This window comes from Erwinia sp. S43 (assembly GCF_016624745.1).
In the GTDB taxonomy this organism is placed as follows: domain Bacteria; phylum Pseudomonadota; class Gammaproteobacteria; order Enterobacterales; family Enterobacteriaceae; genus Erwinia; species Erwinia coffeiphila.
This window is the reverse complement of the sequence record NZ_JACVTX010000018.1, coordinates 54,966-99,896: the sequence shown is the minus strand read 5'-3', so window position 1 is coordinate 99,896 and position 44,931 is coordinate 54,966. Positions and strand designations below refer to the sequence as shown.

Genomic DNA, 44,931 nt, shown 5'->3' with positions numbered 1-44,931 from the left:
GCGCTGAAAGCATCTAAGCGCGAAACTTGCCTCGAGATGAGTTCTCCCTGATTCCTTGAGGATCCTGAAGGGACGTTGAAGACTACGACGTTGATAGGCCGGGTGTGTAAGCGCAGCGATGCGTTGAGCTAACCGGTACTAATGACCCGTGAGGCTTAACCTTACAACACCAGAAGCGTTCTGGTGGGTGTCTGAGAGACATAAACCAGGATTTCAGCTTGTTCATACGGATTGATTTACGTGGCCTGCGAGGGCGGCGTGAATAACAGAATTTGCCTGGCGGCTTTAGCGCGGTGGTCCCACCTGACCCCATGCCGAACTCAGAAGTGAAACGCCGTAGCGCCGATGGTAGTGTGGGGCCTCCCCATGCGAGAGTAGGGAACTGCCAGGCATCAAATAAAGCAGAAGGCCATCCTCACGGATGGCCTTTTTGCGTTTGCACACCGGTTTATGCCCCTGATGTGGCCCTCTGCCAGCCGGTTTTCCGATTTCCGGCACCCGTTTTCGCTCAAAAATATGCTTCAGTGCGGCTCCGGTGTTACCGGGAGTCTGTTTTACCACCTTATTCAGCATCACGAAAATGGCGTACCCTGATTTATCTGCGTCGACATCCAGACTGCAATAAAATCAGCAACCTCAGCAACGTTGTTTAAATCCAGACAGGCCACATCGGGCTCAATACTAACGTCGCTGGCAACAGCAATCGTCCATTGATCCAGTGGTAAGGGGAGTGGTTTATCTGAACCGGACCGGTGCAGGACAATTTTTGTGACTTCTTCCTGCTTAAATCCTTCCACCAGAATAAGATCTAGCATCGAAGTATCCATTCTGCTGGCAAGATAATGCAGATCGAGCGCGTCCTGTTGTGGCGTTTCTGTCATTAAAGCCCAACGTAACTGACTGGCAACCAGTACCTGATCGGCCCCCGCTTTACGCAGCTCATAACTGTCCTTCCCCGGCGTATCAATTTCCAGCTGATGATGAGTGTGTTTGATCAACCCGCAGCGGATACCCCGTGATTTGAGTTCGGGAATTAACAGTTTAAGCAGCGTTGTTTTTCCTGTGCCGCTCCATGCGGAGATAGCCAGAAGTGGGATCATTATGTGAATTCCTTTCAGTTTTTAAGATCTTCGGGATGATTAATATTATTGAAGGCGGTACCGGCGTTGCTGAACAGCACACCGTGCCCGCCAGCCTGCTGTAAAAAAAGCAGTAGCCTGCGGTCACCACGCTCAAGATACTGACGAAGCTGTTTTGCCAGACTGCGATGCATCAATGCCAGCGCCGGGTGATCCCGCTGTTCAGAACGAGCCCAGACCGCCGGCGCGCCGTTTTTATTACGCCATAGATGCGAAACCAGATTGTCGGGCAGTTGCGGGGTATCACAGGAAGAAAAGGCGATCCATTCTGTATCGGCCTGCTCGAGCGCTGCCAGCATACCCGCCAGCGGGCCGGGAAAATCCGGCATTGTATCGGTGATAACCGGAAAGCCACTCTGTTGATATTCCGCAAGGTTACGATTGGCATTAATCCATACAGTATCAACCTGGGGTTTTAAACGCTGCAACACGTGGTGATAGAGCGGTTGCTGATGCCAAACGATCAGCCCTTTATCCTGGCCTCCCATTCTGCTGCCGCGGCCGCCAGCGAGGATCACTCCGGTGATAGCCGGACGTTCAGAGTTTGAGTTAATAGCCATTCTTTATGTCCTTTACTCAAGTTTGGCGTGTAGATTGATATCGTAACTGAAGTGTATTTATACGGGGAACAACAATATGAAATGCCATCGCCTCAATGAACTTATCAGCCTGTTACAGCCTGCATGGCAGCAGGAACCCGATCTCAATCTTGTACAGTTTTTGCAAAAAATGGCCAATGAGGCAGGATTTAAACAGCCAATTGAAGAACTTACGGATGATGTTCTGATCTATCACCTTAAGATGCGGGGCAGTGATAAAAGTGCGGAAATTCCCGGATTAAAGAAAGACTATGAGGATGATTTCAAGACAGCACTGCTTCGCGCTCGTGGGGTGATTAAAGATTAAATCTGCTCCTGGAGCCGAAGCCACCGGTATTTGATGATATTCTTAGCGGCTATACTTACGCATTTATCAATGAGCCTGCCGGATGACAGAAGCTGCTTTTAACTTCCAAACGCTTACCCCCGATACCATCCTCAATGCATTATGGGATACCGGCCTGCGGGTTGAATCCGGGCTGACGGCGCTGAATAGCTACGAAAACCGCGTGTATCAATTCACTGATGAAGATAAACGCCGCTATGTTGCAAAGTTTTACCGTCCTCAGCGCTGGTCGCAGCAGCAGATTGAAGAAGAACATCAATTCTCCGCCGAACTACTGGCGGATGAAGTTCCCATCGCCGCGGCGTTAAATTTGCAGGGGAAGATGCTGCATCAGCATCAGGGTTTCTGGTTCGCTGTTTTCCCCAGCCTTGGTGGCCGTCAGTATGAAACGGATAACTACGATCAGCTGGAATGGGTTGGCCGTTTCCTTGGACGCATTCATCAGACAGGGCGCAGGGAAACGTTTGTACATCGGCCGACAATCGGTCTTACGGAATATGTCGATCAACCCCTGCAAATACTGGCCAGCAGCACACTGGTTCCTAAGGGGCTGAAGGATAGTTTATTAGCCTCAATCGAGCGGCTACGCACAACTTTACAAAACTGCTGGCATACTCAGTGGCGGCCGCTGCGTCTGCACGGTGATTGCCATCCGGGAAATATTCTGTGGCGGGATGGTCCGCTTTTTGTCGATCTGGACGATGCTCGTAATGGTCCTGCGGTGCAGGATTTATGGATGCTGGTTAACGGCGATCGGCAAGAACAGCTGATCCAGTGGGATATTTTACTTGAAGCCTACAGTGAGTTTTGTGACTTTGATGCTCACGAATTGTCACTGATTGAGCCTTTACGTGCTATGCGGATGGTTTATTATCTGGCGTGGGTCGTTCGCAGATGGGACGATCCGGCTTTCCCAGGTAGTTTCCCGTGGATGACGGATGAGGATTTCTGGCGTCGCCAGATTTCCATATTTAATGAGCAGGACAAGCTGCTGCAGGAACCTCCGCTGCAGCTGATGCCTGATTTCCAGGTGTGATCACCCTTTGGTACGCCTACTGAGTAGTAACTAGGAGAGAGTTTCACGATGAAAAAAATTTGGTTTGCACTTGTCGGTATGGTACTGGCATTCAGCGCATCTGCTGCACAGTTTACCGATGGTCAGCAGTACGTCACGCTGGACAAACCCGCTTCCGGAGAGCCGCAGGTCCTGGAGTTCTTTTCATTCTTCTGCCCGCACTGTTATGAGTTTGAGCGCGTCTGGCACGTTAGCGACGCCGTAAAGAAAGACCTGCCGGCTAATGCAAAAGTGACCAAATACCATGTTGAATTCTTAGGTGGCGACATGGGTAAAACCGTCACTCAGGCGTGGGCCGTAGCCATGGCGCTGGGCGTGGAAGATAAAGTGACTGCGCCTATTTTCGATGGCATTCAGAAAACCCAGACGATTACCGATCCTGCCAGCCTGAAGGATACCTTTGTGAAGGCCGCCGGTATCAAGCCTGAAGATTATGACGCCGCATGGAATAGCTTTGTAGTGAAATCACTGGTCGCGCAGCAAGAAAAAGCGGCTGTTGATGTTGATCTTCGCGGCGTTCCGGCCATGTTCGTTAACGGTAAATATATGGTCAACAACGGTGGCCTGGATACCAGCTCAATGGATAACTATGTTCAGCAGTACGCGAACGTGGTGAAATTCCTGATCGGCCAGAAGTAATTAATCTGCTTAAATCGCCGGCTATCAGGCCGGCTTTTTTTTGTCCGTTTACTAGCAAATCAGACGGAATGAATTAAAATCTATCTCGGTTCTACACCATTCGTTTTCAGCGTTCGTCGCTACGCCTTTAACTAATATCCACATAATAATAATTCCGCTAAGGCCATTTTAAGTTAGCGGTTTTCTGTGTATCGCATTGAATATTATGGTTATAAAATTCATCCCTGTTATTCTCTTTTCGCGAATAAAGAAGAGTTATTGAATTTACACACAAACTTATCCACAGGATAAATTGTCGAGATGCTACGCAAAACGGCAATTGTTCTGTCAATTATGGCCATTGCGGTTTTATCTTTGATATCGAGCTGTGGCATCCTTAACACCAATCCAAAACTAATCAAGAACGTGACGACCTATGGCTCAAATTGCAGAAAACCCGCTGATCCTGGTAGATGGCTCTTCCTACCTGTACCGCGCTTACCATGCGTTCCCCCCACTGACCAATAGTGCTGGTGAACCAACCGGAGCAATGTATGGCGTACTGAACATGCTGCGCAGTCTGCTACTGCAATATAAGCCGAGCCACGTAGCGGTGGTATTTGATGCTAAAGGCAAAACGTTCCGTGACGAACTGTTCGAAGAGTACAAATCCCATCGCCCGCCGATGCCCGATGACCTCCGTGCACAGATAGAGCCGCTGCACACTATGGTGAAGGCTATGGGGCTACCGCTGCTGGCTGTATCCGGAGTGGAAGCCGATGACGTGATTGGTACGCTGGCACTGGCGGCTGAAAAAATGGGGAAACCCGTCCTGATCAGCACCGGCGATAAAGATATGGCTCAGCTGGTCACGCCTAATATCACGCTGATCAATACCATGAACAATGCCATCCTTGGCCCGGAAGAGGTGGTGGAAAAATATGGTATTCCCCCATCGCTGATTATCGACTTTCTGGCGCTGATGGGTGACTCGTCGGACAACATTCCTGGTGTACCCGGCGTGGGAGAGAAGACCGCGCAGGCGCTGCTTCAGGGGCTGGGCGGCATTAAGGATATTTACGCCAATCTCGACAGTGTTGCTGGTTTAACCTTCCGCGGTGCGAAAACCATGGCGGCGAAGCTGGAACAAAACAAAGAGATGGCGCTGCTATCCTATCAGCTGGCGACCATTAAGACTGACGTTGAGCTGGATCGGACCTGTGACCAGTTGACCGTCAATGAGCCAGCGACGGAAGAACTGCTGGCCCTGTTTAAGCAATATGAGTTCCGCCGCTGGATTGCCGATCTTGAAGATGGAAAATGGCTACAGGGTAAAGTGGGCGGAACCTCCTCACAGAAAGCGAAAGCCGCACCTGCTGCTGAAGCTGCCGCCGATGAGGAACAGCCTGCCAGCGTACTGTCATCTGACGGTTACGTCACCATTCTTGACGAAGAGACCTTTGAAAGCTGGCTGCAAAAACTCCAGAGTAGCGAGCTCTTTGCTTTCGACCTGGAAACCGACTCTCTGGATACGCTGAGTGCTAATATCGTGGGTCTGTCTTTTGCTATCGCACCGGGTGAAGCTGCTTATCTTCCGGTAGCGCATGATTATCTGGATGCTCCCGATCAGCTGGATCGCAGCAGCGTGTTGTCACGCCTTAAACCACTGTTAGAAGATAATAACGCGCTGAAAGTTGGGCAGAACCTGAAATACGACCGTGGCGTGCTGAAAAACTATGATATTGAATTAAAAGGTATTCGTTTCGATACCATGCTGGAGTCCTATGCGCTGAATAGCGTGGCGGGCCGCCATGATATGGATACCCTGGCATTACGCTGGCTGAACCATAAAACGGTGACTTTTGAAGAGATTGCCGGTAAAGGTAAGAATCAGCTGACCTTTAACCAGATAGCACTCGAGCAGGCGGCACACTACGCGGCAGAAGACGCCGACGTAACGCTACAGCTGCATCTGAAAATGTGGCCTGAACTGGAGAAAGAGCAGGGGCCTAAAGCCGTTTTCGATCAGGTCGAAATGCCGCTGGTGCCGGTTATCTCACGCATTGAGCGTAACGGCGTGTTGATCGACCAGAGCATACTGGCCGCACATTCAAAAGAGCTGGGGACGCGGCTGGCGGAGCTGGAACTGCGGGCTCATGAGCTTGCCGGTGAGCCGTTCAACCTGTCTTCACCGAAGCAGCTGCAAACGATTCTGTTTGAAAAGCAGGGCATCAAACCGACCAAGAAAACGCCGGGCGGCGCGCCGTCGACCAGTGAAGAAGTGCTTGCCGAGCTGGCCCTGGACTATCCCCTGCCTAAGGTAATCCTTGAGCACCGTGGTTTATCTAAGCTGAAGTCGACCTATACCGACAAGCTGCCGCAGATGATCAATCCGCTTTCTGGCCGCGTGCATACTTCCTACCACCAGACGGTTACAGCGACCGGAAGGCTCTCTTCCAGCGATCCTAACTTGCAAAATATTCCGGTGCGCAATGACGAAGGGCGTCGCATCCGTCAGGCGTTTATTGCTCCGAAAGGGCACGTCATCGTCGCCGCCGACTATTCCCAGATTGAACTGCGCATCATGGCGCACCTGTCTCAGGATAAAGGGCTGCTGGCTGCGTTCGCTAATGAGCAGGATATTCACCGTGCGACCGCTGCGGAAGTCTTTGGCGTCTCACTGGACAGCGTGAGCGGTGAACAACGACGCAGCGCGAAAGCGATCAACTTTGGTCTGATTTACGGCATGAGCGCGTTTGGTTTGTCGCGGCAGCTTAACATTGGCGCTGGTGAAGCGAAGAAATATATGGACCTCTACTTCGAGCGTTATCCGGGGGTATTGCAGTATATGGAGAGTACCCGTGAGCAGGCCGCTGAAAAGGGCTATGTTGCAACCCTGGACGGGCGTCGGCTGTATCTGCCGGATATCAAAGCCAGCAATGTGATGCGTCGTAAGGCGGCGGAACGCGCAGCGATTAACGCCCCGATGCAGGGGACTGCGGCGGATATTATTAAACGGGCAATGATTGCCGTGGACGAGTGGCTGCTCCAGCAAGCTGACCCCGCTGTGAAGATGATTATGCAGGTACACGATGAACTGGTATTTGAAGTCAGAGCGGATGCCGTTGATGCTGCTTCAGATAAGATTCGCCAACTGATGGAAAGCAGTATGAAACTGGATGTGCCGCTGCGTGTCGATGTCGGCGTTGGCGACAACTGGGATCAGGCGCACTAATCTCTTATGCAATAGGCCGGGTAGTCACTTCTCCCGGCCTGAAACATCGATAAGAAAATAATCTATTTAATCGTTTCAGCTTCTGACCCTGCATATACTGTGGTTACCAGTAACGCTAACCATTTCAGCTAAAAGCATTTTTTAAGTAATTAAGCTACAGAAAGGGCGTCGTTATGTGACGAATGTTGGATCTTGACTGTCGTTTTCTGAAAATTAACTACAAAAAACCCTTTTTAGCGCTCAAAAAATCATGTAGAGTTTATCGCGTAGGGTACAGAGGTAAGATGTTCTATCTTTCAGACCTTTTACTTCACGTAATCGGATTTGGCTGAATATTTTAGCCGCCCCAGTCGTTATGACTGGGGCGTTTTTTATTGTCTGTCGCCTGCATCCTTGACGCCGCAGCTGCGTTAGCTGCGAGCCTTCGCCCCGGCCACTTACTGATGTAAGCTCCCGGGTTCTTATGCTCTTGCCGCCTTGCTGCAACGCCAACTATTCGGCGGCAGATCGTCTATTTCAGACAGTTTCTTCGTCTTCTTCAGTCGCAGGCGGCAGCTCGCGATACCAGCTATCCAGCTTCTGGCTCAGCTTATCCACGCCAATTTTCTTCAGCGATGAGAATACTTCAACATCCACTGTGCCGAGGAAAGATTTCGCTTCTTCACGAACGGCGTTCAGCTGTGCTTTACGCGCCCCGGAAGCCAGCTTGTCGGCTTTAGTCAGCAGTATCAGTACTTCAATTCCGCTCTGTACGGCCCACATAACCATCTGACGGTCGAGATCTTTCAGAGGATGGCGAATATCCATCAGAACTACCAGCCCCTTCAGGCATTGGCGCTTTTGCAGGTATTCTGCCAGCGATCGCTGCCACTTCAGCTTCATCTCTTCCGGCACTTCGGCATAACCATAGCCGGGAAGATCCACCAGTCTGTAACCTTCGGCAACCTGGAACAGGTTGATTAACTGGGTACGGCCAGGTGTTTTACTGGTTCGGGCAAGGCTTTTCTGATTTGTCAGCGTATTGAGCGCGCTGGATTTACCCGCGTTTGAACGCCCGGCAAAAGCAACCTCAATGCCGGTATCGGCAGGCAGATGGCGGATATCCGGGGCGCTGGTGACAAAATGGGTGACGTGATAATTCCAGCCAGACAAAATAAAGTACTCCAGGAAAAAAAGTGAATTGCGTTGATTATACCCTGTATGATCGAAAAGCGCCCGATAAGACATAATAACCCTGGTATTCTCTGTGAGATATTTGCCATAAAACGTGGCGGCACTCTCTGCTTTTTTTTCTTCCAACTATTAAAATATTCTTTAATTTCATGTAATTATTTTTTTCATATCCAAAAAATAACTAAAAATAAAAGCACAGCCTTGATAGTCGGATTAGTTAGTCTACATTTGTAATCAGAAACAGGCAGTTTCACTTCAGGATGAAGCGCTCATTGAGCATCAGGACGATGAAGAGCAGGGAAAGGAGAGTGCGAAGGGATCGCACAGCAGGATGGGAGCTCACCGGGACGTGGGCGCTTTGCAAAGGAAAACCGGGACGTTGGCTGCTAAAATGGATGCTGACACCGTCAGCCCTTCTGTGGAAGGTGCGAAAAAAGGCGACAGGGTGACCTGCCGCCTTTTTTCTTTCTCTGCTTTCTGCTAGATTCCGCCGCAATTCTATACTGAAGATAAACGTCTGAGAGCAGAAACCATGAAGCAACCTGCACGCACGCCACAGGGACAAAAACCTGCTGCAAAAAATAAGCGTAAATCCCGTGATGAACTGAATCAGGAAGCGCGCGACCGTAAACGTGATAAAAAACGTAGCGGCAACGCAACCGGCAGCCGATCTAATCCTGTTGTAGAGAGCCAGAAACCCAGCAGCAGTAGCAAAACTAAAGATCCGCGCATCGGTAGTAAAAAGCCCATCGCACTGGGTGGAGATGCCGTTGCCGCAAAACCGGCTAAGCCCGCCAAAGCACCTAAAGTTCAGCCGGAGAAAAAACCGCGCCTGACGCCGCAGGAAGAACTGGCGATGCTGGAAAATGACGAACGCCTGGACGCATTGCTGGATCGTCTGGAAAACGGTGAGTCGCTGTCCGCGGAAGATCAGGCATGGCTCGATCAGGCCTTGGATCGCATCGACGTACTGATGGAACAGTTGGGCATTGCACTGGATGATGATGTCGAAGACGACGCTGCGGAAGAAGATATGTATCGCCTGCTGAAGGGTGGGAACTGATTTTTTATCTCTGCTCCTGCGGGGGGATTCGCTCTCCATTGTAGGGAAAGGAAGGGTGTGCGTGCCCGGCATTCTGCATCTGATATTGACGTAAATTGAGGCAGGGCAATTCTGCTCTGCCTGTAATAACCGGTTTCTCTGCTGATGATTTGGCCTGGATCAATTATTGCGCTGATTCTGCTGTGCTGGCTGGGGTGGTTGTTCGTTAAACTACAGCGGTTATCGCGCCTGAAAGCACGGCTGCGTAGCAGGATCGTCAGCCGGCCTCTCCCTGTCCCGCGACGGTCTGCCCGAAAGCGTAAAAGGTAGGCGAGCATGCAGATACAGAAAGCAGAATGGGATCTCCCGTTAATTCAGAAGTACAACATCTCCGGTCCACGTTACACCTCTTATCCAACGGCTCTGGAATTCAGCCAGGATTACGATGAAAGCGCTTTTGTACGCGCGGCGTCGCGTTATCCCGATCGGCCACTGTCTCTCTATCTGCATATCCCGTTTTGCCATCAGCTCTGCTATTTCTGCGGCTGTAACAAACAGGTGACGCGTCAGCAGCACAAAGCCGATGCCTACCTGGATGCGCTGGTGCAGGAAATCGCGGCTCGCGCCCCGTTGTTCAGCCAGCGCATCGTCAGCCAGATGCACTGGGGCGGCGGTACGCCGACTTTTCTGACTAAGGCGCAAATCAGCAGGCTGCTGGGTACTCTGCGGCAGCATTTTACATTTGCTGCTGATGTGGAAATGTCGATTGAGGTCGATCCGCGCGAAATCGAACTGGATGTTCTGGATCACCTGCGTGAAGGGGGATTCAACCGTCTGAGTATGGGCGTGCAGGATTTTAACAAGCAGGTTCAGCAAAGCGTTAACCGGGTACAGGATGAGGCAGTGATATTCGCCCTGATGGCCCGGGCGCGTCAGCTGGGCTTTACCTCCACCAATATCGATCTGATCTACGGTCTTCCCCATCAGACGGCAGAGAGCTTTGCATTTACCCTGCAAAAGGTAGCCGATCTTAATCCGGATCGCCTTAGCGTATTCAACTATGCTCATCTGCCAGAACTGTTTGCAGCCCAACGCAAGATCCGCCAGGAAGACTTACCCGATGCGCAGCAGAAACTGGATATTCTGCAGCAGACGATTTCGTCCCTGACCGCTCAGGGCTATGAGTTTATCGGTATGGACCACTTCGCTCGGCATGATGACGAACTGGCTATCGCACAGCGCGCCGGAAAGCTGCATCGCAACTTCCAGGGATATACCACTCAGGGAGACAGCGATCTGTTGGGAATGGGCGTCTCGGCAATTAGCATGATCGGGGATAGCTACGCGCAGAACCAAAAAGAGCTGAAGCATTATTACGCCGCGATTGAGCAGGATAAAACGGCGCTCTGGCGCGGGTTACAGCTCACGGACGATGACTGTATCCGACGTGATGTGATTAAGAGCCTGATGTGCAATTTCTCGCTGTCATTTGCAGCGGTTGAAACGCAGTGGGGAATCGATTTCCAACGCTATTTTGCGGACGATCTGCACCAGCTGCAGCCGCTGATTGCCGACGGGCTGGTGGATAGCCACCAGAAGGGCCTTCAGATAACGCCTAAGGGGCGATTGCTGGTAAGGAATATCTGTATGTGCTTTGACAGCTATCTGCGCCAGAAAGCCCGCAGGCAGCAATTTTCGCGAGTGATTTAATTCAGCCAGTAAAAAGGGCGAGCCGCAAGCGGCTCGCCCGGTGCATAACCGGCCAGAATAGACGTTATTCCATTCCCAGTTCTTTCAGCTTGCGGGTGAGCGTATTGCGTCCCCAGCCAAGCAGGCGAGCAGCTTCCTGCTTGTGGCCCTGAGTATGGCGCAGTGCGGTGGTCAGCAGCGTGCGTTCCATTTCCGGCTGTGCTTCGGACAGCAAATTTTGATGACCGGAACGCAGCGCTCTGTCGGCCCACTGTGCCAGTAGCGTGGCCCAGCTATCCGGCAGAGACTGGCTCGGACTGTCCGGCGTCGACGTCTCAAACAGCTCCGGTGGCAGATCCTGGATCAGCACTTCCTGACCGGCCGCCATCACCGTCAGCCAGCGGCAGGTGTTTTCCAGCTGGCGCACGTTACCGGACCAGTGAAGGCGGGTCAGCGCGGTTTCCGTTTCCGGATGCAGAATTTTTGCTTCCACGCCCAGCTCCCGTGCAGCGACCTGCAGGAAATAGCGCGCCAGGCGCGGAATGTCTTCGCGGCGTTCACGCAGCGGCGGTAAATGCACGCGAATAACGTTCAGGCGGTGGAATAAATCCTCGCGGAATTTCCCTTCCTGCACGCGCATTTCCAGGTTCTGGTGGGTTGCCGCGATAATTCGTACGTCCACCTTCACCGGGGCATAGCCACCCACGCGATAAAACTGTCCGTCTGCCAGTACACGCAGCAGTCGGGTCTGAACATCCAGCGGCATATCACCAATTTCATCAAGGAACAGTGTGCCGCCATCCGCCTGCTCGAAGCGGCCCTGGCGAATTTGATTTGCGCCAGTAAATGCCCCTTTTTCATGGCCGAACAGCTCGGATTCAATCAAATCCTTAGGAATCGCGGCCATGTTCAACGCAATAAACGGCGCCTTTGCCCGAGGGCTGTGGCGGTGTAGCGCGTGCGCGACTAACTCTTTACCGGTACCGGACTCACCGTTGATCAGTACGCTGATCGAGGAACGGGAGAGGCGGCCGATAATGCGAAAGACATCCTGCATGGCCGGCGCTTCACCGATGATATCGGTGGTTGGCCCGCTGGCAGGCTGATTGCGCGGCTGCTGCTGTTCCTGATAGTGGCTGATAGCGCGCTCAACCAGCGCTACCGCTTCGTCGATATCAAACGGTTTAGGCAGATAATCAAACGCACCCTGCTGGTATGCGCTAACGGCGGCATCCAGATCGGAATGGGCGGTCATGATAATCACCGGCAGCATCGGATGACGCTGTTTAATCTGTTTCAGCAGTGCCAGTCCGTCCATGCCCGGCATGCGAATATCTGATAATAAAACGTCTGGGGTTTTGGTTGCGAGTGCATCCAGCACCTCATTGCCACTTTCAAATGTGACACAACTTAAACCGGCTCCAGTGAGCGCGCGTTCAAGCACCCAGCGGATGGAGCTATCGTCATCGACGATCCAAACTATCCCTCGTTGCATAGAAACCTCACTGGCGAATAGGCAGATAAACTGAGAACTCAGTGTGTCCGGGCCAACTGTTGAACTCTATTTTCCCGGAATGCTGGTCTATCAGGCTGCGGGCAATCGACAACCCCAGCCCGGTGCCGCCTTCACGGCCGCTGACCATCGGGTAAAACAGCGTATCCTGCAGTTGTGCCGGGATGCCCGGGCCGTCATCTTCAATATCGATGCGCGCCACAAGGCGATAGCGTGTACCGTGCAGCGTGAGCTGAAACGCCGTACGGGTACGTAGCGTAATGGTTCCACCCTGGTCGCCCAGCGCCTGCAGCGCGTTACGGACGACGTTAAGCAGAACTTGTTCGATTTGGTCGGGATCGTGTGGTAGCTCGGGCAGGCTGGGATCGTAATCCCGTACCAGAGAAACGTTATCGGGCAGCTCCATAGAAACCAGATTGACCACGCGTTCAGCCACCTGGTGGATACTCTGAGTAACGTGCATTCCCGGCTGCTGAGGGCCCAAAAGGCGATCGACCAGATTGCGCAGGCGGTCAGCCTGTTCAATGATAACTTTGGTGTATTCGGTTAAACCCGGATCGGGGAGCGCTTTGGCCAGCAGCTGTGCTGCGCCGCGTAATCCTCCCAGCGGATTTTTAATCTCATGCGCCAGACCGCGAACCAGATCGCGGGCAGCAACCTGTTGCGCATGCTGCAACTGCTCCTGGCTAAGACGACGCTGATTATCCATCGGCGCCATTTCCATCAGAATCAGACCATCCGGCAGGCGCTGTGCAGTCAGTGACATAATATGGGCGCGACTGTCGACCACCAGGGTCACTTCGCTGTCGGTGAAGCCCTGACCTGCATCCAGGTTCTCGAGCATCACTTCAATATTGAGAGAAAAATAACCAATCAGTTCCGGTAACGGCGTACCGAACAGCTTGCGGGAACTTTGCGCCAGCAATTGCTGCGCTGCGGGGTTGGCATAATGAATCACCAGCTCGCTATCAACTAACAAAATGCTGTTGATCAGTGAATTGAGAATCTGCCCAGCATCGGGCAGAGCGCCAGTTGCCATAAAGCGTTCTCCTGAGTCATTCGCGCGCACCAATTTAGTGCATTATAGTCATTTAACCCGGAAATCATCGCGTGAGACGATGAATTTGTGGAGAAAAAAGCCCATCCGAAGATGGGCTGAAAGTTTCCACGGCAACAAAATCCCAGGCGTTTATCGTGCTGGAGCTTGGCGGGTTCCTTAATCTCACCCACATGGCATAGCCATGCGGGTTTGGTCTTGGTTGCCGCCTCTCAGCGACAGGATATTCGCCGGGCTACTACTAATTAAACGCTGTAGTACAGTTCGAACTCGACTGGGTGCGGAGTCATACGAACGCGGTCCATCTCTTCCTGACGCAGGGCGATGTAGGCATCGATAGTGTCTTCGGTGAACACGCCGCCACGAGTCAGGAACTCACGGTCTTCGTTCAGTGCAGCCAGTGCTTCGTCCAGAGAACCTGCAACTTTTGGAATCTCAGCTTCTTCTTCCGGAGGCAGGTCGTACAGGTTTTTGTCCATCGCATCGCCAGGGTGGATCTTGTTGATGATGCCGTCCAGGCCAGCCATCAGCAGTGCGGCGAAGCACAGGTATGGGTTAGCCGCTGGATCCGGGAAGCGCGCTTCGATGCGGCGTGCTTTCGGGCTGGTAACCACTGGGATACGGATTGAAGCTGAACGGTTACGGGCAGAGTAAGCCAGCATTACTGGCGCTTCGTAGCCTGGGACCAGACGCTTGTAAGAGTTGGTGGTTGGGTTTGCCAGGGCGTTGATCGCTTTAGCGTGCTTGATAACACCACCGATGTAGAACAGCGCCATTTCAGACAGGCCGCCGTATTTGTCACCGGCGAACAGGTTGGTGCCGCCTTTAGACAGAGACATGTGGCAGTGCATACCGGAACCGTTGTCACCAAACATTGGCTTAGGCATAAAGGTTGCTGTTTTGCCGTAAGCGTGAGCAACGTTGTGAACAACGTATTTGTAGATCTGAATTTCGTCAGCTTTTTTGGTCATGGTGTTGAAGCGGGTAGCCACTTCGTTCTGACCAGCGGTTGCCACTTCGTGGTGGTGAGCTTCAACAACCAGGCCCATCTGCTCCATGGTCAGACACATAGCAGAACGGATGTCCTGTGAAGAGTCGACCGGTGGTACCGGGAAGTAGCCGCCTTTCAGACCTGGACGGTGGCCTTTGTTGCCGCCTTCGTATTCTTTACCGGTGTTCCAGCAGGCTTCGATATCATCGATAGCAACGTGAGAACCTGAAGTGCTGCTGCCGAAACGAATGTCGTCGAACAGGAAGAACTCTGGCTCTGGTCCAAACAGTACGGTATCCGCGATGCCGGAAGAACGCAGGAAGTCTTCAGCGCGCTTAGCGATGGAACGCGGGTCGCGGTCGTAGCCCTGCAGAGTGCCTGGCTCGAGGACGTCACAACGGATGATTAGGGTAGAGTCAGCGAAGAACGGATCGATCATCGCAGTAGTCGCGTCTGGCATCAGAACCATGTCGGATTCGTTGATGCCTTTCCAGCCACCAATCGAGGAACCGTCAAACATTTTGCCTTCTTCGAAGAAGTCAGCGTTAACCTGATGAGCGGGAATGGTCACGTGCTGCTCTTTACCTTTAGTGTCGGTAAAACGCAGGTCAACAAATTTGACTTCGTGCTCGTTCATCATCGACAGAACGTGTTCAGCGGACATACTTAACTCTCCTGGATTTTGTCATTGTCGTCGTGGTTAGAGAACTTAACGGGCGCGCTTTGCGTTTGGCTGCGCTGACTCCGAAAATTAAAGTCCTCTGACAAGCTATCAACCGTTGTGGAAACTGGCATTTTTCGCTTACAGATACTAAAGCGAAATCTATGCCAACTTTTTTATTCAGTGAAAAAAGCGCTATGATGCGCCCTCTCGAAAGACGAGGAGTGCACCATGATGGAAAATGCGCACTGTTTTGGTGCCTTTGTATGATAGCTGGGCACCATTTTGGTGCAAATTTGCCATGCAGTGCAATCTTTGCACTGAAAATGGCTGTAAATGCAATCCGAACAGTTAAATTTCTATGAAATATGTGATCCTGTTCAGTCCTTCGATTAATCCGTGTACAATAGCGCGCTATTTCTAATGCCTGAGGCAAAGCTGTGATCGAAAATTTGCGTAACATCGCCATTATTGCCCACGTTGACCATGGTAAAACTACCCTGGTTGATAAGTTGCTGCAGCAGTCCGGGACCTTCGATGCCCGTACCGAAGCAACCGAACGCGTAATGGACTCCAACGATTTGGAGAAAGAGCGTGGGATTACCATCCTCGCAAAAAACACCGCCATTAAATGGAATGACTATCGCATCAATATCGTAGATACCCCAGGACACGCCGACTTCGGCGGTGAGGTAGAGCGTGTGATGTCAATGGTTGACTCGGTGCTGCTGGTTGTGGATGCAATGGATGGCCCTATGCCGCAAACCCGCTTCGTGACCAAAAAAGCCTTCGCTAATGGTCTGAAGCCGATTGTAGTTATCAACAAAGTTGACCGCCCCGGTGCGCGTCCAGACTGGGTTGTCGATCAGGTGTTTGACCTGTTCGTAAACCTGGATGCCACTGATGAGCAGCTGGACTTCCCGATTATCTATGCTTCTGCATTGAACGGTATCGCGGGTCTGGATCACAATGATATGGCGGAAGACATGACCCCGCTGTATCAGGCAATCGTTGATCGCGTATCGCCACCGCAGGTTGAGCTGGAAGCCCCACTGCAGATGCAGATCTCGCAGCTGGACTACAACAACTACCTGGGCGTAATTGGTATCGGTCGTATCAAGCGCGGTAAGGTTCGCCCTAACCAGCAGATCACCGTAATCGACAGCGAAGGCAAAACTCGCAACGCTAAAGTCGGTAAAGTTCTGACCCACATGGGCCTGGAGCGTATCGAAGCCACTGAAGCGGAAGCGGGCGACATCATCGCCATCACCGGTCTGGGTGAGCTGAACATCTCTGACACTATCTGCGACCCGCAGAACGTGGAAGCGCTGCCGGCCCTGAGCGTTGATGAACCAACCGTAACCATGTTCTTCTGCGTTAACACCTCTCCGTTCTGCGGTAAAGAAGGTAAGTATGTGACTTCACGTCAGATCCTCGACCGTCTGAACAAAGAGCTGGTGCATAACGTGGCACTGCGCGTTGAAGAAACCCCGGATGCCGATGCGTTCCGTGTTTCTGGTCGTGGTGAGCTGCACCTGTCCGTTCTGATCGAAAACATGCGTCGTGAAGGTTTCGAACTGGCGGTATCCCGTCCGAAAGTTATCTTCCGTGAGTTCGAAGGCCGTAAGCAAGAGCCATTCGAAAACGTAACCCTCGACATCGAAGAGCAGCACCAGGGCTCCGTGATGCAGGCGATGGGTGAGCGTAAAGGCGACATGAAAAACATGGATCCGGATGGTAAAGGCCGCGTGCGTCTTGACTACGAGATCCCAAGCCGTGGTCTGATCGGTTTCCGTAACGAATTCATGACTATGACTTCCGGTACCGGCCTGCTGTACTCCACCTTCAGCCACTACGACGACGTTCGTCCGGGCGATGTGGGCCAGCGCCAGAACGGTGTACTGATCTCTAACGGCCAGGGTAAAGCGGTAGCATTCGCCCTGTTCAGCCTGCAGGATCGCGGTAAGCTGTTCCTGGGCCACGGTGCAGAAGTGTATGAAGGCCAGATCATCGGTATTCACTCACGTTCTAACGACCTGACCGTGAACTGCCTGACCGGTAAAAAACTGACTAACATGCGTGCTTCCGGTACTGATGAAGCCACCACACTGGTTCCACCACAGAAAATGACTCTGGAGCAGGCTCTGGAATTCATCGATGATGACGAACTGGTAGAAGTGACTCCGCAGTCCGTACGTATCCGTAAACGTCACCTGACTGAGAACGATCGTAAACGCGCAAACCGCGGACCGAAAGAGTAATAACTCGTCGAATCAGTGAACAAAGGTCGGAGCAATCCGGCCTTTTTTTTGTCCGCAGTTTTCCTTCCCTTACCTGTTCAGCCTCCGGATTTACCGCTAGAGTGAATAACTCAGCGGAACAAAAGGAGAGGGCTATGCTGTATATCTTTGATCTCGGTAATGTCATTGTAGATATTGATTTCAGACGGGTTTTAGGTGCCTGGAGCGATCTCGGCCGCGTACCGCTGGCCACACTGCAAAGCCGCTTTCATATGGGCGAACCTTTCTTCCAACACGAACGTGGTGAAATCAGCGACGAACAGTTTGCGGCGCAAATGTGTGAACAGCTGGATATCGCGCTTGGATTTGAGCAGTTTGCTGTCGGCTGGCAGGCCGTGTTTGTCGGTGTACGCCCGGAAGTGATCGCCATCATGCACAAACTGCGGGAACAGGGCGATCGCGTCGTAATTTTATCGAATACCAACCGCCTGCACTGCGAGTTCTGGCCAACCGAATATCCTGAAGTTAAAAACGCCGCTGATAAAATTTATCTGTCGCAGGAAATGGGGCTGCGTAAGCCCGACCCTGAAATTTATCAACGCCTGCTTAATGAAGAAGAAGCCTCCGTGCAGGACGCTATCTTCTTCGATGATAACCTTGAGAATATTGAGGCTGCACGAGCGCTAGGCATCCACAGTGTCCATGTGACCGATGCCAGCGTGGTGCCGGCGTTTTTCTCCGACCGTAAATAGTCATGCGTTTGTTTAGCCATATTCGCCATCGCCTGCATGCTGTCTGGCAGTATGTAAAACTGCTGTGGCGGCGGACGGATGAAGACGGCATGACCATGCTGGCAGGCCATCTTGCCTATGTATCGCTGCTGTCTCTGGTGCCGCTGGTTGCCGTGGTGTTTGCGCTGTTCGCGGCTTTTCCGATGTTTTCGGAGGTCAGCACGCAGATTAAGGACTTTGTTTTCAATAACTTTGTCCCGGCGGCGGGAACGACTATCCAGAGCTACCTTGAGCAATTCGTCGCTAACGTCAATAAAATGACCACAGTCGGCGTGGGTGGACTGATCGTCACCGCACTGCTACTGATGTATTCGATAGATTCTGCGCTCAACACGATTTGGCGGAGCAAAAAAAAGCGACCGCTGATTTACTCGTTTGCCATCTACTGGATGATCCTGACTCTGGGGCCACTGCTGGTGGGGGCAAGCCTGGCAATCAGTTCTTACCTGCTTTCACTGCACTGGGCCACGGTCAGCGGCGTTTCCTGGGCGATCGACATGATGCTGCGCATTTTCCCGCTGCTGCTTTCCTGCCTCTCATTCTGGTTACTTTACAGCATCGTCCCCACCACTGAGGTTGCCGCGCGTGATGCGCTTGTCGGTGCGCTGGTTGCAGGGGTACTGTTTGAGCTGGGGAAAAAGTGTTTCGCCCTCTATGTTACGATGTTCCCCTCGTACCAGTTAATTTATGGGGTACTGGCCGTTATACCCATTATCTTTCTGTGGGTTTACTGGACCTGGTGTATCGTACTGTTGGGGGCTGAAATCACGGCTTCGCTGGGTGACTACCGTCAGCTAAAACAAGAAGAAAAAGAGAACGAGGAACTATGATTGCCTTAATTCAACGAGTGCTTGCTGCCAGTGTGACGGTGGCAGGCGAAACCATCGGGGAAATCGGGCCGGGGCTGCTTGTCCTGCTCGGCGTGGAAAAAGGGGATAGCCCTGAAAGTGCGCGTAAGTTGGCCAGTAAAGTGCTTGGTTACCGTATTTTCGGTGACGAAAACGACAAAATGAATCTGAACGTGCAGCAGGCAAAGGGTAGCGTGCTGGTGGTGTCGCAGTTTACGCTGGCTGCCGATACACAAAAGGGTCTGCGCCCCAGTTTTTCCGGCGGCGCAGAACCGGCAGAGGCTGAAAAGCTTTATGAGTATTTCACTGCCTGCTGTCGTGAACAGGGGATTACGACGGAAACCGGGCAATTCGCTGCTGATATGAAAGTGGCGCTGGTTAATGATGGCCCGGTAACCTTCTGGTTGCAGGTTTGACGCAGCTGGCCGAGCGGCAAAGGAACAGCCTGGCGAGCTCAGACAGAGAGAATCACTTTATGTATCACCTCCGGGTGCCAGAAACCGCAGAAGAGTTAGATACCTACTATCAGTTCCGCTGGGAGATGCTGCGTAAACCACTGCATCAGCCTATGGGATCTGAGCGTGATGCCTGGGATGCCCTTGCGCATCACCAAATGGTGGTCGATGAGCAGGGGAATCCCGTAGCCGTTGGCAGACTGTACATTAACGCCGATAACGAAGCGGCAATTCGCTTTCTGGCCGTACATCCCTCGGTACAGGGTAAAGGGCTTGGCACGCTGGTGGCGATGACGCTGGAGTCCGTTGCCAGACAGGAAGGCGTCAAGCGGGTAGTGTGTAGTGCCCGTGAGGATGCCGTGGACTTCTTCGCCAAGCTTGGCTATCTCAATCAGGGCGAGATCACCGCGCCACAAACCACGCCCGTGCGCCATTTCCTGATGATAAAACCGGTGGTGACGCTGGATGATATTCTGCATCGTGCCGACTGGTGTGGCCAGCTTCAGCAGGCATGGTATGAACACATCCCCCTCAGCGAAAAAATGGGCGTGCGAATTCTGCAATATACCGGGCAGAAATTTGTCACCACCATGCCTGAAACGGGCAACCAGAACCCTCACCATACGCTGTTCGCCGGTAGTCTGTTCTCTCTGGCCACGTTAACCGGGTGGGGGCTGATCTGGCTGCTGCTGCGTGAGCGCCACCTGGGGGGGACCATCATTCTGGCCGATGCGCATATCCGCTACAGCAAGCCTATCAGCGGCAGGCCCGGTGCGATTGCCGATCTGGGTTCGCTCAGCGGTGACCTGGATCGTCTTGCCCGTGGGCGCAAGGCGCGCGTGCAGCTGGAAGTTGAACTGTTCGGCGATGATGAATCCGGCGCGGTATTTGAGGGCGTATACATTGTTTTGCCTGCAGATACCGACGGACCACTGGAATCTGGGGGTTCCGGGCAGTAATTTTACTGATTCGAATCATAGATTCTACTAAGTGCCGACCGAGACGGTCGGCTTTTTTTAGTGTTTTATTCTGTTTACAAATGGGGGTTGTTATTTAAATGAAATGCGATTGATTGGTATTGTCATAACATGATTGCTAATTATTTATTATAACTAAAGTTAAACATAACTTAGTGTTTTTTAAAGTATATATATTATTTTTTTATGATTTATCTTATCACGTGAACAAGTAATGAGATTGATTAATATCTGTCTTACATTATCACTTTGGCCATGATTATTGACTTATTGTGCTTCTGGTTACAATTTAATAAACCTTTGTCTTTAATCTTGTTAGTGAATTTTTTAGGGTTTCGTATCGCATTCGTTATTATCAAATAAACACTATTCTAATTAAACTCCTGCCTTGGTAAATTAAAAAAAGCATAGCAAATGAAATGCAATGTTATTTCTTTAATTCCATATCAAGGATGTAATAAATGAAATTGAACAAAATTCTGATCTCCATGGGCGTGGTTCTGGCTTGTGTATCTACAGCATCATTTGCTGCCTATACCGGTACTCCAACCAATGGCACCATCGAATTTAAAGGTTCGCTGGTAAATTCAGCATGTGGTCTGGCTGCTAACTCTAGCCCGGTAATTGTTGATTTTGCTGAGATCACTACCGCAGCTCTGAAAGGCGGTGCAAGGGCTGGTAATGAGAAAAAGAATATTGAGCTTCAGAACTGTGATATCACAGTTGCACAGCATGCGACTGTGACCTATCAGCCTAATACTGAAAATCCAAACGATTCATCTCTGGCTGCAATGCTATCCGGCACCGCCAAAGGTGCAGGTATTGGTTTAACCGATAATGCCGGCAAGGATGTTATCTGGGGTCAGGCATCAGCTCCGGTCAATCTGACTAACGGTAAATCTGTCATCCCATTTATGGCCTATGTTAAAGCCGATAACTCTTCCAGCGCCGTAGAGCCGGGTGATTTCACCTCACAGATCAACTTCCAGATCGACTATCAGTAATGCTCTAATTACTAACGCAGGGTGTCTGGCTCTGCGTTAGTAATATTGTTGGTCCCAGTGATGGGTAGAGGAACTATGAGTTTGCGCAAATGGATTTGCTTCGGCTTGTTTTGCAGTATGGGCAGTATTACTCAGGCGACTGATGTCAAATATAGTACGCCCGGTGAGCTAATGGTGAAGGGTGAAATTATTGAAGCACCCTGTGAGGTCGAGTACCAGGATCGTGAACAATGGATTGAATTTGGCCAGGTTACCGCTCAAGAAATTATTAGTCGTACAGGTAATAATCTGACTCACTTCTTCCATATCCGTTTGACCGGATGTTCTTTGCAAAGCCAAGCCTACCCCGGTGTTTTCTATCGCAGTGCAAAAATTATTTTTAACAGTGATAAAGTCAGAGAAGACGACGAGCTGATTGGCATTACTGGTGATGCTAAAGGATTTGGTATTCGCCTCAGTGACAGTAATGGAAAAATGCTGAGATTAGGTGAACCAACGACAGAGTTTTATTTAAAGGAAGGGGTTAATGTTCTTAATTTCAAAGCAACAATAGTTCCTTTAAGCAATAACATAGTATCAGGTGAATTTTTCGCAACTGTTAGATTCTTTATGGATTATTTGTAGAAGTCTCGACTGTAATAAATCTATTGAGGCAAGGAAGGCTACTTTATTAATCTCATGCATATCTTTTATCGTTCTGGATATGTGGGGGTTGGGATGATAATTTAATGTTATTTATTATTAAAAGCAGATACAAATTATCCATAGCGAATCTGATATTGTGCTTGATTGCACACTATTCCTGGGCCGCAGGTGATTCCGTCGAGTTCAGCGTTGATGCGCTGGATGCTGCCGATCGTGGTAATGTCGACCTTTCTCGCTTTGCAGAAACAAACTACGTGGCACCCGCTAACTACTTACTGGATATCAAGATTAACGGGCGTTTTTATAAGCAGGATAAAATCACCTATATCATTTCTCCTGATGATAAAAATAAAACGCTGGCGTGTTTAACGCCTAACATGGTCAATGCGCTGGCGCTGAAGGAAAAAGCGTTGAAAATGGTGCGTAGAATTGATGATACCTGTTTAGATATTACCACCATTCCCAGTGCAACCATCTCTAACCAGGACGGTGCTATTGATGTTTCTATCCCTCAGGCATGGATGAAATATTCCGATCCTGACTGGACACCACCCGAACGCTGGGATAATGGTGTACCCGGTCTGTTGCTGGATTACAGTATCAGCGGGCAAACAAGCCGTCAGATAAAGAATGGTTCTGGTTCCAGTACCAGTTTTTCTGCCTATGGTCAGACGGGTATGAACATGGGGGCCTGGCGCCTGCGTGCGCAGTATCAGGGGGATTATTCCGGCAGCGAACACCAGCATAATTTCGAATTTAATCAGATATATGCTTATCGTCCTCTGCCAATGCAGGCGGCGAAGGTGATTCTTGGTGAAATTTATTCAAACTCCAAGGTGTTTGATACCGTACGTTTCACCGGTATTAATCTGGCCAGCGATGAGCGTATGCTGCCCCCTAACCTGCAGGGTTATGCCCCGCAGGTGCGCGGTATTGCAAAAAGCAACGCGAAAGTAACCGTTAGCCAAAGCGGACGTACTATTTATGAAACAACGGTCCCGGCAGGTCCATTTAATATCGAGGATCTGAATACATCTGTGCGTGGTGAGCTGGATGTCAAAGTTGAGGAACAGGACGGTACAATAACCACTTTTAAAGTGAATACTGCTAATATTCCGTATCTTACGCGGCCGGGATATATTCGTTATAACACTTCTGTTGGTCGTCCATCACAGTATAACCACAAATTCCAGGGGCCTGCTTTTTATACCGGTGATTTCTCATGGGGCTTAAGCAACTCGTGGTCGATTTATGGTGGAGTTTTACTTTCCGGTAATAACTATAACGCCTGGTCGACGGGCGTTGGGAGAGATCTGGATATTTTAGGTGCAATATCTGCTGACGTGACGCAGTCGATCAGTAAACTGCCGGGCGAAAGTTCACAGCAGGGAATGTCCTTCAAGCTTAGCTACGCAAAAACTTTTGATGAATTTAACAGTGCAATCACGTTTGCGGGCTATCGTTTCTCGCAGAAAAAATTCAGGACCCAGTCTCAGTATCTGGATGATCGATACAACGATTATAACAGTACGGGTCGTGATAAAGAGATGTACACCATCACCGGTAATAAAACATTCTGGGCCGACGATCCGGACAAGATGACCACGCTATTTGTTACCTATACCCATCAGAATTACTGGGATACAAAAGGTCAGGATCGCTATGGCTTATCCGCGTCACGGACGTTCAGTATTGCCGGGGTAAGTGGTATCACGGCTAACCTGGCGCTGTATCGTTCAACCTATCAGGGGCGTAATGATGACAGCCTGTCCTTCTCGATTTCCATGCCGATTGGCGACAGTCGCTGGGCGGGTTATGACCTGCAGATGCAGGGGCGTAGAAATACACAAATGGCATCTTACAGCGACAATCGTGATTACAACAATTTGTGGCGAATCCGTGCCGGTGCCGATCAGGCCGGTAAAGCTTCCGGCGATGGCTATTACCAACACCGTGCGGCGATGGCGCAGATTGATACCAACGTCAGCTATCAGCAGGATAACTATATTTCACTGGGCGGCACGGTGCGCGGTGGGATAACGGCAACGCGTTACGGCGCAGCAATACATAACAGCTCAGCCACTCAGGATACGGCACGGATTATGGTCGATACCGGAGGCGTAGCTGGCGTGCCTCTTAACGGCAAGCTGGCTAGAACGAATTTCTTCGGAATTGGCGTGGTCCCCGATGTCGCAAGCTATAACAGCTTTGATACGCGTATCGATGTTGATGCGTTGGGTGAAGATGTGGAAGTGTCGCATGCCATTACCACCACAACCTTCACCGAGGGAGCGATCGGCTACGAGAAATTTGCCATGTCTCAGGGGGAAAGAGTGATGTCGCAGCTGCGATTGCAGGATGGAACCTCTCCGCCATTTGGTGCTGAAGTGGTGAATGATGATGGGGTCAGCGTGGCGATGATTATGGATGGCGGTATTGCTTATCTATCCGGCGTTAAACCGGGCGAAAAACTTTCCGCCGTCTGGGAAGGAAAGAAACAATGCGCAATACAGGTCCCGGAAAAGTTAACGCACAAGCAGGCACAAATTTTATTACCATGCCAATAGAATTGTAACGGGAAAACACGCACGATTTAACAGGATTTTTATTATGCGAAAAAATATTGTTACCTTAAATATAGCAACATTAACGGCTGTTTTAGTCGTGAGCATGGGATCTGCTCAGGCTGGTATTTCCCTCGATCGTACAAGAATGATCCTTACCGGAAACAGTGTCTCTGCCAGCGCAAACCTGTCAAATACCAGTCCGGATGTACCATTTCTTGCGCAGTCATGGGTTGAAGATGCAAAAGGAAATAAAATCACCTCACCCCTTCTGGTGTTACCAGCATTACAGAGGATTAACGGTGGGCAAAAAGGCGTTATCAGAGTGACTAAAACTAACGGAATTGAAGCTCTCCCTCAGGATCGCGAGAGTATCTTCTATTTAAATGTCAGAGAAATACCGCCTAAGCCTAAAAAAGCTAACGTGCTTCAGTTATCTATGCAGTCGAGAATAAAATTATTTTATCGGCCAACACGAATTATTCCGGGCAGTAAAAATGAAGTTTGGCAGAGTAAACTGGCGTTTAAAAAAGAAGGGGGTAAATTCGTCGCGGATAACCCGACTCCTTACTTTATAACCGTAATAGGTTTAACAAAAGGTGCTTCTGAAAAAGGAGGGGAACGCCTGACAACCTTCCCTGGGATAATGATACCACCGAAGTCGACACTCGATGTGCCGGTAACCAATACGAGCGTAAATGAATTTTCGATGATGTATGTCAATGACTACGGTGGTCACCCTGAAATTCGATACCGCTGTGAGGGCACCATTTGTCATTCTGTTCCTGACGATCAGGTAAAAAAATAGCATGGAAAGCTGTTTTTTCTGCATATAAAGAGGGATGTAATTGTGATTACCCGAACGCTAATTTTATCGACACTGATGTTCAGCTGCTGTGCCAGTGCGGTGCTTTCTCCCGTTCACCGTGATTTGTATGATGTTGAAGGGCAGAATGGCGTGGTTCATTTTCATGGTGCCGTATTGACTTCCCCCTGCATACTGGCCAGCGAATCTCAGGAGCAGGATGTCGATATGGGCGAGGTTAGCGCCCGGTCATTTCGTCAGGAAGGAAGTCGATCTAAACGAGTAATTTTTGTCGTCAACCTGAAGGGTTGTCTAGCTGGTGCGCACGAGTCTCATGAAGATATTCCCGGAAAAATGACCGGGGTAAATGTCAGATCTTATACGACAGATGAGCGGGTGATCTCTCTCACCTTCGCCGGTGAGTCCGATGGTGCTAACCCCGACCTGCTGATGGTGCGGGGAGGTGTTCGAGGCCTTGGGCTCCGTCTGATGGACAGCAAAGGCAGTCCACTTTTCCTGAATCAGACTCAGCATCCGTATCTGTTGTTTCCCGGCGATAATACGTTGACGTTTATGGCTGCTTTAGAGTCAACGCAGAAATATGTAGGTGCCGGGAGCTACTATGGAATGGTTCGTCTGATGATGGAGTATTTGTAATGGGCAAGCGGCGTACTAAGCAAAGCACACTCCGATTCGGAGCAACGTGCGGATTATTAATTACCCCTCTTTTATTTCCACTTTCATCAATGGCGTATAATGAGGGTGACATTACGCCGGAAATCGTTGGTGGTTTTAAATATGAGGTTCCAATTTCCTCAATGGACTTAAGTTCGAATAAAGTGGGTACTCAAGTCCTTCGGAACTGGAATGTGGGGGGGCGATATACCGTTGATATACATTGTAACAGGCCAATAACGAATCAATCGCGATTTTATACGGCAACTACTACAATGGTTAATTCATCAACCCCTAACTTTTTGGTGTTAAATGATTACATTGATGTAAAGGTCGAGGTGTTTATGATTACCGGGATGGGGGCGCAGGGCGATTTTTTCCCAGTGCCTTTTACAGGGCGAGCTAACAATGTCCCTGAATCTTGTGTTCCACCGTCATCTCATGTGATCAGAGATACAATGTCTGGTTCTCAAGGCCGAATAACGTTCGTCATTAAGAAACCGTTAATCAATGGCATGAATCTTGAAGGAACTGAGCTAGTTAAATTGTATGGTCGGTTGGGTGCTACACCATCGATTAGTTATCCTTTGGCTACGATTACCATTACCTCTGGAATTATTACCGTTCCGGACAAATGCATTATTAATGAGGGGCAGGCTATAGTTATTCCCTTTGATGACATCCCCGGGTCCGGTGTTGATGCTAATAATACCAAATACAGGAAGCCCGTACCCATTCGTGTTGAGTGTAAAGGCGGGAGTTTTGATACAGGATTTCTTAATATAAAAATGGGTATTCAGCCTGCGGGTTCAGGGTTGGCAAGTTTTAACCCGGACTATCTTGGTACGACCGGGATCGGCCTCGACCGCAGTAACCTGGGTGTGGGGTTGTGGGATAAGTCAGGAAACCCTGTGTTACCGAACCATTTTTACGATATCGATAATTTTGAAAATAATAAGGGTAACTGGAACCTGACGGCTTCACCCATTATAAATAAAGGCGCTCAGATTCCTGAAGGGGATTATGAGTCTACCGCCAGCGTTGTTGCAGAATTTCAGTAGGGACGAGTGACATGATGAAACTATGCCGTTGGCTGCTTCCTTTACTGCCTGCCGTTGCAATGAGCCAGTCGATGGCGGCTACGACTAAAATGGCTGGATTAATCGGTGGGGATCTTCGATTCACCGGTAGAGTTGTTGCGTTACCCTGCGATGTTGCTCCCGGAGATGAAAAGGTTCCTGTCGACTTTAAGCAGATTGCGTTAAAGGATCTTGTTAATGATAAAACGACAAAACCGATCCCTTTTACTATCCATCTGCTTAATTGTAATGCTGTTGTTTTTGAATCGGTGACGATCTCTTTTTCAGGTAATGAAAGCCCTAAGTTACCGAACCGATTGATGATTACGCCTGAAGGTGCCGGTGATATGTCTGCCATTGGCGTTGGGCTGCAGTTAAAGGACGGCAGCCCCGTCACGCTGAAACAGGCATCCCCTGCGGTTGCACTCTCTCAGGGAAGTATGAGCCTTGATTTTTTTGCTTTTGTGGAAGCGGATACCGACGAAATAAAATCGGGTAACGTTGCCTTTGGGCCATTTACCTCCGTTGCGCAATACACGCTGAGCTATCAGTAACCAGATAAGGCCTCGTTATATGTCTGATACCATTCCGATTTCCGAGCACAAAGGAATGTCGCTGGGGCGATCGCGTACGTTAAGAAATACTCTCTTATGCCTGGTGTTTCTTTTTTTTAGTTTATTACTGCACTGGTATCAGCCGAATATGGGGGGGAGCGGCCTGGCGCTGCCCATCAATATCATTACGTGGATGACGGTCTGCGCGTTTATGGTCATTATTACCGTGTGGCCGGTTTCCTCAGGTCGCATCCGGCTGAGATTTAGCGCTGCGTCGGTCTGGTTTGTGAGTGGCTTTCTGATTTTAATTCTGCTCTCATTGTGTACCAAACCTGTCTGGCGGGAGAACGCTGCGTTAACTACTATCGGAATGGTGGGCAGCGTATTCTTTTATCTTACGTTGCTACAGTTCAGGGGCCGCCCATCTGACACCTGGTGGATGATGACGGCTGTACTGCTCGGCGTTGTTCTTGAATGTATATTATGCCTGGTACAGTATTTCCACTTACCTGCGGCGCAGTGGTGGGAATTCTCAACGCTTCGTTCGGCAAGGCCTTACGGTATTTTTCAGCAAATTAATGTACTGGCAAGTTTTGTGGCGACAGGCGTATCGGCTCTGCTCTTTCTGAGTTTTTCTTCCCCATACCAGGTTTTACTTTCGCAGGGTAAGTTTGCTCTTTACCATCGGTCAGCCTGTTTTTTCCTGTTTTTACTCTTTGGTCTTGTGCTTCAACTCTGCCAGTCTCAGATTGGTTACCTGGCAACCGGTATCGCTTTGCTATGTTACTGCTGCTGGTTTTACCGGCAGGCGGCAAGGCTACTGTGGATCGCTACGGCTTTAGTCTTAGGGATACTGATCGGTAAACTGATGCAGTTTCTGATGATGACGCCTGACATTAACCATATACAAAGTACCCATATTCGCTGGGTATTCATCGTCGATAGCCTGCGCATGTTCATCGAAAAACCGCTATTCGGTTGGGGCGTCGGCGGCTTCGAATATAACTTCTTGCACAGATTCGGTGGGGAAGAGACCTTTGCAGCTCAGGGCACGAGCGCTCATCCTCACAACGAGATTCTCTTGTGGATGGTTGAAGGTGGGAGCCTGGCTCTTCTGGCAATGGCGGCAATAATTATTGGCGGGGGCATCATTGTTCGGCTGGCTTACCGCAGGAAAAAACTTCCCCTGCTGGCTGTAGCGTTTCCTGTTCTGCTCCATATGATGACTGAATACCCCATCTATCAGTCTGCTGCCCACTGGCTACTGTTGTTGATAGTGTTGCGCTGTATTGATATTCCTTGCCGTCACTTCAGGGTATGGCCGTCCCTGATATGCAGCGGGCGGATATTTACGGGGGCTGCTGCTGCGGTATTTCTGATCCTGTTGGCGGGAGCCATGCAGCTACAGGGTAAGCTGACTGAAATTGAGCGCGGTGGCCGGCAGGACGCACTGTCAGCAACAGCTCATCCTGTCGGAAAAATATTGCTCAGCGATCGTTATGACTTTGACCAGCATATTGGCAACCTGCTGCGCTTCAACCAGTCGGGGGACAGCTACTGGCTGATAAACTTTGAACACTGGGCGCGGCGCTATTCTGGAGTACACCCCGACGCGAATATTTATGATACAAGGATAAATATTGCCCGGCAGCTTAACGACGTACAACACAGATTGGCGTTGCAAAAGGAAGCTCGCTGGCTGTTTCCTCACGATCCGCGGTTTGCCAGCGAGCATTAGCCATCAGTTGCCGCTGCGCACTTCACCGTTCACCATCCGCTGCTGCACGGAATTATCAGCAGAGGTGGTGGAAAGCGTAGCGTTAACAGTAGGCTTTAACGGTTTATCCTGTTGCAGCAGGGCCTGACCGCTTAATTGTAGATTGCCTTTGCTCTGCGGAAGCGGTGACCATCCCCAGTTCTGCAACAGGTTAAATGCGACCTGGCGACCATTCAGCGTAAAGGATGTGTTTCTGTCAGGCTGCTGGCTTATTTTGGCGTTACCTTCCAGCATGCCGTCACCACTAAAAGCGCTCATCTCAGTGAAATTAATGCTATTTCCATCTGCGGCCAGGGTGAGTGAAGGGTGACGCAAGTCAACGCGATTGAAGGTGGCTTCAGCCGCATTCAGGCTCAGATTTCCCGCCCAGATCCCCCACTGGTGGTTGTGCGCCAGCAGCAGGTTGTTGCCGGTACCTTCCAAAGACGTCATCTGGAAAGGGAATGCCGGATCGATATCGATGATCAGATTGCGATTAGCACTGAATTTCTTAACTTCAACGCTATCCAGCCAGCCCGGTAGCGCTTGCATCCAGCGCTCACGCCAGGTTGAGGGGAGCGTGTACTCCAGACCCGCGATGACCACTTCATCCAGGCTCAGCTTTTTATCGCTGCGGTTCCAGCTGCCCTGGGCACGGATCAGGCCGTTAACCCAGCGGGAACTGAACTGCGAAAGCTCAATACCCTGCGGAGAAAAGTCCAGATTTGCAATTGGGTCGTCCAGCTGCAGGCTCCCGTTGACAACACTACTGGCGTTCATCGCCAGCGATCCGCCATCGCTCTGCCAGCCACCGTGGCTCAGCGTGATATTTTTCAGCACTAAATCCAGATCGGTGACCGCCCAGTCGCGGCCTTCCAGGCGTGCATCGGTGACATCCACTCTGCCCAGCCGAACCTCAGGAAGAGATAGCAGAGGCTGTAAAAAATCACTCAGCGTTTTATCACTTTGCAGGCGGATGCTGTTCAGGCGCAGGCTGGAAACCTGCCAGTTGCCGGACGCATCACGGCGGGCATTTGCCGTCGCCGATCCCCGAGCGACATCTGCACCAAGGTTGCTAATCGTCCATTCCCGTCCTTTCACATTGCCTTCAATGAGTGCATTCGCCGCCGGTACGCCATTCAGCATCAGCGATCCGGCGCTAATCTGGAAGCTGGCCTGATAGTCTGGACGTTCAGTCGCTTCTGGCTGCCAGGGAATGATACCGCCATCTACCCGCTGAGCCTGTAATGACCAGTTATCCCGGGAGCGATTAAGCGCCATCTGGCTAAGCTGGAGTCGGTCGGCCTGTAAAGAAACCGGCGGATTGCCGTTATTCAGATTTAGCGTTCCCTGATTCAGGCGGATGCTGGAGAAATGAAGTGGATTGCTGAATTGCTTGAGGCTCAGACCGAGGTCGACGCGTTTAGCGACCAGCGTAGCGGGCTGACCATCCCGGCCAAAGGCAACGTTATCAAGCAGGAGATGGCTGGGATTAGAAAAGTCATGCTCTATTTTACTCATAGAGAGCTGATAGGCGCTGTCGTCACTAATCTGGCGGCTAATCCATCCTGCACCCCACTGGGTTTGCAGCAGCACATAAAGAGCAACGATGACCAGCAGTAACACCAGTAGCAGCGTGAGCAAAACTTTTCCGAGAAATTTCATTGCAACCATCCCGTGGAAAATCGGTAATGGCTTGTTATGCCTGATTTATCGCCGTTTCTCAACCGGGAAGGCACTTGCAGGGCGGAAATTATCCGCCCTGTATTCGTACGACTATGACCGCTGCGGAATTATTTTTCCTGAGGGAACACCAGATTCAGAACAATAGCAGTGATCCCGCCTGCCGCGATGCCGGAAGAGAGCAGCGTTTTCAGCCAGTCTGGCGCGAACTGCAGGATCAGTGGCTGCTGTGATACGCCCAGCCCAACCGCCAGCGACAGGGCAATAATCATAATTGCGCGGCGGTTTAATGGCTCACGTGACACGATGCGCACACCGGAAGCGGCAATCGTACCAAACATGACAATCGTTGCACCGCCGAGTACCGGTTCAGGAATATGCTGCACGAAACCACTTACCGCCGGGAACAGTCCCAGCACAATCAGCATCAGTGCCACCACAAACCCTACGTAGCGGCTGGCAACGCCGGTCAGCTGGATCACGCCATTATTCTGTCCGAAGCAGGAGTTTGGAAAGGTATTAAACAGTGCGGAAACGCAGGAGTTAAGGCCGTTAGCCAACACGCCGCCCTTGAGCCGCTTCATATACAGCGGGCCACTGACCGGCTGTTCTGAAACGTCAGAAGTCGCGGTAATGTCGCCAATAGTTTCCAGAGAGGTCACCATAAATACCAACATCAGCGGAATTAACAGGTTCCAGTCGATACCCAGTCCGTAATAGAACGGCATCGGAATCGCCACCAGAGAGGTATTGGTCGGCGTTGTGTCTGCCGGCAGCATACCCAGAGCCCACGCCAGCAGATAACCGACTGCCATCGCTATCACCAGTGAGGCTACGCGCAGATAGGGATTACGCTGACGGTTCAACAGAATAATCACCGCCAGAACGGCTCCGGCCAGCAGCAGATTTTTTGGTGCGCCGAAGGTGTGATCATTCATTGCCGCATAGCCGCCACCGATAGAGGTCAGGCCAACCTGAATCAGCGACAGACCGATGATCATCACCACAATCCCGGAAACCAGCGGGGTAATGACGCGACGCGCCAGGTACAGAACGCGGGACAGGGCCATTTCGGTACAGGAAGCGAGCATCAATGTGCCAAACAGTGCGGCCATCATGGTCGGGACGTCAGCACCACCGTTTTTCAGCGCCAGCCCGCCCATGATCAGCGGAGAGACAAAGTTAAAACTGGTGCCCTGGATAGAAAGCAGCCCGGAGCCTACCGGTCCCCAGGTTTTGATCTGCAGAATAGATGCCACACCGGAAGCAAACAGGGACATGCTGATGATGTGCTGCGTGTCCTGGGCTGGTAAGCCGAGAGCCTGGCAAATTAGCAATGCCGGTGTAATAACCGCGACAAACATCGCCAGCAGGTGCTGACACGCGGCAAACAGGGTCTGAGGGAGCGGTGGGCGGTCTTCAAGACGATAAATCAACTCACTTTTGCTCACCGGAGAAGGTTGGCGGGCAGCGGCATCATGGGCATCAACGGACATGTTCGGGGTTCCAGCGGTAATAAAGTGGCGATTTTAATCTTCTGCCGTTTAAAAGCAAACGTTTGCTGATGATGAAAGTTGACGCGGAAGTCGGCGAATAAGGGTACGCACTTCAGGCGTTGGTGTAGCGCTCGGTTTCAGGAAGCCAGCGCTCAATTAAGGCCTGCGCCTGCTGGGGATAGTACTGGTGGATATGGCGAGCCACGCGCTGAACTTCCGGGATCATCGCACCATCGCGCAGGAGATCGGCCACCTTAAACTCGGCATTACCGGTCTGGCGCGTACCCAGCAGTTCACCAGGGCCGCGTATTTCGAGATCGCACTGGGCAATAACAAAACCGTCATTGCTGTCGCGCAGAACCTGCAACCGTTTTTGCGCCGTTTTGCTAAGCGGGGCCTTATACAGCAGTACGCAATGAGAGGCGACAGCGCCACGCCCGACGCGCCCGCGCAGCTGATGGAGTTGTGCCAGGCCCAGCCGTTCCGGATTTTCAATAATCATCAGACTGGCATTGGGAACATCAACTCCAACTTCAATCACGGTGGTGGCAATCAACAGCTGGATTTCACCGGCCTTAAATGCCTGCATCACCGCCAGTTTTTCCGCCGGCTTCATGCGACCGTGCACCAGACCAACCTGCAAGTCGGGCAGTGCCAGTTTTAGCTCTTCCCAGGTGGCTTCAGCCGCCTGCGCTTCCAGCAGTTCCGACTCTTCAATCAGCGTACACACCCAGTACGCCTGACGGCCTTCCGTGCTACAGGCACTTTTAACGCGGGCGATGATATCCGCACGGCGCGTATCCGGGATTGCTACGGTAGTCACGGGTGTCCGGCCCGGCGGCAGTTCGTCGATGGTGGAGGTATCGAGATCGGCATAGGCGGTCATCGCCAGGGTCCGCGGAATGGGCGTGGCGGTCATGATCAGCTGGTGTGGATGGAATCCCTGCTCTTCGCCTTTTTCCCACAGAGCCAGGCGTTGGTGAACGCCAAACCGATGCTGTTCATCGATAATGACCAGCGCCAGCCCGTTAAACTGCACCTGTTCCTGAAATATGGCGTGAGTACCGACAATCATTGATACCTGCCCGCTGGCAATCGCTTCCTGCTGGGCAAGGCGAGCCTTCCCTTTCTGTTTTCCTGCCAGCCAGCCAACTTCAACTCCTAACGGAGCAAACCACTGGCGGAAGTTATTTGCGTGCTGTTCAGCCAGCAGCTCTGTAGGGGCCATCAGTGCCACCTGTTTGCCCCAGGCAATCACATTAAGTGCAGCCAGCGCGGCTACCAGCGTTTTACCGGAACCAACGTCGCCCTGTACGAGGCGCATCATTGGGTAATCTTTTGCGAGGTCAGTTTCTATTTCACGGCCAACGCGTTGTTGAGCACCGGTAGGACGGAACGGAAGTGCAGCCAGTAATTTATCGCTCAGCGAGTGGCGGGGCGTCATGGCAAGTGCGTGATAGCGCTGAGCCCCGGCGCGGACTGCCAGCATGCTGAGATTGTGAGCCAGCAGTTCTTCCATAATTAACCGGCGCTGAGCGGGATGTGTGCCGCTGTCGAGATCGCTCAGGGCGATATCCGGTGGAGGACGATGCAGCGTGCGTAGCGCTTCCGGCAGTCCAATCAGTCCCTGGCTTAGCTCGGGAGGCAGTAATTCGGCAATAGCGCAGGTGTCCTGCAGGGCAAGCGCCTGGTCGGTCAGATTGCGCAGCGTGGCCTGGCGGATCCCCTCGGTGGTGGAGTAGACCGGGGTCAGCGTTTCCTGTAGACCGGTGACGCCTTGTTCTCCCTGAATCTTATATTCAGGATGAATGATTTCTGCCCCGCGCTGACCACGTTTGATTTCACCATAGGCGGTAACGCGTCGCCCGACGGCAAGGCTGTTTTTCATCCCGGCATTAAAGTTGAAGAAGCGCAGCGTCAGCACGCCGGTGCCATCGCTAATCTGGCAGGTCAGCATGCGGCGGCGACCAAAGCTGATGTCGCAGTGCAGCACGTCGCCTTCGACGGTGGCAAAGATGCCCGGTAGCAGATCGTTAATCGTATAGAGTTGGGTACGGTCTTCATAACGCATCGGGAGATGCAGCAGCAGATCCTGTACGGTAAGCAGGCCAATTTTTGCCAGCTTTGCTGCCTGACTGGCGCCCACGCCGGTGAGCGTGTTCAGCGGAATGGCATCCAGCAGGCGGCCCTGCATTATTTCGTCGCCTTTGACTGCATAGTTGCCCACCATTCCGGGTCCGCTTCCACTTCACCACGGTCATTGATCACCGGATAGGGCAAACCTTTCTGTTTCGCAACGCGAGCCAGGACAGGGTAGCCGCCTTCAAACAGCAGTCGCTGCTGCTCGGCGTAAGCCAGCGTACTTTCTTTACGCTGGTACATACCGGCATTCTGGCGCTGGCGCTGGGCTTCATACAGGATCAGTGCCGATGCTACGGAGACGTTCAGTGACTGCACCATACCAATCATGGGGATGATAATATCCTGGTCGGCAAGCTCCAGTGCTTCCCGGGTGATACCGGTTTTTTCCTGGCCCATCAAAATACAGGTAGGGCGGGTATAGTCAATTTCGCGAAAATCGACGGCTTTATCCGACAGATTGGTGGCCAGAATTTGCATATCCTGGCTTTTGAGATGCTGCACGGCTTCAGAAATGGTTCGGTGAGTTTTTACCTGCACCCAACTGTTGCTACCGGCGGCGGATGACACCATGGTGCGCATGCGGCTACCGGGCCAGACGGCATGCACTTCATGCACGCCAACGGCATCGGCAGTACGGATCACCGCGGAAACGTTATGGGGTTTGTGCACCTGCTCCATACAGACCGTCAGATCGTGCTGGCGCGCGGCGAGCATCTCACGGATACGGGCATAACGTTGTGCATTCATGCGAAGAATAACTCCCTGAAAATAGTAATTCCGTCGCGGTACGATAAATCGACGATCGGGTGAAAGGCGACAGGAGCGGATCGGCGCTCCTGTCCTCAGTTGCGGTTACGATGCACCTTGATGACATCCGGCATTACGCGGATTTTACGCATAATGTTAGCCAGATGAACACGATCGCGTGCCGTCAAACGGATAAAGGCGCTGTATACGCGGCCATCTTTTTCTTCGGTATTCAGACTCTGAATATTAGAGCCCGCGGTGTTAATTGCCGCAGTCAGATTGGCCAGTGCACCTTGGTGGTTAAACATATCCACTTTGATTTCGGCAACAAATTCCTGCTCGGTAACCTTGTCCCACTCAACAGCCATGAATTTCTCAGGCTCTTTCTGATAACCGCGGATATTTCGGCAGGATTCATGGTGTACCACTAATCCTTTACCCGGGCTAACGTGGGCGACGATTGGGTCACCAGGAATCGGACGGCAGCATTTGGCGAAGGTAATCAGTACGCCGTCAGCACCTTTAATCGGCAGCTTGCTGCGCGAAGGTGAGGACGCTGGCGTTTCAGCCGGAACAGCGTCGCTGTGCTGCAGATTTTTCGCTACGACCACGCTCATTGCGTTACCGAGGCCGATTTCCGCCAGCAGATCGTCAAGCGTGGCGAGCTTCATACGCTCAAGCTCGTGCTGGACATTGGCTTCAGGTATTTCGGCCAGCTTGCGGCTGCCGCCAAGAGCATGGTTAAGCAGACGTCGGCCTAGGCTGACGGAATCATCGCGCTTCAGGTTTTTCAGCAGCTGACGAATTTTGGCGCGCGCTTTTGAGCTGACGACAAAGTTCAGCCACGCCGCATTCGGGCGAGCACCTGGCGCGGTAATAATCTCTACCGTCTGTCCGCTGGTCAGCGATTGCGACAGTGGGTAAGGCTGGCGATCGACACGAGCACCGACGCAGGCATGGCCGATATCGGTATGCACCGCATAGGCGAAATCGACCGGTGTTGCTCCGGCGGGGAGTTCAACAATACGCCCTTCCGGGGTGAATACGTAAATTTCATCCGGGAACAGGTCGGATTTAACGCTCTCAATAAACTCAAAGGAGCTTCCGGCACTTTGTTGCAGTTCCAGCAGACTTTGCAGCCAGCGCTGGGCGCGAATTTGTGCGGTTGTGCTGCTTTCACCCTGTTCTTTATAAGCCCAGTGCGCTGCCACCCCCATCTCTGCCATCTGATCCATATCTTCAGTACGGATCTGGACTTCCACCGGCACACCGTGTGGGCCGATCATCGAGGTATGCAGCGACTGATAGCCGTTAGCTTTGGGAATCGCGATGTAGTCTTTGACTCGCCCCGGGCGCGGCTTATACAGGCTGTGCATTTGGCCGAGAACGCGATAGCAGGTATCCATATCATGCACGATCACCCGAAAAGCGTAGATATCCATAATGGAATGGAAGCGCTGTTCTTTCAGGTGCATTTTGCAATAGATGGAATAAAGGTGTTTTTCTCTACCGCTTACGCGGCAGGGAATACCGGCTTCCTGCAGACGACCGTCGATTTCGGAGAGGATCTTTTGAATCATCTCTTTACGGTTGCCGCGCGCGGCCTTCACCACTTCTTTGATCACCCGATAGCGATTCGGATACAGAGCTTCAAAGCCCAGTTCCTCCAGCTCGGTTTTCAAATGGTGAATACCCAGGCGGTGCGCCAGAGGGCTGTATATTTCCAGCGTTTCCAAAGCGATACGCCGGCGTTTGTCCGGACGTAAAGAACCCAGCGTGCGCATATTGTGCGTACGGTCAGCCAGCTTGATGAGAATGACGCGGATATCCTGCACCATCGCCATGATCATTTTGCGGAAGTTCTCCGCCTGCGCTTCTTTCTTGTCGCGGAATTTCAGCTTATCAAGTTTGGATACGCCTTCGACCAGCTCAGCAACGCTTTTGCCGAAAAGCTGTTCCATATCCTGATAGGTAGCGGGGGTGTCTTCGATAACATCGTGCAGCAGCGCAGCCATGAGCGTTTCATGGTCGAGCTTCATCTCTGCCAGGATGCAGGCAACGGCGACAGGGTGAGTAATATAGGGTTCACCGCTGGAGCGTGTCTGTCCCTCGTGAGCATCACGTGCGACAAGATAAGCTTGCTTGAGGCGCTTTATCTGCTCCTCAGGCAAGTATTTTTCAATCAGCTGATTGAGGCTTTCAAACAGATACAAGGCGAGCCTTCAGATCCGATTAACGACGACCTTCAGCGATAGCGGTAACAGCCTGAATTTCAGCGGCTTCCTGCTCTTGCTGTTCCTGACGATCGCGCACGTCAAGGATTTGATTAGTGATCAGACCCTCTTCGATTTCGCGCAGTGCGATAACGGTAGATTTATCGTTTTCTTCTGGAACCAGTGGATCTTTACCACCAACCTGCATCTGACGTGCGCGACGTGCTGCCACCAGAACCAGGTCAAAACGGTTACCAATTTTTTCTACTGCGTCCTGTACGGTTACGCGTGCCATAAGTGTGATACTCCACGGGTGAAGAAATGACTGGGCATCATACTGAGTTGTCCTCAGTCTGCCAATAGTTTGCTAATTAAAGCATCGTGGCGGGCTTTTTGACGGCCCATGCGCAGACGCTCGGCGCGAATGATTGTTTTCAGATCGGACAGAGCCAGATCGAAATCATCATTCACAATTAAATAATCGTATTCGGCATAGTGGCTCATTTCGGCCACGGCCTGCTCCATACGTTTGGTAATCACCTCTTCACTGTCCTGTCCCCGCCCACGCAGGCGGCGGTCCAGCTCATCTTTTGACGGTGGCAATACGAAGATGCTGCGCGAGGCTGGCATTTTCTGACGGATCTGCTTCGCGCCCTGCCAGTCAATATCAAGAAAAACATCAACACCGGTAGCCAGAACCTGCTCAATCGCTTTGCGGGATGTTCCGTAATAATTACCGAAAACCTCCGCATGTTCGAGAAACGCATCGTCACTAATCATGGAACGAAATTCGTCATGGTTGACGAAATAATAGTGCTCACCATGATTTTCACCGGGCCGCATACCGCGAGTGGTATGTGAAATAGAGACCTGAGTGTCGTACAACGGTTGCGTTTTTAACAGTGCCTGAATCAGGCTGGATTTACCCGCGCCGCTAGGGGCGGAAACAATATAAAGCGTGCCTTGAGCCATGATTATTCTTGATATGCCAATAAAGCGGAGTCTACTTCCTGCACAGTATACACATGTGCAGCCCTTCATGCAGCGTTTCGGCTGAGTAATGCGCCATTTTATCCGAAAACGGATAGCATCACGCAAAATTTTGCCTTGAAGCCCGGCGTTGCAGCATTAGTTTCAGCATCTGTTTCCAGAACCTTTTTTCGCAGCTCGCCAGTCTGCCTTTGATGCGTTTTACTGCAGCCTGTCGGTGGTTCTGATAAGAGAGGCTGGGATGCGATTTCTGATTTTGGTGATTGGATTACTAAGTACAATTGCACAGGCACAGTGTCCGGTTTGGACTCCTGCACGGCAAATCAGTGAAATGGCCGCGCTGGAAAATCAGCTTAAACAATGGGATGACGCTTATCATCGTCAGGGAGTGAGTTTAGTCACTGATGAACGTTATGACGCTTTACAGTCAAGGATGCAGAGTTGGCAACGCTGCTTTCAGCCCGATAGCGGTTTGCGCCAGCCCCAGTTAACCACGAATGGAAAAGCCCTTCATCCCGTTGCTCATGTCGGGGTGAAAAAGCTCAGGGATAAATTAGCACTGGTCGATTGGATGGGAGCCCGGCACGATTTATGGGTACAGCCAAAAATAGACGGTGTTGCCATTACGCTGGTCTATCAGAATGGCAAATTGCATCAAGCGATCAGTCGGGGCGATGGGCTGCGTGGTGAAGACTGGACGGAAAAAGCCCGGCGTATAGCTGCTATACCGCAATCCATACCGTTCCGCGAGGCACAAACCGTTTTCCAGGGTGAGCTGTATTTGTTGATGACCGGGCATCAACAGGCATTGCATGGGGGAAAGAATGCGCGTTCGAAGGTTGCCGGTGCCCTGATGGCAAAACAACCCACCGATGAACTGCGTAATATTGGATTGTTTATCTGGGCCTGGCCGAATGGCCCGAGCAATATGATGCAGCGTCTTGAGGGTATTCGCGATGCGGGCTTTCCAGATGTCAGCACCTGGACCCGGCAGGTTGAGGATGCTGATGCTGTGCAAATGTGGCGTAAGCGCTGGTTTGAAACATCATTACCTTTTGTGACTGACGGCGTCGTGGTGCACAGCGAGCCGGGAGTTCAGGGCAGTAGCTGGATGCCCGATCTGGGTAGTTGGGCAGTAGCCTGGAAATATCCACCGCCAGAAGTGAGTACTGAGGTACAAGCTGTGAGATTCACCATCGGGCGAAGTGGAAAAATCAGCGTGATTTTAGACCTCGAACCCGTACAACTTGATGATAAGCGGGTGGGCCGGGTTAGCATTGGTTCTCTATCTCGCTGGCGCGAAAAAGACATCGTTGCTGGCGATCAGGTGAGTATTAGCCTGGCTGGGCAGGGAATACCTCGACTCAATGAGGTCGTCTGGCGCGTAAGCAAGCGCGATTACCCATCCCCACCGGATGAGCAACGGTACACTATGCTCAGCTGTTTCCAACTGACCGCGGATTGCAATGAACAGTTTCTGGCTCGTCTTGAATGGCTTGGCGGTAGACAGGCACTTAACTTGACGGGCCTGGGCCGCAGCGGCTGGCAGCGACTGATTCAGACAGGCAGCATGAATCATCTTTTTTCATGGATGACGCTGACCGAGGAGAGGTTACAAGCGTCGGTTGGAATGAGCCAGCATATGGCGCATTTTTTCTGGCAGCAGTTTCAGCTTAGCCGTCAGCAGCCTTTTAAACGCTGGGTCAGAGCACTGGGCGTTCCGATACCTGAATCGGCATTACGGACGCTAGTGGATGACAGCTGGGAGGTACTCCTGTCACGAACGGAGAAGCAGTGGCAGCAGCTCCCGGGTATTGGCGTGGGTCTGGCACGCCAGATTAGTGATTTTCTTAATCATCGTGACGTGCAGGAGATGATAGCCTGGTTGATGCAATCCGAACTGAGAATACGGCCCTGAGAGCGAGAGCTTCAGTGGTCGCCGTGCGGATAATTGAAAACGGGTAAACCCAGTTTGAAACGCAGTGCCAGCAGGCGTGCTATAAATCCACAAATCAGGGTGATGATGACGACTGTTTCCATGGCCAGTGCTGTTTTTAACAACAGGATATAAACCCATCCGGAGGCAAATGCGATCCCCGCATAGAGCTCTTTTTGAAAAACAAGTGGAATACGATTGCAAAACATATCGCGCAGAACGCCACCAAAGACTCCGGTGACGACAGCGCTGATAGCGGCAATGATGCCAGCATATCCCATGTCCAGTGCAACCTGTGCCCCCAGAATTGAAAAAACGACCAGGCCCAGCGCATCAAGTACGAGAAAAACCTTACGTAAATGCGGCATGAGGGGGGCGGCCAGCGTCGTGATAACCGCCGCAGCGGCGACGATCATGATGTACTCAGGGTGTTTTACCCATCCCAGGGGATAGTGGCCAAGCAGCATGTCCCGCACCGATCCCCCACCAATCGCCGTGACTGAGGCGATAATGATAACGCCGAACATGTCCATTTTACGGCGGCCCGCAGCAAGTGCTCCGGTCATGGCTTCGGCAGTAATGCCGATAATGTAAAGTACGGTGAGTAACATAGTCTGCTCCTGGATAGAGGCCGCAAGCCTAAGGGGTTATGCAGCTTTCGGCGACTGAATTTTTCTCAGGGAGAGACTAATGTATTAGTTTTAATAATTGCCTGAGTAATTTTAATGATGAATTTTGTGTTAAGTTGTTGAATTTTTGATGTTTAAATTTTATTTTGTTTCTTTTTCCTGCCAGCATGCATTAATAAAAATTATTCTGAATTTCATGGTGTGTGACGTTGAGTGCGTACGGCCCGATGTTGAATTTTTCTCGTACTGACCAGTGTAGAAGATTCATGACATATATACACGAACGCGTTATTCGAATTGGTAAAGGGTAGCGATAATTATTGATTTAAGTCGGCGATCGCAAAATTTCATTATTACTTGTTCGTTTTCTCATGGTTATTTTTTTTTGACCTTTCTGGCTGTGTTGGGTAGAAAAATGTATACTCCTGAATTAATCTCATTAGGATATTCTTCTGCGGTTAAATTAATTCTTAAGAGGTAGTCTATGCATTGATGTAATTAGTAGGTAAAGTGATTTTATGCGTTGCACTGCTACCATGGAATTATCTGGTATGCGTTTGATCTGTTTTGAGGGCCCTAATCTAAAACAATTTTGTTATGATTCAGTAAATGCTCGGTTATGGCTGTTTGCTCAACGCCGTACGGTGTTAATACATGGATTTACTACAAGTTGCAGTCTGAATGACGATAAAACGTTAACTTGTTATCGAATCATAGGGGACATTATGATGATATTTTATCGGGAGGGAGTATGCATAATAGATACACAGTAACCATATCTGATGATCATCCACATATTTTGTATTCGCTGAAGATGCTTTTTTCTGGCAATGATAAATTTCTTATCACGAATGAGGCTGTCTGTGGTAAAGACTTGTTATCTGCCTTGTCTGCCAGGCCAACAGATATCGTCATTACTGACTTCTCTTTGGGGTCGGACCGTTCGACAATTGATGGTTTTACTAAGTTAAGAGCTCTGCACGGTCGTTTTCCTGATGTGAAAATTGTTTTACTGACTTCGCAAAAAAATACGGCAATTTTAAGAAAGGCGAGCGATTATGGTGTCAAAGCCGTAGTAAGTAAGTGCGATAGTGTGGAAGAAACCGTGTTGGCTTGTCATCATGTTATTAGCCAGCAAGAGTGCTATTACTCATCATCTTTCAACTATCTGAAAGTATCCTCCAGCAAAGGCAGTGAGCGGGGTAGCACACTGACACCTAAAGAGCTGGAAGTCGTCCGGTTGTTTTCATCGGGCTATTCGCTTGCAGAAATTGCACAGCGCCAGAATCGGACAATCAGCACGATTTCGACTCAAAAGTATAACGCGATGCGTCGCCTGGGCGTTTCATCAAACATTGAATTAATCCGTTATGCTTATGCGCAAGGACTGATCTGAACTAATTATATCCGGAAAATTTCTGTTTTTCTGGAAACTAACTTTATCAATAATAACATATTTGTTTTTTTGTTTTTTTGTTTTTGAGAGTCAGTATTGTATTGCTCTTTGTTATTTCTCAACAATGTGTCTGGGTTATTTTAACGATTTATTTAGTATAAGTACGGTTCATTAGTTGCAAAAGTTAATGTGGCAAGTTCCATCCCTACAGAGATGATGGTCACTTTTATCTGAAAGTATTAAGGCGATAAAATGAGATGAATTTGATGGGTTTGGCATTGGTGATAAATTGTCAAAAGATGCTCGTTTCATAAAAAAGAGTTGATAAAATTCTTATCGGAAAGGAATCGTTATTTAATAATGGAATAGTTTTTGTATAAAACAGTATGATTGCAAGTTATTATTGCAATATTACTGTGTTTTTTTAATTTTTCAGAAAAAACACGCATTAATACGAACAGGCCAGTAGCCTGAATGGCTACTGGCAACGATCAGCTCTTTTTAACAAATTCAGATTTCAACTTCATTTGTCCAAAGCCGTCAATTTTACAATCAATATTATGATCGCCTTCTACCAGACGGATACTTTTCACTTTGGTGCCAATTTTTAGCGGTGTTGAACTTCCTTTCACTTTCAGGTCTTTAATGACCGTCACGCTGTCGCCATCTGCCAGTAAATTACCATTGGCATCTTTAACGATAAGCCCCTCATCCGCACCACTGTCAGCACCATCAGCCCAGACATGACCGCATTCCGGGCAGTTAAGCATGTCTCCATCCTGCCAGCTGTATTCAGAGTGGCATTTAGGGCAGGGAGGTAAAGTTTGCATGGTTGAGCCTCAAATAAATCCATATTAAAAGAAGGGTGATAGTTTACCCTCTGAAGCATCTTCTTCCTACCATAAAAAAAACGCTATAAGCAGGCTTATAGCGTTAGGGTGTTGATTGAAGGTTCTTTGCTCTCTCAACCAGAAGAAATTGATGCAGAAAAGCTACTCAATGTTCTGAATCTGCTCGCGCATCTGCTCAATCAGCACCTTAAGCTCAATGGCCGATGCGGTGATTTCAGCATTAATCGATTTGGAGCCCAGTGTATTGGATTCACGGTTGAATTCCTGCATCATAAAGTCCAGACGGCGGCCAACTGCCTCTTTTTTCTTCAGGATGTTATAGGTTTCCTTCACGTGCGCTTCCAGGCGATCCAGCTCTTCGGCAACATCCACGCGCTGTGCCAGCATCACCAGTTCCTGCTCCAGTCGATTGTTTTCCAGCTGAACCTGCGCGTCTTCCAGACGGGCTACCAGGCGCTCGCGCTGCCATTTAAGAACATCTGGCATATGAGTGCGAACTTTGCTGACTTCTGAACTGACCCCTTCCAGACGCTGCTCAATAAGTGCCTTCAGTGCAGCACCTTCGACCTCACGAGCAGCAATAAAGTCGTCAATGGCACCATCGAGCAGAATTAATAGCTGTGCTGAGATGGCATCCAGATCCTGCTCTTCAGCCGACATCACTCCGGGCCAGCGCAGAATATCTACCGGGTTAATTTCACCCTCATCGCTTTGCATTTTGACCCAGTTAGCCGCTTGTACCAGTTGGATCGCCAGCTTTTCATTCAGCACCAGTGCACTCTGCGTACTGGGATCGGCGTCGAAACGCAGATTCACTTCCACTTTACCGCGAGTCAGCCGATTGCGGATGCGTTCGCGAATAGCCGGTTCCAGCCCGCGGAATTGCTCTGGCAGACGGATATACGTTTCAAGGTAGCGTTGGTTTACGGAACGCAGCTCCCAGGCGGCGCTGCCCCAATCGCCTTTGGTTTCACGGCGTGCGTAGGCGGTCATACTGCGGATCATTTTGCGTACTCGCTTAAGAGAAAGATGCCGGAAGTATAACGGCGCAGGCGCTGGCTTAACAGGTATTCAGTCAAAAGTCGGAGCAACGGCTGACGTTTTATCAACCAGAGATTAATATGTTAAGAATAATCCGGCCTGAGTGTCGGCCACTCGATCGCCATCGTCATTTACCAGGAGAGTCCATGTCTGCCCGCTTATTTTATTCTTCTTTTTTACTCTTAGCGCTCACGGGGTGCAGTGTGCCAGGCAAGGTGACAAGTACAGCGGCACCGACATGTGCGGCCGGTGAAGCGATGCAGCAGACAACGCTCT

At 50.8% G+C, this 44,931-nt stretch carries 38 protein-coding genes and 2 rRNA genes (1 of these 40 cut by a window edge); 24 read left to right on the top strand and 16 right to left on the bottom strand.

The features are described from left to right. Positions 1 to 163 (top strand): 23S ribosomal RNA (locus IBT47_RS19030); the annotation flags it as partial. Between the two features lie 112 nt (positions 164 to 275). After that, positions 276 to 391: ribosomal RNA gene (gene rrf, locus IBT47_RS19025) — 5S ribosomal RNA — on the top strand. A gap of 181 nt (positions 392 to 572) precedes the next feature. On the opposite strand, the gene mobB is transcribed toward rrf, so the two are convergent. Further along, on the bottom strand, positions 573 to 1,100 hold the full coding sequence (mobB, locus tag IBT47_RS19020) for a molybdopterin-guanine dinucleotide biosynthesis protein MobB (protein ID WP_200562183.1): 528 nt from the start codon (positions 1,098 to 1,100) through the stop codon (positions 573 to 575). Positions 1,101 to 1,114: 14 nt separating this feature from the next. After that, positions 1,115 to 1,699: a molybdenum cofactor guanylyltransferase MobA gene (gene mobA, locus IBT47_RS19015; RefSeq protein WP_105594395.1), complete on the bottom strand. Its 585-nt coding sequence runs from the start codon at positions 1,697 to 1,699 to the stop codon at positions 1,115 to 1,117. A gap of 76 nt (positions 1,700 to 1,775) precedes the next feature. Here mobA and IBT47_RS19010 point away from each other — a divergent pair, with 76 nt between their 5' ends. From IBT47_RS19010 to polA, 4 genes are all read left to right on the top strand, one after another. Next, on the top strand, positions 1,776 to 2,045 hold the full coding sequence (locus IBT47_RS19010) for a YihD family protein (RefSeq protein WP_200562181.1): 270 nt from the start codon (positions 1,776 to 1,778) through the stop codon (positions 2,043 to 2,045). 82 nt (positions 2,046 to 2,127) lie between these two features. Beyond that, positions 2,128 to 3,120, top strand: coding sequence for a serine/threonine protein kinase (locus tag IBT47_RS19005; protein ID WP_200562178.1), 993 nt, complete (start codon positions 2,128 to 2,130; stop codon positions 3,118 to 3,120). 48 nt (positions 3,121 to 3,168) lie between these two features. Beyond that, positions 3,169 to 3,798 carry a thiol:disulfide interchange protein DsbA gene (dsbA, locus tag IBT47_RS19000; protein ID WP_105594398.1) on the top strand — a complete coding sequence of 210 codons (630 nt, stop codon included), beginning with the start codon at positions 3,169 to 3,171 and terminating at the stop codon, positions 3,796 to 3,798. 415 nt (positions 3,799 to 4,213) lie between these two features. Then, entirely contained in the window at positions 4,214 to 7,012 is a 2,799-nt protein-coding gene (polA, locus tag IBT47_RS18995; protein WP_200562176.1) for a DNA polymerase I, read from the top strand. Between the two features lie 516 nt (positions 7,013 to 7,528). Here polA and yihA read toward each other — a convergent pair. Continuing rightward, the gene (gene yihA, locus IBT47_RS18990; RefSeq protein WP_200562174.1) at positions 7,529 to 8,164 is read right to left on the bottom strand and encodes a ribosome biogenesis GTP-binding protein YihA/YsxC; all 636 of its coding nucleotides are present in this window, start codon (positions 8,162 to 8,164) and stop codon (positions 7,529 to 7,531) included. A gap of 553 nt (positions 8,165 to 8,717) precedes the next feature. Here yihA and yihI point away from each other — a divergent pair. Continuing rightward, positions 8,718 to 9,248, top strand: a complete 531-nt coding sequence (gene yihI, locus IBT47_RS18985; protein WP_200562171.1) for a Der GTPase-activating protein YihI — start codon at positions 8,718 to 8,720, stop codon at positions 9,246 to 9,248. Between the two features lie 315 nt (positions 9,249 to 9,563). Next, positions 9,564 to 10,937: an oxygen-independent coproporphyrinogen III oxidase gene (hemN, locus tag IBT47_RS18980; protein ID WP_200562169.1), complete on the top strand. Its 1,374-nt coding sequence runs from the start codon at positions 9,564 to 9,566 to the stop codon at positions 10,935 to 10,937. 64 nt (positions 10,938 to 11,001) lie between these two features. Here the strand turns inward: hemN and glnG are convergent, their stop codons facing one another. The 3 genes from glnG to glnA form a co-directional block, all read right to left on the bottom strand. Continuing rightward, positions 11,002 to 12,411 carry a nitrogen regulation protein NR(I) gene (glnG, locus tag IBT47_RS18975; protein ID WP_105594403.1) on the bottom strand — a complete coding sequence of 470 codons (1,410 nt, stop codon included), beginning with the start codon at positions 12,409 to 12,411 and terminating at the stop codon, positions 11,002 to 11,004. Positions 12,412 to 12,418: 7 nt separating this feature from the next. Further along, complete coding sequence (gene glnL, locus IBT47_RS18970; RefSeq protein WP_105594404.1) at positions 12,419 to 13,468, bottom strand: nitrogen regulation protein NR(II); 1,050 nt, start codon at positions 13,466 to 13,468, stop codon at positions 12,419 to 12,421. 263 nt (positions 13,469 to 13,731) lie between these two features. Beyond that, positions 13,732 to 15,141 (bottom strand): glutamate--ammonia ligase, encoded by a 1,410-nt coding sequence (gene glnA, locus IBT47_RS18965; protein WP_105594405.1) that lies wholly within the window; start codon positions 15,139 to 15,141, stop codon positions 13,732 to 13,734. Positions 15,142 to 15,578: 437 nt separating this feature from the next. Between glnA and typA the strand changes: the two genes are divergently transcribed. The 13 genes from typA (at position 15,579) to IBT47_RS18900 (ending at position 29,513) form a co-directional block, all read left to right on the top strand. Beyond that, the gene (gene typA / locus IBT47_RS18960) at positions 15,579 to 17,399 is read left to right on the top strand and encodes a ribosome-dependent GTPase TypA (RefSeq protein ID WP_105594406.1); all 1,821 of its coding nucleotides are present in this window, start codon (positions 15,579 to 15,581) and stop codon (positions 17,397 to 17,399) included. Positions 17,400 to 17,533: 134 nt separating this feature from the next. Next, on the top strand, positions 17,534 to 18,130 hold the full coding sequence (yihX, locus tag IBT47_RS18955; RefSeq protein ID WP_105594407.1) for a glucose-1-phosphatase: 597 nt from the start codon (positions 17,534 to 17,536) through the stop codon (positions 18,128 to 18,130). Positions 18,131 to 18,132: 2 nt separating this feature from the next. Then, positions 18,133 to 18,999: a virulence factor BrkB family protein gene (locus tag IBT47_RS18950; RefSeq protein ID WP_200562167.1), complete on the top strand. Its 867-nt coding sequence runs from the start codon at positions 18,133 to 18,135 to the stop codon at positions 18,997 to 18,999. Beyond that, positions 18,996 to 19,433, top strand: a complete 438-nt coding sequence (dtd, locus tag IBT47_RS18945) for a D-aminoacyl-tRNA deacylase (protein WP_105594409.1) — start codon at positions 18,996 to 18,998, stop codon at positions 19,431 to 19,433. The genes IBT47_RS18950 and dtd overlap by 4 nt, the downstream gene beginning before the upstream one ends. 59 nt (positions 19,434 to 19,492) lie before the next feature. Continuing rightward, positions 19,493 to 20,431: a fatty acid biosynthesis protein FabY gene (gene fabY, locus IBT47_RS18940; protein WP_200562165.1), complete on the top strand. Its 939-nt coding sequence runs from the start codon at positions 19,493 to 19,495 to the stop codon at positions 20,429 to 20,431. Between the two features lie 479 nt (positions 20,432 to 20,910). Continuing rightward, positions 20,911 to 21,453 carry a fimbrial protein gene (locus tag IBT47_RS18935; RefSeq protein WP_200562163.1) on the top strand — a complete coding sequence of 181 codons (543 nt, stop codon included), beginning with the start codon at positions 20,911 to 20,913 and terminating at the stop codon, positions 21,451 to 21,453. 75 nt (positions 21,454 to 21,528) lie between these two features. Continuing rightward, positions 21,529 to 22,077, top strand: a complete 549-nt coding sequence (locus tag IBT47_RS18930) for a fimbrial protein (protein WP_200562161.1) — start codon at positions 21,529 to 21,531, stop codon at positions 22,075 to 22,077. A gap of 104 nt (positions 22,078 to 22,181) precedes the next feature. Next, positions 22,182 to 24,665: a fimbria/pilus outer membrane usher protein gene (locus tag IBT47_RS18925; protein WP_200562159.1), complete on the top strand. Its 2,484-nt coding sequence runs from the start codon at positions 22,182 to 22,184 to the stop codon at positions 24,663 to 24,665. Positions 24,666 to 24,708: 43 nt separating this feature from the next. Continuing rightward, a complete protein-coding gene (locus IBT47_RS18920; RefSeq protein WP_200562153.1) occupies positions 24,709 to 25,470 on the top strand; it encodes a molecular chaperone in 762 nt (253 codons plus the stop codon). A 42-nt stretch (positions 25,471 to 25,512) separates the two neighbouring features. After that, positions 25,513 to 26,124, top strand: a complete 612-nt coding sequence (locus IBT47_RS18915; protein WP_200562151.1) for a fimbrial protein — start codon at positions 25,513 to 25,515, stop codon at positions 26,122 to 26,124. Then, positions 26,124 to 27,203, top strand: a complete 1,080-nt coding sequence (locus IBT47_RS18910; RefSeq protein WP_200562149.1) for a fimbrial protein — start codon at positions 26,124 to 26,126, stop codon at positions 27,201 to 27,203. The genes IBT47_RS18915 and IBT47_RS18910 overlap by 1 nt, the downstream gene beginning before the upstream one ends. Positions 27,204 to 27,214: 11 nt before the next feature. Beyond that, positions 27,215 to 27,775, top strand: coding sequence for a fimbrial protein (locus tag IBT47_RS18905; RefSeq protein ID WP_200562147.1), 561 nt, complete (start codon positions 27,215 to 27,217; stop codon positions 27,773 to 27,775). Positions 27,776 to 27,794: 19 nt separating this feature from the next. Continuing rightward, positions 27,795 to 29,513, top strand: a complete 1,719-nt coding sequence (locus IBT47_RS18900; RefSeq protein ID WP_200562145.1) for a PglL family O-oligosaccharyltransferase — start codon at positions 27,795 to 27,797, stop codon at positions 29,511 to 29,513. Positions 29,514 to 29,516: 3 nt separating this feature from the next. Here IBT47_RS18900 and IBT47_RS18895 read toward each other — a convergent pair whose 3' ends face one another. From IBT47_RS18895 to gmk, 7 genes are all read right to left on the bottom strand, one after another. Beyond that, positions 29,517 to 31,196 carry an AsmA family protein gene (locus tag IBT47_RS18895; protein ID WP_200562143.1) on the bottom strand — a complete coding sequence of 560 codons (1,680 nt, stop codon included), beginning with the start codon at positions 31,194 to 31,196 and terminating at the stop codon, positions 29,517 to 29,519. A gap of 128 nt (positions 31,197 to 31,324) precedes the next feature. After that, positions 31,325 to 32,710 carry an NCS2 family protein gene (locus IBT47_RS18890; RefSeq protein WP_200562141.1) on the bottom strand — a complete coding sequence of 462 codons (1,386 nt, stop codon included), beginning with the start codon at positions 32,708 to 32,710 and terminating at the stop codon, positions 31,325 to 31,327. A gap of 112 nt (positions 32,711 to 32,822) precedes the next feature. Further along, positions 32,823 to 34,904, bottom strand: a complete 2,082-nt coding sequence (gene recG, locus IBT47_RS18885) for an ATP-dependent DNA helicase RecG (RefSeq protein ID WP_200562187.1) — start codon at positions 34,902 to 34,904, stop codon at positions 32,823 to 32,825. Then, on the bottom strand, positions 34,904 to 35,599 hold the full coding sequence (gene trmH / locus IBT47_RS18880; RefSeq protein WP_200547504.1) for a tRNA (guanosine(18)-2'-O)-methyltransferase TrmH: 696 nt from the start codon (positions 35,597 to 35,599) through the stop codon (positions 34,904 to 34,906). Before trmH ends, recG begins: the two co-directional genes overlap by 1 nt. Positions 35,600 to 35,694: 95 nt before the next feature. After that, positions 35,695 to 37,812, bottom strand: a complete 2,118-nt coding sequence (spoT, locus tag IBT47_RS18875; RefSeq protein ID WP_200562139.1) for a bifunctional GTP diphosphokinase/guanosine-3',5'-bis pyrophosphate 3'-pyrophosphohydrolase — start codon at positions 37,810 to 37,812, stop codon at positions 35,695 to 35,697. 19 nt (positions 37,813 to 37,831) lie between these two features. Continuing rightward, positions 37,832 to 38,107: a DNA-directed RNA polymerase subunit omega gene (gene rpoZ, locus IBT47_RS18870; RefSeq protein ID WP_105594422.1), complete on the bottom strand. Its 276-nt coding sequence runs from the start codon at positions 38,105 to 38,107 to the stop codon at positions 37,832 to 37,834. A 53-nt stretch (positions 38,108 to 38,160) separates the two neighbouring features. Then, entirely contained in the window at positions 38,161 to 38,784 is a 624-nt protein-coding gene (gene gmk / locus IBT47_RS18865; protein WP_200547502.1) for a guanylate kinase, read from the bottom strand. A gap of 259 nt (positions 38,785 to 39,043) precedes the next feature. Here gmk and ligB point away from each other — a divergent pair, with 259 nt between their 5' ends. Then, positions 39,044 to 40,720 carry an NAD-dependent DNA ligase LigB gene (ligB, locus tag IBT47_RS18860; RefSeq protein WP_200562137.1) on the top strand — a complete coding sequence of 559 codons (1,677 nt, stop codon included), beginning with the start codon at positions 39,044 to 39,046 and terminating at the stop codon, positions 40,718 to 40,720. An 11-nt stretch (positions 40,721 to 40,731) separates the two neighbouring features. Here the strand turns inward: ligB and IBT47_RS18855 are convergent, their stop codons facing one another. Next, on the bottom strand, positions 40,732 to 41,349 hold the full coding sequence (locus IBT47_RS18855) for a trimeric intracellular cation channel family protein (RefSeq protein ID WP_200547500.1): 618 nt from the start codon (positions 41,347 to 41,349) through the stop codon (positions 40,732 to 40,734). 769 nt (positions 41,350 to 42,118) lie between these two features. Here IBT47_RS18855 and IBT47_RS18850 point away from each other — a divergent pair. Continuing rightward, the gene (locus IBT47_RS18850) at positions 42,119 to 42,763 is read left to right on the top strand and encodes a response regulator transcription factor (protein WP_200547499.1); all 645 of its coding nucleotides are present in this window, start codon (positions 42,119 to 42,121) and stop codon (positions 42,761 to 42,763) included. A 491-nt stretch (positions 42,764 to 43,254) separates the two neighbouring features. Here IBT47_RS18850 and IBT47_RS18845 read toward each other — a convergent pair whose 3' ends face one another. After that, on the bottom strand, positions 43,255 to 43,593 hold the full coding sequence (locus IBT47_RS18845; RefSeq protein WP_200562135.1) for a zinc ribbon domain-containing protein YjdM: 339 nt from the start codon (positions 43,591 to 43,593) through the stop codon (positions 43,255 to 43,257). A 162-nt stretch (positions 43,594 to 43,755) separates the two neighbouring features. Next, a complete protein-coding gene (locus IBT47_RS18840) occupies positions 43,756 to 44,619 on the bottom strand; it encodes a YicC/YloC family endoribonuclease (RefSeq protein ID WP_200562133.1) in 864 nt (287 codons plus the stop codon). Positions 44,620 to 44,801: 182 nt separating this feature from the next. Between IBT47_RS18840 and IBT47_RS18835 the strand changes: the two genes are divergently transcribed. Continuing rightward, positions 44,802 to 44,931: the 5' end (the start) of a DUF3574 domain-containing protein gene (locus tag IBT47_RS18835; protein WP_200562131.1), read on the top strand. 296 nt of this gene lie beyond the right edge of the window; only the first 130 of its 426 coding nucleotides appear in the window; it begins with the start codon at positions 44,802 to 44,804; its stop codon lies off the right edge, out of view.

Bases quoted from the DNA above. Each gene is read 5' to 3' on its own strand.
- mobB (WP_200562183.1), bottom strand. From the start codon at position 1,100: ATGATCCCACTTCTGGCTATCTCCGCATGGAGCGGCACAGGAAAAACA.
- mobA (WP_105594395.1), bottom strand. From the start codon at position 1,699: ATGGCTATTAACTCAAACTCTGAACGTCCGGCTATCACCGGAGTGATC.
- IBT47_RS19010 (WP_200562181.1), top strand. From the start codon at position 1,776: ATGAAATGCCATCGCCTCAATGAACTTATCAGCCTGTTACAGCCTGCA.
- IBT47_RS19005 (WP_200562178.1), top strand. From the start codon at position 2,128: ATGACAGAAGCTGCTTTTAACTTCCAAACGCTTACCCCCGATACCATC.
- dsbA (WP_105594398.1), top strand. From the start codon at position 3,169: ATGAAAAAAATTTGGTTTGCACTTGTCGGTATGGTACTGGCATTCAGC.
- polA (WP_200562176.1), top strand. From the start codon at position 4,214: ATGGCTCAAATTGCAGAAAACCCGCTGATCCTGGTAGATGGCTCTTCC.
- yihI (WP_200562171.1), top strand. From the start codon at position 8,718: ATGAAGCAACCTGCACGCACGCCACAGGGACAAAAACCTGCTGCAAAA.
- hemN (WP_200562169.1), top strand. From the start codon at position 9,564: ATGCAGATACAGAAAGCAGAATGGGATCTCCCGTTAATTCAGAAGTAC.
- glnG (WP_105594403.1), bottom strand. From the start codon at position 12,411: ATGCAACGAGGGATAGTTTGGATCGTCGATGACGATAGCTCCATCCGC.
- glnL (WP_105594404.1), bottom strand. From the start codon at position 13,468: ATGGCAACTGGCGCTCTGCCCGATGCTGGGCAGATTCTCAATTCACTG.
- glnA (WP_105594405.1), bottom strand. From the start codon at position 15,141: ATGTCCGCTGAACACGTTCTGTCGATGATGAACGAGCACGAAGTCAAA.
- yihX (WP_105594407.1), top strand. From the start codon at position 17,534: ATGCTGTATATCTTTGATCTCGGTAATGTCATTGTAGATATTGATTTC.
- IBT47_RS18950 (WP_200562167.1), top strand. From the start codon at position 18,133: ATGCGTTTGTTTAGCCATATTCGCCATCGCCTGCATGCTGTCTGGCAG.
- dtd (WP_105594409.1), top strand. From the start codon at position 18,996: ATGATTGCCTTAATTCAACGAGTGCTTGCTGCCAGTGTGACGGTGGCA.
- fabY (WP_200562165.1), top strand. From the start codon at position 19,493: ATGTATCACCTCCGGGTGCCAGAAACCGCAGAAGAGTTAGATACCTAC.
- IBT47_RS18935 (WP_200562163.1), top strand. From the start codon at position 20,911: ATGAAATTGAACAAAATTCTGATCTCCATGGGCGTGGTTCTGGCTTGT.
- IBT47_RS18930 (WP_200562161.1), top strand. From the start codon at position 21,529: ATGAGTTTGCGCAAATGGATTTGCTTCGGCTTGTTTTGCAGTATGGGC.
- IBT47_RS18925 (WP_200562159.1), top strand. From the start codon at position 22,182: ATGTTATTTATTATTAAAAGCAGATACAAATTATCCATAGCGAATCTG.
- IBT47_RS18920 (WP_200562153.1), top strand. From the start codon at position 24,709: ATGCGAAAAAATATTGTTACCTTAAATATAGCAACATTAACGGCTGTT.
- IBT47_RS18910 (WP_200562149.1), top strand. From the start codon at position 26,124: ATGGGCAAGCGGCGTACTAAGCAAAGCACACTCCGATTCGGAGCAACG.
- IBT47_RS18905 (WP_200562147.1), top strand. From the start codon at position 27,215: ATGATGAAACTATGCCGTTGGCTGCTTCCTTTACTGCCTGCCGTTGCA.
- IBT47_RS18900 (WP_200562145.1), top strand. From the start codon at position 27,795: ATGTCTGATACCATTCCGATTTCCGAGCACAAAGGAATGTCGCTGGGG.
- IBT47_RS18895 (WP_200562143.1), bottom strand. From the start codon at position 31,196: ATGAAATTTCTCGGAAAAGTTTTGCTCACGCTGCTACTGGTGTTACTG.
- IBT47_RS18890 (WP_200562141.1), bottom strand. From the start codon at position 32,710: ATGTCCGTTGATGCCCATGATGCCGCTGCCCGCCAACCTTCTCCGGTG.
- recG (WP_200562187.1), bottom strand. From the start codon at position 34,904: ATGCAGGGCCGCCTGCTGGATGCCATTCCGCTGAACACGCTCACCGGC.
- trmH (WP_200547504.1), bottom strand. From the start codon at position 35,599: ATGAATGCACAACGTTATGCCCGTATCCGTGAGATGCTCGCCGCGCGC.
- rpoZ (WP_105594422.1), bottom strand. From the start codon at position 38,107: ATGGCACGCGTAACCGTACAGGACGCAGTAGAAAAAATTGGTAACCGT.
- gmk (WP_200547502.1), bottom strand. From the start codon at position 38,784: ATGGCTCAAGGCACGCTTTATATTGTTTCCGCCCCTAGCGGCGCGGGT.
- ligB (WP_200562137.1), top strand. From the start codon at position 39,044: ATGCGATTTCTGATTTTGGTGATTGGATTACTAAGTACAATTGCACAG.
- IBT47_RS18855 (WP_200547500.1), bottom strand. From the start codon at position 41,349: ATGTTACTCACCGTACTTTACATTATCGGCATTACTGCCGAAGCCATG.
- IBT47_RS18850 (WP_200547499.1), top strand. From the start codon at position 42,119: ATGCATAATAGATACACAGTAACCATATCTGATGATCATCCACATATT.
- IBT47_RS18845 (WP_200562135.1), bottom strand. From the start codon at position 43,593: ATGCAAACTTTACCTCCCTGCCCTAAATGCCACTCTGAATACAGCTGG.
- IBT47_RS18840 (WP_200562133.1), bottom strand. From the start codon at position 44,619: ATGATCCGCAGTATGACCGCCTACGCACGCCGTGAAACCAAAGGCGAT.